General features: G+C 67.3%; 45 protein-coding genes and 1 pseudogene (2 of these 46 only partly in view). 27 read left to right on the top strand and 19 right to left on the bottom strand.

Features of this window, described 5'->3' with window-relative positions; translation table 11 throughout:
- Nucleotides 1–640, top strand: the 3' portion of a protein-coding gene (locus ACO05L_RS12560; RefSeq protein WP_421729501.1) for a cyclic nucleotide-binding domain-containing protein. The gene continues 116 nt to the left of window position 1, outside the view; the window shows 640 of its 756 coding nt (coding positions 117–756); the start codon falls outside the window, past its left edge; its stop codon occupies nucleotides 638–640.
- Here ACO05L_RS12560 and ACO05L_RS12555 read toward each other — a convergent pair.
- Nucleotides 619–2,262 carry an amino acid ABC transporter ATP-binding/permease protein gene (locus ACO05L_RS12555; RefSeq protein WP_421729500.1) on the bottom strand — a complete coding sequence of 548 codons (1,644 nt, stop codon included), beginning with the start codon at nucleotides 2,260–2,262 and terminating at the stop codon, nucleotides 619–621. The two genes, ACO05L_RS12560 and ACO05L_RS12555, sit on opposite strands and share 22 nt — an antisense overlap.
- On the bottom strand, nucleotides 2,259–3,908 hold the full coding sequence (gene cydD / locus ACO05L_RS12550) for a thiol reductant ABC exporter subunit CydD (protein ID WP_421729499.1): 1,650 nt from the start codon (nucleotides 3,906–3,908) through the stop codon (nucleotides 2,259–2,261). Before cydD ends, ACO05L_RS12555 begins: the two co-directional genes overlap by 4 nt.
- 124 nt (nucleotides 3,909–4,032) lie before the next feature.
- Between cydD and ACO05L_RS12545 the strand changes: the two genes are divergently transcribed.
- Genes ACO05L_RS12545 through cydX form a run of 3 tightly spaced genes read left to right on the top strand, consistent with a single transcriptional unit; the run spans nucleotide 4,033 to nucleotide 6,955 of the window.
- Nucleotides 4,033–5,613: a cytochrome ubiquinol oxidase subunit I gene (locus ACO05L_RS12545; RefSeq protein ID WP_421731691.1), complete on the top strand. Its 1,581-nt coding sequence runs from the start codon at nucleotides 4,033–4,035 to the stop codon at nucleotides 5,611–5,613.
- 24 nt (nucleotides 5,614–5,637) lie between these two features.
- A complete protein-coding gene (cydB, locus tag ACO05L_RS12540) occupies nucleotides 5,638–6,786 on the top strand; it encodes a cytochrome d ubiquinol oxidase subunit II (protein WP_421729498.1) in 1,149 nt (382 codons plus the stop codon).
- Between the two features lie 19 nt (nucleotides 6,787–6,805).
- Nucleotides 6,806–6,955 carry a cytochrome bd-I oxidase subunit CydX gene (gene cydX, locus ACO05L_RS12535; protein WP_421729497.1) on the top strand — a complete coding sequence of 50 codons (150 nt, stop codon included), beginning with the start codon at nucleotides 6,806–6,808 and terminating at the stop codon, nucleotides 6,953–6,955.
- A 203-nt stretch (nucleotides 6,956–7,158) separates the two neighbouring features.
- Here cydX and ACO05L_RS12530 read toward each other — a convergent pair whose 3' ends face one another.
- Nucleotides 7,159–8,217 (bottom strand): mechanosensitive ion channel family protein, encoded by a 1,059-nt coding sequence (locus tag ACO05L_RS12530; RefSeq protein WP_421729496.1) that lies wholly within the window; start codon nucleotides 8,215–8,217, stop codon nucleotides 7,159–7,161.
- Between the two features lie 104 nt (nucleotides 8,218–8,321).
- Here ACO05L_RS12530 and ACO05L_RS12525 point away from each other — a divergent pair, with 104 nt between their 5' ends.
- Both ACO05L_RS12525 and ACO05L_RS12520 read left to right on the top strand, forming a co-directional pair.
- The gene (locus ACO05L_RS12525; RefSeq protein ID WP_421729495.1) at nucleotides 8,322–10,100 is read left to right on the top strand and encodes an SLC13 family permease; all 1,779 of its coding nucleotides are present in this window, start codon (nucleotides 8,322–8,324) and stop codon (nucleotides 10,098–10,100) included.
- A gap of 59 nt (nucleotides 10,101–10,159) precedes the next feature.
- Nucleotides 10,160–10,978: a crotonase/enoyl-CoA hydratase family protein gene (locus ACO05L_RS12520; RefSeq protein WP_421729494.1), complete on the top strand. Its 819-nt coding sequence runs from the start codon at nucleotides 10,160–10,162 to the stop codon at nucleotides 10,976–10,978.
- A gap of 5 nt (nucleotides 10,979–10,983) precedes the next feature.
- On the opposite strand, the gene ACO05L_RS12515 is transcribed toward ACO05L_RS12520, so the two are convergent.
- Together ACO05L_RS12515 and ACO05L_RS12510 are read right to left on the bottom strand one after the other, a co-directional pair.
- Nucleotides 10,984–13,593: a tipN gene (locus ACO05L_RS12515; protein ID WP_421729493.1), complete on the bottom strand. Its 2,610-nt coding sequence runs from the start codon at nucleotides 13,591–13,593 to the stop codon at nucleotides 10,984–10,986.
- 111 nt (nucleotides 13,594–13,704) lie between these two features.
- Nucleotides 13,705–13,890, bottom strand: a complete 186-nt coding sequence (locus ACO05L_RS12510) for a hypothetical protein (RefSeq protein WP_421729492.1) — start codon at nucleotides 13,888–13,890, stop codon at nucleotides 13,705–13,707.
- Nucleotides 13,891–14,053: 163 nt separating this feature from the next.
- Between ACO05L_RS12510 and ACO05L_RS12505 the strand changes: the two genes are divergently transcribed.
- Nucleotides 14,054–15,529 carry a phospholipase D-like domain-containing protein gene (locus ACO05L_RS12505; protein ID WP_421729491.1) on the top strand — a complete coding sequence of 492 codons (1,476 nt, stop codon included), beginning with the start codon at nucleotides 14,054–14,056 and terminating at the stop codon, nucleotides 15,527–15,529.
- Nucleotides 15,530–15,541: 12 nt separating this feature from the next.
- On the opposite strand, the gene ACO05L_RS12500 is transcribed toward ACO05L_RS12505, so the two are convergent.
- From ACO05L_RS12500 to folD, 5 genes are all read right to left on the bottom strand, one after another.
- The gene (locus ACO05L_RS12500; protein ID WP_421729490.1) at nucleotides 15,542–16,282 is read right to left on the bottom strand and encodes an endonuclease/exonuclease/phosphatase family protein; all 741 of its coding nucleotides are present in this window, start codon (nucleotides 16,280–16,282) and stop codon (nucleotides 15,542–15,544) included.
- Between the two features lie 79 nt (nucleotides 16,283–16,361).
- Nucleotides 16,362–17,054 (bottom strand): TPM domain-containing protein, encoded by a 693-nt coding sequence (locus ACO05L_RS12495; RefSeq protein ID WP_421729489.1) that lies wholly within the window; start codon nucleotides 17,052–17,054, stop codon nucleotides 16,362–16,364.
- Nucleotides 17,048–17,884, bottom strand: coding sequence for a TPM domain-containing protein (locus ACO05L_RS12490; protein ID WP_421729488.1), 837 nt, complete (start codon nucleotides 17,882–17,884; stop codon nucleotides 17,048–17,050). Before ACO05L_RS12490 ends, ACO05L_RS12495 begins: the two co-directional genes overlap by 7 nt.
- Nucleotides 17,884–18,540: a LemA family protein gene (locus ACO05L_RS12485; protein ID WP_421729487.1), complete on the bottom strand. Its 657-nt coding sequence runs from the start codon at nucleotides 18,538–18,540 to the stop codon at nucleotides 17,884–17,886. Before ACO05L_RS12485 ends, ACO05L_RS12490 begins: the two co-directional genes overlap by 1 nt.
- A 70-nt stretch (nucleotides 18,541–18,610) precedes the next feature.
- Nucleotides 18,611–19,549 (bottom strand): bifunctional methylenetetrahydrofolate dehydrogenase/methenyltetrahydrofolate cyclohydrolase FolD, encoded by a 939-nt coding sequence (folD, locus tag ACO05L_RS12480; RefSeq protein WP_421729486.1) that lies wholly within the window; start codon nucleotides 19,547–19,549, stop codon nucleotides 18,611–18,613.
- 94 nt (nucleotides 19,550–19,643) lie between these two features.
- Between folD and ACO05L_RS12475 the strand changes: the two genes are divergently transcribed.
- Both ACO05L_RS12475 and fni read left to right on the top strand, forming a co-directional pair.
- The gene (locus ACO05L_RS12475) at nucleotides 19,644–21,494 is read left to right on the top strand and encodes a pre-peptidase C-terminal domain-containing protein (RefSeq protein WP_421729485.1); all 1,851 of its coding nucleotides are present in this window, start codon (nucleotides 19,644–19,646) and stop codon (nucleotides 21,492–21,494) included.
- Nucleotides 21,495–21,589: 95 nt separating this feature from the next.
- On the top strand, nucleotides 21,590–22,615 hold the full coding sequence (gene fni, locus ACO05L_RS12470) for a type 2 isopentenyl-diphosphate Delta-isomerase (protein WP_421729484.1): 1,026 nt from the start codon (nucleotides 21,590–21,592) through the stop codon (nucleotides 22,613–22,615).
- Between the two features lie 25 nt (nucleotides 22,616–22,640).
- Here fni and ACO05L_RS12465 read toward each other — a convergent pair whose 3' ends face one another.
- Nucleotides 22,641–24,272, bottom strand: a complete 1,632-nt coding sequence (locus ACO05L_RS12465) for a long-chain-fatty-acid--CoA ligase (RefSeq protein WP_421729483.1) — start codon at nucleotides 24,270–24,272, stop codon at nucleotides 22,641–22,643.
- A gap of 172 nt (nucleotides 24,273–24,444) precedes the next feature.
- Here ACO05L_RS12465 and udk point away from each other — a divergent pair, with 172 nt between their 5' ends.
- Together udk and ACO05L_RS12455 are read left to right on the top strand one after the other, a co-directional pair.
- A complete protein-coding gene (gene udk, locus ACO05L_RS12460) occupies nucleotides 24,445–25,089 on the top strand; it encodes a uridine kinase (protein ID WP_421729482.1) in 645 nt (214 codons plus the stop codon).
- 140 nt (nucleotides 25,090–25,229) lie between these two features.
- Nucleotides 25,230–25,781, top strand: coding sequence for a TetR/AcrR family transcriptional regulator (locus tag ACO05L_RS12455; protein WP_421729481.1), 552 nt, complete (start codon nucleotides 25,230–25,232; stop codon nucleotides 25,779–25,781).
- Here the strand turns inward: ACO05L_RS12455 and pdxH are convergent.
- Nucleotides 25,772–26,458 carry a pyridoxamine 5'-phosphate oxidase gene (gene pdxH / locus ACO05L_RS12450; protein WP_421729480.1) on the bottom strand — a complete coding sequence of 229 codons (687 nt, stop codon included), beginning with the start codon at nucleotides 26,456–26,458 and terminating at the stop codon, nucleotides 25,772–25,774. The two genes, ACO05L_RS12455 and pdxH, sit on opposite strands and share 10 nt — an antisense overlap.
- A gap of 77 nt (nucleotides 26,459–26,535) precedes the next feature.
- On the opposite strand from pdxH, the gene ACO05L_RS12445 reads away from it, so the two are divergent.
- Genes ACO05L_RS12445 through ACO05L_RS12435 form a run of 3 tightly spaced genes read left to right on the top strand, consistent with a single transcriptional unit; the run spans nucleotide 26,536 to nucleotide 29,138 of the window.
- Entirely contained in the window at nucleotides 26,536–27,279 is a 744-nt protein-coding gene (locus ACO05L_RS12445) for a DnaJ C-terminal domain-containing protein (protein ID WP_421729479.1), read from the top strand.
- 10 nt (nucleotides 27,280–27,289) lie between these two features.
- The gene (gene aroC, locus ACO05L_RS12440) at nucleotides 27,290–28,375 is read left to right on the top strand and encodes a chorismate synthase (protein WP_421729478.1); all 1,086 of its coding nucleotides are present in this window, start codon (nucleotides 27,290–27,292) and stop codon (nucleotides 28,373–28,375) included.
- A 46-nt stretch (nucleotides 28,376–28,421) separates the two neighbouring features.
- Nucleotides 28,422–29,138 carry a hypothetical protein gene (locus ACO05L_RS12435; protein ID WP_421729477.1) on the top strand — a complete coding sequence of 239 codons (717 nt, stop codon included), beginning with the start codon at nucleotides 28,422–28,424 and terminating at the stop codon, nucleotides 29,136–29,138.
- Here ACO05L_RS12435 and ACO05L_RS12430 read toward each other — a convergent pair.
- Nucleotides 29,123–30,025, bottom strand: a complete 903-nt coding sequence (locus ACO05L_RS12430) for an MBL fold metallo-hydrolase (RefSeq protein WP_421731690.1) — start codon at nucleotides 30,023–30,025, stop codon at nucleotides 29,123–29,125. The genes ACO05L_RS12435 and ACO05L_RS12430 overlap by 16 nt on opposite strands.
- A 620-nt stretch (nucleotides 30,026–30,645) precedes the next feature.
- On the opposite strand from ACO05L_RS12430, the gene ACO05L_RS12425 reads away from it, so the two are divergent.
- Both ACO05L_RS12425 and ACO05L_RS12420 read left to right on the top strand, forming a co-directional pair.
- Nucleotides 30,646–33,690 (top strand): TonB-dependent receptor, encoded by a 3,045-nt coding sequence (locus tag ACO05L_RS12425; protein WP_421729476.1) that lies wholly within the window; start codon nucleotides 30,646–30,648, stop codon nucleotides 33,688–33,690.
- 155 nt (nucleotides 33,691–33,845) lie between these two features.
- Nucleotides 33,846–34,421, top strand: coding sequence for a hypothetical protein (locus ACO05L_RS12420; protein ID WP_421729475.1), 576 nt, complete (start codon nucleotides 33,846–33,848; stop codon nucleotides 34,419–34,421).
- Between the two features lie 25 nt (nucleotides 34,422–34,446).
- Here the strand turns inward: ACO05L_RS12420 and ACO05L_RS12415 are convergent, their stop codons facing one another.
- Complete coding sequence (locus tag ACO05L_RS12415; protein WP_421729474.1) at nucleotides 34,447–35,796, bottom strand: MATE family efflux transporter; 1,350 nt, start codon at nucleotides 35,794–35,796, stop codon at nucleotides 34,447–34,449.
- Between the two features lie 146 nt (nucleotides 35,797–35,942).
- Here ACO05L_RS12415 and ACO05L_RS12410 point away from each other — a divergent pair, with 146 nt between their 5' ends.
- Together ACO05L_RS12410 and ettA are read left to right on the top strand one after the other, a co-directional pair.
- Entirely contained in the window at nucleotides 35,943–36,566 is a 624-nt protein-coding gene (locus ACO05L_RS12410) for a TIGR02466 family protein (protein ID WP_421729473.1), read from the top strand.
- 132 nt (nucleotides 36,567–36,698) lie between these two features.
- Nucleotides 36,699–38,366 carry an energy-dependent translational throttle protein EttA gene (gene ettA, locus ACO05L_RS12405; RefSeq protein ID WP_421729472.1) on the top strand — a complete coding sequence of 556 codons (1,668 nt, stop codon included), beginning with the start codon at nucleotides 36,699–36,701 and terminating at the stop codon, nucleotides 38,364–38,366.
- 177 nt (nucleotides 38,367–38,543) lie between these two features.
- Here ettA and ACO05L_RS12400 read toward each other — a convergent pair whose 3' ends face one another.
- Both ACO05L_RS12400 and ACO05L_RS12395 read right to left on the bottom strand, forming a co-directional pair.
- On the bottom strand, nucleotides 38,544–40,376 hold the full coding sequence (locus ACO05L_RS12400) for an LVIVD repeat-containing protein (protein ID WP_421729471.1): 1,833 nt from the start codon (nucleotides 40,374–40,376) through the stop codon (nucleotides 38,544–38,546).
- A 15-nt stretch (nucleotides 40,377–40,391) separates the two neighbouring features.
- The gene (locus ACO05L_RS12395; protein WP_421729470.1) at nucleotides 40,392–41,123 is read right to left on the bottom strand and encodes a DUF305 domain-containing protein; all 732 of its coding nucleotides are present in this window, start codon (nucleotides 41,121–41,123) and stop codon (nucleotides 40,392–40,394) included.
- Between the two features lie 457 nt (nucleotides 41,124–41,580).
- On the opposite strand from ACO05L_RS12395, the gene ACO05L_RS12390 reads away from it, so the two are divergent.
- Entirely contained in the window at nucleotides 41,581–43,932 is a 2,352-nt protein-coding gene (locus tag ACO05L_RS12390; protein WP_421729469.1) for a bifunctional diguanylate cyclase/phosphodiesterase, read from the top strand.
- A gap of 89 nt (nucleotides 43,933–44,021) precedes the next feature.
- Entirely contained in the window at nucleotides 44,022–46,064 is a 2,043-nt protein-coding gene (locus ACO05L_RS12385) for a TonB-dependent receptor (protein WP_421729468.1), read from the top strand.
- A 58-nt stretch (nucleotides 46,065–46,122) separates the two neighbouring features.
- Here the strand turns inward: ACO05L_RS12385 and ACO05L_RS12380 are convergent.
- Nucleotides 46,123–46,286: pseudogene (locus ACO05L_RS12380) on the bottom strand (IS5/IS1182 family transposase); the annotation flags it as partial.
- Between the two features lie 204 nt (nucleotides 46,287–46,490).
- On the opposite strand from ACO05L_RS12380, the gene ACO05L_RS12375 reads away from it, so the two are divergent.
- Both ACO05L_RS12375 and ACO05L_RS12370 read left to right on the top strand, forming a co-directional pair.
- A complete protein-coding gene (locus ACO05L_RS12375; protein WP_421729467.1) occupies nucleotides 46,491–46,730 on the top strand; it encodes a hypothetical protein in 240 nt (79 codons plus the stop codon).
- 94 nt (nucleotides 46,731–46,824) lie between these two features.
- The gene (locus ACO05L_RS12370; protein ID WP_421729466.1) at nucleotides 46,825–47,445 is read left to right on the top strand and encodes a TetR family transcriptional regulator C-terminal domain-containing protein; all 621 of its coding nucleotides are present in this window, start codon (nucleotides 46,825–46,827) and stop codon (nucleotides 47,443–47,445) included.
- On the opposite strand, the gene ACO05L_RS12365 is transcribed toward ACO05L_RS12370, so the two are convergent.
- Nucleotides 47,442–49,058 carry a phytoene desaturase family protein gene (locus tag ACO05L_RS12365; protein ID WP_421729465.1) on the bottom strand — a complete coding sequence of 539 codons (1,617 nt, stop codon included), beginning with the start codon at nucleotides 49,056–49,058 and terminating at the stop codon, nucleotides 47,442–47,444. The two genes, ACO05L_RS12370 and ACO05L_RS12365, sit on opposite strands and share 4 nt — an antisense overlap.
- Before the next feature lie 10 nt (nucleotides 49,059–49,068).
- Nucleotides 49,069–50,250 (bottom strand): aromatic ring-hydroxylating oxygenase subunit alpha, encoded by a 1,182-nt coding sequence (locus ACO05L_RS12360; protein WP_421729464.1) that lies wholly within the window; start codon nucleotides 50,248–50,250, stop codon nucleotides 49,069–49,071.
- Between the two features lie 234 nt (nucleotides 50,251–50,484).
- Between ACO05L_RS12360 and ACO05L_RS12355 the strand changes: the two genes are divergently transcribed.
- The 5 genes from ACO05L_RS12355 to ACO05L_RS12335 form a co-directional block, all read left to right on the top strand.
- Nucleotides 50,485–52,509 carry a tetratricopeptide repeat-containing sulfotransferase family protein gene (locus tag ACO05L_RS12355; protein WP_421729463.1) on the top strand — a complete coding sequence of 675 codons (2,025 nt, stop codon included), beginning with the start codon at nucleotides 50,485–50,487 and terminating at the stop codon, nucleotides 52,507–52,509.
- A gap of 128 nt (nucleotides 52,510–52,637) precedes the next feature.
- Nucleotides 52,638–54,938: a TonB-dependent receptor gene (locus tag ACO05L_RS12350; protein ID WP_421729462.1), complete on the top strand. Its 2,301-nt coding sequence runs from the start codon at nucleotides 52,638–52,640 to the stop codon at nucleotides 54,936–54,938.
- A 47-nt stretch (nucleotides 54,939–54,985) separates the two neighbouring features.
- A complete protein-coding gene (locus ACO05L_RS12345; RefSeq protein ID WP_421729461.1) occupies nucleotides 54,986–56,326 on the top strand; it encodes an amino acid permease in 1,341 nt (446 codons plus the stop codon).
- Nucleotides 56,327–56,360: 34 nt separating this feature from the next.
- Entirely contained in the window at nucleotides 56,361–57,662 is a 1,302-nt protein-coding gene (locus tag ACO05L_RS12340) for an amidohydrolase family protein (RefSeq protein WP_421729460.1), read from the top strand.
- Nucleotides 57,659–57,671, top strand: partial view of a S9 family peptidase gene (locus ACO05L_RS12335; RefSeq protein WP_421729459.1) — the 5' portion only. Its footprint extends 1,985 nt past the window's final position; only the first 13 of its 1,998 coding nucleotides appear in the window; the start codon lies at nucleotides 57,659–57,661; the stop codon falls past the right edge of the window. The genes ACO05L_RS12340 and ACO05L_RS12335 overlap by 4 nt, the downstream gene beginning before the upstream one ends.

The raw sequence follows: 57,671 nt of genomic DNA, 5'->3' as shown, positions 1-57,671 counted from the left end.
GGCCGGGCTGGACGCCATTGCCGAACGCGACGTGATGCGGGCCGGAGAGACCCTGATCCGTCAGGGCGACGCCGCCGGCCATGTGTTCAACATCACGTCGGGCTCGGTGCGGGTCTATAAGCTGTTGCCTGATGGGCGACGCCAGATCACGGGCTTTCTGTTCGCGGGCGATTTCGTCGGGCTGGCGACGGGCGAGGACTACGCCTTCTCCGCCGAGGCCATCGAGGACATCACGGTGTGCCGCTTTCGCAAGAGCGAATACTGGGCCCTGATCCGTCAGCGCCCGGCGCTGGAGGCGGCCCTGCTGGACCGAGCCACCCACGAACTGGCGGCGGCCCAGGACCAGATGCTGCTGCTGGGGCGCAAGACGGCGCGCGAACGGGTGGCGTCCTTCCTGATCGACCTGCCGGACCGCGATCCGATCCGCGCCGTCGTCCCCAACGAGGTGAGGCTGTCGATGACCCGCGCCGAGATCGCCGATTATCTGGGCCTGACGATCGAGACCGTCAGCCGCGAACTGACCAAGCTGAAGACCGCCGGCGTCATCCGGATGCTGTCGTTGAACGACCTTCGGGTCGATCAGCCCGAGCGTCTGCGCGCGGTGGCCGAAGGTCGGGATCAGGCCGCCGAGCGCCGCTGAGGCGACATCTGGACCCGGCCCTCGTCGGCCAGGCCCTGGACCCGGATCACCTGATCACAGATGTCCATGGGCGCAGACTGGTGACTGATCAGGATCAGCCCCTGTTGGCGCTCGGTCAGGCGGCGATCCAGCGCCTTCAGGACCTGGGCCGCGCTGGCGGCGTCCAGCCCCTCAGTAGGCTCGTCCAGCACCAGCCAGGGCGCGGATCGCAGATAGGCGCGGGCCAGACCCAGGCGACGGCGTTCACCGCCTGACAGCCGCTCGCCATTGGCGCCGACCTGGGCGTCCAGCCCCTTGGGATCGGCCCTCACCCGGTCGCCCAGTGCGGCGTCGTCCAGGGCCTGCCACAGCGCGGCATCGTCGGCGGGGCCGGCCAGCAGCAGGTTCTGGCGGATCGACCCGCCCAGCAGCCGCACGTCCTGGGCCGCATAGGCGAACAGGGCGCGACGCCGATCCGGCGCGACCCTCGCCGCATCCACGCCGCCGATCAGGGCCTCGCCGGGCTGAATGGTCCGAAGGCCCGCCAAGCGCTCGACCAGGGTGGTCTTGCCCGCGCCAGAGGCGCCGAGCACCCCGAGGCGAAACGGCGGCGACATCGCGTCCGCCAAGCCGTCCAAGGCAATGGAAGCGCTGGCCGGGAGCCCGGCGGGCGGGACCGTCTCGGCGGGCAGCAGGTCGTCGAGCCGGGAGAGGGCCTGGGACGCCGCGCCGTTCTGGTGCAGGGCCGTGATCAGGCCGGAGGCCGCGTCGATCCCCATGACGGCGGCCAGCGCGGCCAGGGCCGTCATCGGCAGGCCCGCTCCGGCGGTGGCGGGAATGATCAGCAAGACGGCCAGGCCGGTGACCGCCGCCTGCCAAGCGGCCATCCAGCCCCCGACGCGGGCGACGGCGATCTGGGCCTCGTCCTGGCGGACGGCGACGACTTGAAGCTGGGACACCGCCCAGGCGTCGAGGTCATAGGCCTTGAGCTCGGGAGCGACGGCTTCCAGCGCCGAAAGCCGGTCCTTCAGGGCGGCGACGGCGGTCTGGGCGGCGTGGCCAGCGGGGTCGGCCATTCGGCGGGCGATCAACACCCCGCCGCCGCACGCCAGGCCGAGGGCGATCAGCAGCACCAGACCCGCCAGTGGGGTGGCCAGGGCGGCGAGCAGGACGGATACGACCGCGCCGGCGCCCAGGGCCCAGGGGGCGGAGCGGCGCACGAACAGGGTCTGGACGGCGTCCACGTCCTGAACCAGCCGCGTCGATACATCGCCTGACGACAGCAGCAGCGCAGTCTCCGGCGAACCAGCGGCCATTGCGTGGAACAGTTGCGGACGCAGCCGGGCCAGGGCCTTCAAAGCCGCCTCGTGGCCTGCGACCCGTTCGATATAGCGGCCTCCGGTCCTGAGGATGGCCAACAGGCGGATGATGGCGCTGGGCATCATGTAGTTGAAAGCCTGGATCGCGGCGCCGCCCGCCACGCCCGCCAGGGCTGCACCGGTGATGAACCAGCCGGACAGACCAAGCAGGCAGACGGCGGCGACGGTGACCACGACGCCGCCGAGGGCCGCTGTTCTCAGGCGTGGGCGCTGCGCGCGTCGCTGGGCGGCGATCAGGCCGCCGATACGGGTCGGGGCGCTCACAGCGTCACCACGCGGTCGGCCAGGGCGGCGACGGCTGGCGAGTGGGTGGCGATGAGGGTCGTGCGTCCCTGGGCGGCCTTGCGGATGACTTCCAGCATGGCCTGTTCGGCGGCGGGATCCAGATTGGCGGTCGGCTCGTCCAGCAGCAGGATGGGCGCAGGTTTCAGGATGGCGCGGGCCAGTCCCAGCCGCCGCCGTTCGCCGCCTGACAGTCCGCCGCCCCGCTCGTCGATGGGCCTGTCGAGGTCGCCCATCAGGCCCGCCGTCCGCGCCGCCAGTTCCAGTCGCCCGCGACAGGCAGCAGGATCGGCCAGGGCGATATTGTCGGCCAGGGAGCCCGGCACGACGACCGGATGCTGGCTGGCCCAGGCGATCTGACGGGTCAGGCCGCGACTCTGGCGAAGGCTGTTGTCGCCGACGGTGACGTTCCCCTGTGTCAGGGGCGCGAGGCCGAGCAGAAGATGCAGCAGGCTGGACTTGCCCGCCCCGCTCGCGCCCAGCAGGGCCACCATCTGGCCGGGGCGGATGTCGAGGTCGAACGCCTGAATGACCGCCGCGCCGCCGTCATAGGCGATCGCGACCTGGTCGAAGCGGATTGCGGGCGCCTCGTTCAGGTCGGGGAAGGCGACGCCCGGTGAGGTCTCTGGATCGGCGGCGAGACCCGCGATCAGGCTGGGAACGGCGGCCTCTGCGGCCTGACGGTCGTGATAGGCGGCGGCCAGCCGACGGATCGGCATATAGACCTCCGGCGCCAGGGCCAGGACGAAGAAGGCGCGGCCCAGGTCCAGGGTCTCGGGCACGGGGAAGGGCAGCAGGCGCAGCAGGTTGAAGCCGCAATAGACGGCGATCAGAGCCACCGCGAGGGCGGCGAAGAACTCGATCACGCCGGACGACAGGAAGGCGATCCGCATCACGCGGGCGGTGCGGCGTTCCAGCTCGTCGGAGGCTGTGGCGATCTCGGCGGTGGTGCGGCGGGTGGCGTCGAAGGCGAGGACGGCGGGCAGGGCGCGGATGCGGTCGATGAACAGGCCCGACAGGCGTTCGAGGGCCTGGAACTGACGCCGGCTCTCGCCCGCTGCAGCCGTCCCGGCCAGGGCCATCCCGGCGATGAAGGGCAGCAGGGTGAACAGCAGGATTGCCGCCGCCACCGGACTGGCCACGGCCGCAGCGGCGATGATCAGCAAGGGCGAAATCGCGGCGCAGACCCTCAAGGGGACGAAGCGGGCGTAATAGCCCTCCAGCGCCTGAACCCCCTCGACCACGGTGGTCAGCCCGGCATCGGAGCGCCGCCCGCCTGCGAACAGACGAACCAGAAGCCGGTCCCGCACGGCGGATTTGACCTGTTGGCCCAGGCGCGCGCCGGCCGACACAGCGACCTGGGCCAGAAGACCGCGCGCCACGAGGCTGAGACCTGCCAGGACCAGCCATGGCGCCGCCGCCGCCAGGGAGGTGTCGAACCGGGCGATGGCCATGGCCAGACCGGCGGCGAATCCGATGGCCGGAACCACGTCGGCGGCGACAAGCAGGGCCGCCAGACCGGATTGCCGACGCCATGGCGCGCCGGCCTGCTTGAGCCAGGGGGCCGGTTGTAGGTCCGTCCCGGAAGGCGGATTCGGGATCAGGTCGTCGATCGGCGCGGCAGTCATCGGATCACACAATAAATGCGCGCGCGCGCGAAGGCTTTGATCCAGATCAAGGCGCGGGTCGCCCGGAAAGTCTAGGGCGAGGGAAACGTCGGTCGTCGGGGCCGGCGGTCGGAGCCATGCCATGATCGACCTCGCGGTCGTCGACCTGTCCCGTCTGCAGTTCGCGCTGACGGCCCTGTACCACTTCCTGTTCGTGCCACTGACACTGGGACTCAGCTTCATGCTGGTCATCATGGAGTCGATCTATGTGATGACCCGCCGCCCGATCTGGCGGACCATCACCCGGTTCTGGGGCGTCTGTTTCGGCATCAACTTCGTGCTCGGCGTGGCGACCGGCATCACCATGGAATTCCAGTTCGGCATGAACTGGAGCTATTACAGCCACTACGTCGGCGACATCTTCGGCGCCCCCCTGGCCATCGAGGGCCTGATGGCCTTCTTCCTGGAGGCGACCTTCGTCGGGCTGATGTTCTTCGGCTGGGACAAGCTGAAGCCGCACGCCCACCTGTTCGTCACCTTCATGGTCGCCCTGGGCACCAACCTTTCGGCCCTGTGGATCCTGATCGCCAACGGCTGGATGCAGAACCCGGTCGGCGCGGCCTTCAATCCCGACAGCATGCGGATGGAGGTCACCGACTTCATGGCCGTGCTGTTCAACCCGGTGGCCCAGGCCAAGTTCGTTCACACCGTCAGCGCCGGCTACGTTTGCGCCGCCGTTTTCGTGCTGGGCGTTTCGGCCTTCTATCTGCTGAGGGGCAAGCACGTCGGCTTCGCCAAGCGGTCGATGACCGTGGCCTCGGCCTTTGGGTTGGCGGCGTCCCTTTCGGTCGTCGTGCTGGGCGACCAGTCCGGCTACACCCTGACCGACAACCAGAAAATGAAGTTGGCCGCGCTGGAGGCCATGTGGCGCACCGAGCCGGCGCCCGCCGGCCTGACCCTGATCGGCATTCCCAGCATGAAGGATCGCGAGACCCACTATGGCATCCACATTCCCTGGGTCATGGGCCTGATCGCGACGCGCAGCATCGACAAGCCGGTCGAGGGCATCTTCGAACTGGTCGCCACGGCCGAGACGCGGATCGAATCCGGCGTCATCGCCTATGACGCCCTGGAGAAGGTCAAGGCCAACCCGACCGATATGGCCGCGCGGGGCGTGTTCGAACTGCACCGTCGTGACCTGGGCTATGCCCTGCTGCTGAAGCGATATGTCGCCGATCCCCGCATGGCCTCGCCCGAGCTGATCCAGAAGACGGCATGGGACACGGTGCCCAATGTGCCGGTGCTGTTCTGGGCCTTCCGCATCATGGCCGGGGTGGGGATGTTCATGATCGCCCTGTTCGGTACGGCCTTTGTACTCTGCACCCTGCGCAAGCACGATACGAAGTGGTTCCTGCGGATCGCGGTGCTGTCGCTGCCCCTGCCGTGGATCGCGATCGAGTTCGGCTGGATCCTGGCCGAGTTCGGTCGCCAGCCCTGGGCTGTGGACGGTGTTCTGCCGACCTTCCTGGGCGCGTCCAGCCTGACCGTGCCGCAACTGTGGACGACGATCATCGGCTTCACCCTGCTGTACGGCGCCCTGGCCGTGGTCGAGGTCCGGTTGATGCTGCACGCCATCAAGAAGGGGCCGTTTCACGAACAGGAGACGTTCGGCGAAGCCCCTTCCGATGAGCCCGCCGAGCGCGCGCCCGCGCCCGCCGTGGCCTGACCCAGACCTGACAGGAATCCGACCATGGATATTCCCCTCGACTTCGCCACGCTTCGCCTGATCTGGTGGGGCCTCCTGGGCGTGCTGCTGATCGCCTTCGCCCTGACCGACGGTTTCGACCTGGGGGTCGGCGCCCTGTTGCCCTTCGTCGCCCGCACGGACGAGGAGCGGCGCATGGTCATCAATACCGTGGGCGCGACCTGGGAAGGCAACCAGGTTTGGTTCATCCTGGGCGGCGGGGCGATCTTTGCGGCTTGGCCCTTCGTCTATGCGGTCAGCTTCTCCGGCTTCTACCTGGCCATGTTCCTAGTGCTGGCGGCCCTGATCCTCAGGCCGGTGTCGTTCAAATACCGCTCCAAGCGGCCGTCGCCGAAATGGCGGTCCTTCTGGGACTGGTGCCTGTTCATCGGCGGGTTCGTGCCGGCCCTGGTGTTCGGCGTCGCGGTCGGGAATGTCCTGCTGGGCGCGCCCTTCCGTCTGGATAGCGACCTGCGCTCCTTCTACGAAGGCAGTCTGCTGGGACTGTTCACCCCTTTCAGCCTGATCGCCGGCCTGCTGTCAGTGGCCATGCTGGTGCTGCATGGCGCGGCCTGGCTGTCGGTCAAGGCCGAGCATGGCCCCGTGCTTGAGCGGGCGCGGCTTTACGGCACGATCGCGGGGGTTCTGGCCCTGGTCCTGTTTGCTGTCGGCGGCCTGTATGTCGCCTTCGGCGGGCTGGGCTACCGGATCACGGGTCCGCTGGACATCAATGGCTTCTCAAACCCGCTGCGTACGACGGTCGAGGCGGCGCCGGGCGCCTGGCTCGACAACTATGGCCGCTATCCCTGGATGCTGATCGCACCGGTCCTCGGTTTCGTCGGCGCCCTGGCGGGTTTGATCGGGATGTGGAGACGGTCAGCGCCCCTGGCGTTCGGCGGGTCTTCCGCCTCGACCGTGGGCATCATCTCGACCGCCGGTCTGTCGATGTTCCCCTTCATCCTGCCCAGCTCGATCAACCCCCAGTCCAGCCTGACGGTATGGAACGCCTCGTCCAGCCAGCTGACCCTGTTCGTCATGCTGATCGTGACCGTGATCTTCCTGCCGCTGATCCTGATCTACACGACGTGGGTCTATTCGGTGCTGTGGGGCCGGACCTCGACCCAGGCCCTCAAGACCAACCCCGACCTCTATTGAGCCCAAGGAGCCGAAACCGATGTGGTATTTTTCATGGATCCTGGGCCTGGGGCTGGCGGTGGCCTTTGGCGTGCTGAACGGCCTGTGGCACGAGTTTCACCTGTTCGACGAGGGTGACGCCGGCCTGTCCCAACCCGACGCTTCGAACGAGGCGGATGTCCCGCTCTAGCGGGCGTATTTCTGGGGCGATTGATGTCGATCAATGCCCCGGGGCATTGAGGAGGCGAAGGTCTGAAGATCAACGGAGATCGACATGCCTGCTTCCGCCATCCCCTTCATCGCCTTCGTCTTTTCCGCCTTCGCCATGTTCATGATCGTGGTCGGCGGCGTCTCCATCTGGTCCAACCGGAACTGAGATCGGGGACAAACGGATCAGGGAGCCTCGTCGCTTAGATCCGCATCTTCGACCGCCTCGGTCGGGGGTCGCAGCAGGTCCTCGGCCGCATCGTTGACCGTGCGGACCGGGGCCGACATCGGAGCGCGCCTCGCGCCGTCCGTCTGGGCTGGACCGCCCGCGCCGAGCCCCAGCGCATCCAGCGCCGCCTGGCCCTCGCGACCAAAGACGCTACGGACCCGGACATCGGTCTGGGGGTAGGGGATCTCGATCCCGGCGGCGTCCAGGGCGTCCGCGATCAACCAGGTATAGGCCGCGTGCATCCCTGCCGGCCGCTTCACCGCCGCCTGGGTCGGCCAGACCAGAAGCTCGAAATCCAGGCCCTTCTCGCCGAACCCGACCAGCCAGACCTGGCTCTTCCTTGCCTCGGTCTCGGGCAGGGTGAAGGGAGACGATCGGGCCGCTTCAAGTATGGCGTCGCGCACTCGCCCCCGGTCTGCGCCATAGGCCACGCTGAACGGAATGTGGATGCGCCGGGTGTCGCCCTTCAGCGTCCAGTTGGTGACCCGATCCTCGATGAAGGCCGAGTTGGGGACGATGATATTGACGTTGTCGTTGTTGCGGATCCGGGTCGCACGCGGGCCGATCTCGGCGACTGCGCCGCGCACACCGCCCTCCAGTTCCACATAGTCGCCGACCGAGACCATCCGGTCGAAGATCAGGAACAGGCCGGAGACGAACTCCTTCACCACCCCCTGAAGGCCCAGGCCGATGCCGATGCCGATCGCGCCGGCGAAGACCGCCAGGGATGAGAGGTTCAGGCCCGCCGCCGACAGGCCCGAGATCACGCCGAAGACGATCAGCCCATAGGTGACCAGCTTTTCCAGCACATAGAGGGCGGCGGTGGTCTTCTGGGGCGAGCGTTCGCGCACACGGCACAGGATCCGGCCCAGAATCTTGGCCAGGATGAAGGCCACTACGATGATGACGGCGCCGCTGACCACGCCGCCCAAGGTCACGGCCGAGCCGCCGAAGCTGAACAGCCGCGCCCCTTCCAGCCGGTCCAGGTCGCCCAGTTTTTCAAGATCAGGAAGCATGACGGGAACGGAGCGCCCGGCAAGCGTGACGGTTCCTCCGGGGGCGATGCATCGAATGACCGCAGTCGGCGTTGAGGCCATTCGATCATTGGGGCTGATACCGCGTGACACTGCAGCAGGGACTGGCGTTCGGACTGATCGCCCTGACCATCGGCGCCTTTGTGTGGGGCCGGTTCCGCTATGACCTCGTCGCCCTGGTGGCGCTGGTCGCTGGGCTGGCGGTAGGGATCATCCCGGCCGAGGCGGCCTTCGATGGGTTCAAGAACGACGTCACCGTCATCATCGCCTGTGCCCTGATCGTCTCGGCGGCCTTTGCGCGGTCGGGCATCGTCGAGCTGGCGATGCGTCGTATCCTGCCGATGCTGAAGACCGAGCGGTCGCAGGTTCCGGTGCTGACCGGCGTGGTCACCCTGCTGTCTATGGCCACCAAGAATGTCGGCGCTCTGGCCATCATGATGCCTGTGGCCTTGCAGGTGGCGCGGCGGACGGGGTCGGCGCCCTCGCGGCTGCTGATGCCCATGGCGTTCGGCGCCATGGCCGGGGGCATGGTCACCCTGGTCGGGACCGCGCCGAACATCATCGTCGCCGAAGTGCGCCAGGAGATCCTGGGCCAGCCGTTCCAGATGTTCGACTATGCGCCGGTCGGCCTGGCCCTGACGGCCATCGCTCTCGCCTTCCTGGCCGTGGGCTATCGGATATTGCCCAAGGACCGGCACGGGGCGACGGCCATGAACGCCGCCTTGGCCGCCAACGCCTATGCCACCGAGGTCAGCGCGCCCGAGGACTGGGCGCCGGAATCGATGTCGGTTTCGGCCCTGCTGGAATGCGGCGAGGGGGATGTGCGGATCATGGCCCTGATCCGCGAGGGCAAGCGCCGGCCCAACCCGCGCGGCAATACGGTCATCAAGCCCGGCGACGTGCTGCTGGTCGAGGGCGGGCAGGAGGCGCTGGAGGAGTTCCTGGCGCGGTCGCGGCTCAAGCTGGTGCGCGAGAACCGGCCCATAGCCATCGAGAACGCCTCCGAAGAGATCGCCATCGTCGAGGCGGTGGTCGGCCGAAACTCGGCCTTGCAGGGCCAGTCGGTGCGCCAGTCGGACCTGTATGGCCAGCACGGCATCAACCTGCTGGGCGTGTCGCGAAGTGGTTATGAACTGACCCAGCATCTGCGCACGGCCAAGCTGGCGCCCGGCGACATCGTCCTGTTGCAGGGGGCGGAACAGGCCCTGCCGGCGGCGCTGGCGGCCTTGGACCTCTTGCCCCTGGCCGAGCGCGAGGTGCGGCTGGGCGGCGTGCGCAAGCGGTTCATGCCGGCGGTGGTGCTGGCCATCGCCATGACCCTGGTGGGCTTCGGCGTGATCCCGGTGGCCATCGCCTTCTTCGGCGCGGCGGTCGCCATCGTCGCCATGGGCGGCCTGAAGATGCGCGAGGCCTATGCTGCCCTGGACGGGCCGCTGCTGGTGCTCATCGCCGCCCTGATCCCGGTGTCGGACGCCATCCAGTCGACGGGCGGATCGGACCTGATCGCAGGCCTGCTAAGGAATGTGTTCGGCGGGATGCCGGGCGTTCTGGCGGTCGGAGGCGTCATGCTCGCCTCGATGGCCGTGACGCCTTTCCTGAACAATGCCGCGACGGTGCTGATCGTCGCGCCCATCGGCGCAACCCTGGCCAAGCAACTTGGGTTCAATCCCGACCCCTTCCTGATGGCGGTGGCCGTCGGCGCCGCGTGCGATTTCCTGACGCCCATCGGACACCAGTGCAACACCCTGGTGATGGGGCCGGGGGGGTACAAGTTCTCGGACTACCCCCGGCTGGGCGCGCCTCTCAGCCTGCTGGTCCTGCTGGCCGGACCGCCGCTGATCCTGATGTTCTGGCCTCTGGGCTAGACAGGAGACGCAGTCGCCTTCGCTGGATAGGATGAGGCCGAAACGGCTTTCAGGAGTGCATGATGACGACGGCGGATATGGTGCTCGATGAGCGCGTCACGGTGACGTTCGACGGAGCCGTCGCCGAGGTTCGCCTGGAACGTGCGGACAAGCACAACGCCCTCGACGCCCGGATGTTTGCGGCGATCACGGCCGCAGCTGACTTTGTGGCCGAGCGATCCGATGTGCGGGCCGTCGTCCTGTCGGGGGCAGGGCCGTCCTTCTGTGCTGGTCTGGACCTGAGGTCCTTCGTTCCCAAGATCGCCTCTGGCGCTTTCAGCAATCTTGAGGATCGGGATCGCGGCGATATGAACCTGTTCCAGCACGTCTCCATGGCCTGGCGCGACCTTGCGCCGCCCGTCATCGCAGCGCTGCATGGATCGGTCTTTGGCGGGGGGCTGCAGATTGCGCTGGGCGCCGATGTCCGCATCAGCACGCCGGACGCCAAGCTGTCGATCATGGAGACGCGATGGGGCCTCGTGCCCGACATGGGCGGCATGGTGCTGCTGCGCAGTCTGGTGCGCGCCGATGTGCTTAGGGAGTTGGTCTATAGCGCCCGGGTTCTGTCAGGCGCCGAGGCCCAGGCTGTGGGGCTGGTCACCCAGGTTCATGCCGACCCCCGTGCAGAGGCGCTTCGCATGGCCCACGCCATCGCCGCCCAGAGCCCGCGCGCTATAAAGGCCGCCAAGCGGTTGCTCAACGCCATGAACGATCAGGACAGGGCGGGTCTTCTGATGCTGGAATCCACCGAGCAACTCGCCCTTCTCGGCGGTCCTGACCTGATCGAGGCCATGACGGCCAATGTCCAGGGGCGCGATCCTGTCTACTCCGAGCCATAGAGGCCCTAGGACAGGTCGCCCACGGCGGCGTCGAGCAGCATGAAGGCCCGGCCAGCGTCGGTGGCCAGGATCGACAGGACGGCGGCAGCGTCGCCGCTGCGGCCCTGATCGGCCAACTGCTGGGCGAAGATGCGGACATAGCGTTCGGCGTCCGTGCGCAGGTCGGCATCGCTCATCACCCGCCGCGAGACGCTGCGAACCGCCGCTGGGGCGACGCGGCGCACGATCTGGCGGGCGTGATCGGGGTCGCGTTCGGCGAAGGCCTGAGCGGCTTCTTCCACCCGTTGGCGGGGCAACAGGGCGTTGGGATCGACGCCCATGCGGCGGATGGCGGCGGTGATGCGGTCGGCCAGGGCGTCGGCGTCGGCGGGCATAAGCGGCTGGTCCAGATCCAGCGGCGCCGGATCGGGCTCGTCGCCGACCAGATCGGCCCAATCCAGACCCGTGTCAGACGCCGGCGCCGGTCGTGCGACCTCGTCGGTGGGTTCCAGACGCAGCCGTCCACGCAGACCGAAGCCGTCGTCCTTGGGCGGGGCGCGGCGGGCGCGGGGCTCTTCCTGCACAGGCGGCGTCAGAGTGATGCCGCCTTCGCGACGCCGAGCTGACGGACTTTCGCCCGACACGACGCCCATCATGCGGACGGCCTCGGTCAGCATATCGTAGTTGCGGCGGACGCGTTCCTGGAAGCCATGCTCCAGCGCCTCGGTGTCCTCTGCGGCCTTGCGCGAGGCGGCGCCCAGTGCGGCGAGGCCTTCCTCAACCGTCTTGCGCACGGCGTCGGCGCGGTCACGGGCCTGATCGGGCAGGCGGGCGGCGCGGTCGTCCAGGTCGGTGATCGACGCATCCACCTGTCCAAGGGCCTGGATCATCCGCTGCATGGTCGCTTCCAGGCGGGCGATAGCCTGTTCCCCAGCCTGATCGACCAGGCCGACAGTTTCGCCGACGATGCGACGGGCGTTCTCGATCCGGGTGTCGGCGGCGTGGTCGGCCTTCTGGGCGGCGTCGAACAGGGCCTCGCCCAGGCGGTCGGCGCGGACCTGGGCCTGGCTCGCGGCCTCGGCCGCCAGGGCGCGGCTGTCGTCGGCGGCGGCCTGAAGGGCGGCGAGAGATGAGCGAGTTTCCTGCATCACCGCATCGCGAGCCTCGGCGGCCAGAGCTTCGAAACGGTCGAGCGACAGCTTGGTGGCGGCGTCGAAACCGTCGGCCTCGCGCTGGGACATATCCACCAGGGCGCGGAACTGGTCGCTGGCGGCCTCGACCAGGTCGCGCATCGAATCCGCCGACTTGGCCGAGGTCTGGCCCAGGTCGGTGCTGGCCGAGCGGGCGGCGTCCAGTTGTTCGGTCAGTTGCGCGCGTTGGCTCTCGACCTGGGCCGAGAAGTCCTCCTGATCGGTGCGCAGGGTATAGGCGGCGGTGACCAGGGCGGCGCGCTGCTGGCCCAGGCCTTCCTCGACCGACTGGATCTGTTCCGCGACGCCGGCCCCGGCGTTTTCCAGTCTCAGGGTCTGGCGGGCCAGGTCGTCGGCGGCCAGGCGGGCGGCATCCTGGGCGTCGCCGGCGGCGGCGGCCAGATCGGCGGCGCGGGCCGCCAGTGCGGCTTCGGCCTCGCGAAGTTGGGTCTGGGCCAGGTCGGAGGCGTCGACGATCATTCGCGACTGGCGTTCGACCGCATCCAGCACCGCGGCGGACTGGCTGTCCAGCGAGGCGCCCAGCAGGCGCATATTCTCGCGCTCGCCGGCCATCTGTTCGACGACGTGGCGAGCGGTCCGGGCGGCCGTCTGACAGGCCTCGCCCAGACGATCCGTTTCCAGCGCCAGGGACTCACGCAGCAGCACCATCTCGGTGCGCGCCTGTTCGGCGGCCAGGGTGGCCTGGTCGATGTCGTTGCGCAGGCTGATCAGTTGCCGGCCGGTCTGGTGGGCGGCGTGGGCGGTCGGGGCGACCAGGGCCTCGGCGAAGCCGCGCGCGCGGACGGTCTCGGCGGCCAGGCGGGCGCCCTGGCGGACGGTGTGGGCCATCATGATCGCCAGCCCGGCGGGGGCCAGGGCGATCAGAGCATAGAGGGCGATGCGCAGCCCGTCGAAGGCCGCTCCGCCCGAGCCGAATTCGAAGGCCGCCCACGAGGCGATGCCGCCGATCCACATCACCGAGGCCAGGGCGGCGATGACATAGGTCGAGCGCGACTGGGGCGCGAGATCGGGCAGGGAGATGTCGGACGGAACCTGGGCCGGGCCGTCTGTCGCGGGAGACTCGGCGACCGGAGGCGTTGCGGGCGCATAGGCGACCGGGGGGGCGTCGGCGCTGACCCCCATGCGCGGCACAATCACTTCGGGAGAGGCGGCGGCGGCGGCCGGGGCTGGAGCCGGCGGCGGTTCGGGAATGGCGTCGAGATCGGCCTGCGGCGGCTGAAGCGCGCGCTCCTGCTCCTGCAGCCTGCGACGGCGACGCTCGGAGATCGGGCGCTGGAGGACCTGCTCGGGCGCAGGGGCCTCAGGCTGCACTTCGGGAGGCGGCGTCGGGGCGAGGTCGTCGTGGGACGCGTCTGCTGCGACGGTTTCCGGCGCGACGGGCTCTGGATCGGACAGGTTGAGCGGCGGTCGCTGGCGGGATTTCATCAGGCGTCGATCTCGATCATTGATCCCACGGACGGTGCGTGGCGCGTAAGCCACAGACCCTAGCGGTCTAAATCACGTCCGCAAAGGCGCTAAGGCCATCCTTGCGGGGATTCAGCAGTCCCGTTTGGCGGTCTGACCCATCGCGGCGGCCGGAGGGGCGTCGCGGCAGTCGGCGGTGCGGTGAACCTCGCGCTCGCCCTTGGCGGGCGGGGTCAGATCGACGCCGAACTGGGACAGAGCGGCGGCGGCCAGCAGGGCCACGAAGCCCGAGATCAGGTCGATCAAGAAATTCATCATCCACCCTCCCTGCGCAGCCCCGCTTATGCCCCGAAAACGGCGGTCGGACAATCCATGGCGCAGATCGTGCCCATTGACCCCGCCACGCCGCGCATGGAACGAGAGAGACGAGGGCGACCTTAGCATCTGCTTGTCATCTCCCATCCGTATTGCTGGACGTCGCATGGCCCCGAACGACGCCTATTCCGACAGTCTGACGGCGCCGGGCCGCAACGCCTGGCGTGTGGAGAAGGCTGATCGGTTCGCCATCCTGATGGAGAACGAGGCCTATTTCGACGCCCTGTCCGCCGCGCTGGACAAGGCCCAACGGTCCGTCGTGGTGCTGGGTTGGCAGTTCGATCCGCGCACACGCCTGGACCCCGAGACCCGCGCCGGCGACCGCCAGGCCGAGATCGGCCATCGGCTCAGGATGCTGGTCCGCTCTCGCCCCGATCTGGACGTACGGCTGCTGATCTGGAAATCGCCCCTTCTGATCGCGGCCTCTCAGGGCTTTTATCCGCACAAGGCCCAGAGCTGGTTCCGCAAGCGGATGGTCGAGTTCCGGCTGGACAGTCCCGGACCCATCGGCGCCTGTCATCACCAGAAGGTGGTCATCATCGACGACGCCGTGGCCTTCTGCGGCGGCGGCGACATCTCGACCGACCGCTGGGATTCCGAGAACCACTATGACGGCGACCCTCGCCGCTGCCAGCCTACCGGCCTGATCAGCGCGCCACGTCACGAGACCATGTGCGTGATGGACGGAGCCGCCGCTCGGGCGCTGGGCGACCTGGCGCGCGAACGCTGGTTCCGGGCGACCTGGGAGCGGACCATCCCCGATGAGGTCGATCACGACTGCTGGCCCGAAGGCGTCGCCGTCGACATGACCGACGTGCCGATCAGCATTTCCCGCACCGAGCCCAAGTGGGGCGGGCGCGGCGAGGTGCGCGAGAACGAGTGCCTGCACCTGGACGCCATCCGCCAGGCGCGAAAGCTGATCTATCTGGAGAACCAGTATTTCACCTCGCCAGTGATCGCCGCCGCCCTGGCCGACCGGCTGTCGGAAGAGGACGGGCCGGAGGTGGTGCTGGTCTCGACCGGCAACAGTCCCAGCTGGTTCGACAAGATGACCATGGACACGGCGCGGTCCGAAGTCCTGTATCGGCTGGAGAGCGCCGACAGATACAACCGCTTCTTCGCCTTCGCCCCGCGCACCAAGGAAGGCGACCGCATCATCGTGCACGCCAAGGTCAGCATCATCGACGACCGGCTGCTGCGGATCGGATCGACCAACCTGAACAATCGATCGATGGGGCTGGATACCGAATGCGACATCGCCGCCGAGCCGACCGATGCGGCGGGGCAGGCCCGGATCAAGGCTTTTCGCCAGCACAGTATCGGCCATTTCATCGGCATCGACGGCAAGGATTTCGCCGACTGTGAAGCGGTGATCGGATCGACCGGCGAGGCGATCCGCAAGTTCGACACCGGCCGTATGGAGGAGCTGGGCGCCACGGCGCCGACGCGGATCGAACGCTTCATCGCCGAATGGCAGCTGGGCGATCCCTCATCCTCGACCAACGCCTGGCGTCCTTGGAAGCGGCGCAATCCGTCGCAGCGCGCCTCGCACAGCCGCCTCAGCGAACTGCGCGAACGCTAGACCCTGTCCAAACTAGGCTGCGTCCAGGATGTCGAAATCCACGACCAGCGGCAGGTGATCGGACGCCGCGCGCGCCAGGGGCGAGGACGGGGAATGAACGCGCGTCACCCGGATGTGCGGACTGACGAAGACATGGTCGATGCGGATGGCGGGGAAGTTCGCCGGGAAGGTCTTCACCGACGGCCTCAGCCCCAGTTGGCGCTGGCAGTCCGCCAGCCGTCGCGTCAGCGCCTGATACGGGCGGGTGATCGACGTCGCGTTGAAGTCGCCGGCCAGGATCGTCGGGCCCACGCAGTCGGCGTGGCCCAGCCAGTCGCGCCCGACCAGGGCGGCGGCCTGAAGCCTCTGCTCGCGGGGCACCAGGCCGAAATGGGTGTTGATGACGTTGACCCTGCGATCACCGATGTCGATGGCGGCCCAGACCGCGCCGCGCGGCTCCAAGCCGGGAATGCCGCGCACGGTGGGCAGGTCGCCGGCCTTGACCAGCCGCTCGGGCCAGGGGGTCAGGATGGCGTCGCCGTACTCCTCGGCCTCGATCCGCATGGCGGGGTGGAAGCGGACGCTCATCGCCAGACCCTCGGCGATGGCCCTGGCCTGGTCGACGTTGCCGGTGCGCGCGCGGCCGACGTCCAGTTCCTGAAGACAGACGACGTCGGGCTCGTGTTCGGCGATGACCGCGACGATGCGATCCACATCCAGCCGACGGTCGCCGCCGACGCAGCGATGGACATTATAGGTAAGAAGTCGGGCCATGAGATCCGGGCTGTGACGCTCGCGAAGGGCTAGGCCCTTTCTGCCGCGATTGCGACCTCGCGATGGCGACGGTTCTGCGTCAGATTTCGACCAATCGGTTCGGCAGTTCGTCAGGGTTGTCCGCACGCGGCGGAAAATGCTCGGCCAGGACGGCGCCCGATGCGGCGATGGCGGCCTCGAAACCCTCGGCCATCCTGTCCCGGCGCATGGCCACCACCAGGTCGTTGACGGCGTCGCCCCAGACGGTTTCGGGTACACGGGAATGGATGGCGGTGTCGGCGATGATCTCGGCCCGCCGGTCGTTGAGCGCCAGGAAGATCAGGACGCCGGTCCGCTCGCGCGTGGCGTGCAGGCCGTGGGCCAGAAACTGTTGCAGAGCCGAGCGACGCACGCGGGCGCGCCGGATCGCCGGCGGGGTCACCAGTCTGAGCACGAACGGCAGGCGGGTCAGCAGGAAGACGACGATGAAGATCGCCGCCTGAAGCACCGCATAGGCCCCCAGGGCGCGGGCCACGGTCAAATCCCGTGCAGCAAGCTGCGCCGCCTCCCAGCTGTCGGCGATGCCGGGGAACCAGGCTGGATCGAAGCCGAGGGGGATCAGGCAGAGGGGCAGGATCAGGGCCGCAGCCGCCGACCAGCCCAGGCTGACGTCCAGATAGGAGGACACCCGCCCGGCGATGACGCAGAAGATCTCGCCCGAGGTCCGGGTCTCGGCCTGGGCGATGGCCCGGCCGATACGGTCGTGGTCTTCCTGTGAGAGGGATTTCACCATCCGCCCGATGCGCCCCCGCCGCCGAAGCTGCCGCCGCCGCCACTGAAGCCGCCGCCACCGCCAAACCCGCCGCCTCCGCTCGAGCCGGAGCGGGCTGCGCTGCTGAGAGCCTCGCTGGCCGCCCACAGCAGGATGGACCCGACGTCACCCTTGCGCCGCCGCCCGCGCCGCCGACCGCCCGAACGGACCAGACCCAGCACCAGGAAGACGAAGACCAGGATCACCAATACGCCCACGCCAATCGGGGCCTCGACGTTCTCCGGTTGAAGGGCCGCAACCCGCGCCTCGGCCTCGGCAGGATCGAGGCGGATCTGGGTGATGATGGCGTCGACCCCGGCGACCGCGCCCGCGCCAAAGGCGCCCTCGCGGAACTGGGGCAGGATCTCGGTCTGGATGATGTGGCTGGACATGGCGTCCGTCAGCACAGGCTCAAGTCCATAGCCGACCTCAATCCTTACTTTGCGCTCGGTCGGGGCGATGATCAGCAGGACGCCGCGATCTGTGGCTCCCGGCCCGATGCCCCAGGCCCTGCCCAGGCGATAGCCGTAATCCTCGATCTCATAGCCCTGAAGGTCAGGCAGGGTGACGACCACAAGCTGTGCGCCGGTGTCCGTTTCCAGCGCGGCCAGCTTGGCGTCGAGGTCGGCGCGGGTCTGAGCGGGCAGCAGGTCGGCTTGGTCGACGACCCGGCCGCTCAGCGCTGGAAATGTCGGCTCGGCAGCCCAGACATTGGACGCAAAAAGCGCGAGCCAGCAGCAGAGCAGCAGGCCCAGAAGCCGTCCACCCAAGCCCCGGGCGCCAAAAGTCCCCGCCGCGCGGGGTGCGCTCATCACCGCGCCGGTGCGGCGGCGGGTGCGGGCGCAGGCGCCGCAGCGTTCGGCCCGACGTTGAAGGCCACTGTCGGCGCAGACTGAGCCTCGGCCGAGGCGGCGAACAAGGTCATGGGCTGGGCGCTGGCGTGGGCGGTCTTGGCCCAGATCACGCTGGGGAAGGTTCGCAGCGACAGATTATAGTCGCGCACCGCCTCGTTGTAGTCGCGCCGGGCGATGGTGATGCGGTTCTCGGTGCCTTCCAGTTGGGACTGCAGGTTGAGGAAGTTCTGGTTCGATTGGATGGTCGGATAGGCCTCTACCGTCGCCAGCAGGCGCGACAGGGCGCCGGTCAACTGACCTTGCGCCGCCTGATAGGCCTGGAAGGCGGCGGGATCACTGAGTGTTTCCGGCGTGATCTGCACCGAGGTGGCGCGGGCGCGGGCCTCCATGACCTCGGTCAGGGTGGTGCGTTCGGCGATGGCGGCGCCCTGGACGGTGGCGACCAGGTTGGGGATCAGGTCGGCCCGGCGCTGGTACTGGCTCTGGACATCGGCCCAGGCGGCCTCGGCGCGTTCCTGCTTGGTCGGGATGGTGTTGTAGCCGCAGCCCGCAGCCGCAGGGGCCAGCACGACGACGGCGGCGATAGCCGTCAAACGAGGGTCAAGACGCAGCATGGTCGCTTCCTCTATGGCGCATGGACGCTTGCGCCTTCGAGTCGGACTATTACGCCTGAGGGGGCGGGCTTCAAGCGTCCAATGGTTGTGGCTCGACGCCATTCGCGCGGCAGGCGGCGACATAGGTGTTGGCCAGCAGACAGGCGATGGTCATCGGTCCCACGCCGCCGGGCACCGGGGTGATGCGACTGGCCACGGCGGCCGCCTCCTTGAAGGCGACGTCGCCCACGACGCGGGTCTTGCCCTCGGCGGCCTTGACCGGATCGGCGGACGGAACGCGGTTGATGCCGACGTCGATGACGACGGCGCCGGGCTTGATCCAGTCGCCCCGGATCATCTCCGGCCGACCCACGGCGGCGACGAGGATATCCGCCTCGCGGCACAGGGCGGGCAGGTCGCGACTGCGAGAGTGGGCGATGGTTACGGTGCAGTTCTGGGCCAGCAGAAGCTGAGCCATTGGCTTGCCGACGATGTTGGAGCGGCCGACGATGACGGCGTTCAGGCCCGAAAGGTCGCCAAGGGCGTCCTTCAGCAGCATCACCGAACCCAGGGGCGTGCAGGGGACCATGCCGGGCAGTCCGACGGCCAGCCGCCCGGCGTTGACGACATGGAAGCCGTCCACATCCTTGTCGGGGTCGATGGCGTCCAGAACCGCCGTGGAATCGATGTGCCCGGGCAGGGGCAGTTGCACCAGGATGCCGTGGATGCCGGCGTCGGCGTTCAGCTGGGCGATCAGGGCCAGCAGGTCGGCCTGGCTGGTGCCTGCGTCCAGCCGGTGCGTGTCGGACCGCATCCCGGCGCGCAGGGTCGTCTCGCCCTTGTTGCGGACGTAGATCTGGCTGGCCGGGTCCTCGCCGACGATGACCACCGCCAGGCCGGGCTGGACGCCGTGATCGGCCCGCAGGCGCGCGGAGGCCCCGGTGATGCGGTCGACCAGGCCGGCGGCGAAGGCCTTGCCGTCGATGGCCTTATCCACGATCGAGGGGGCGTGAGGGATCGTTTCCGCCATAGCAGAGCTTTCGTCAGGTATCGTTCAGATGAGGGCGATTTACAGTGGTCACAGTTCGGCGTCTATGATCGGCCGACAAACCTCGAGGAAACCTATGCGCCGCACTCCCTTCGCCGTCACCGTCAGCGCCGCCGCCTTGAGCATGGGCGCGCTTCTCGGGGGAGCGGGTCACGCCAACGCTCAGACCGAGCTTCGAATCGGTTCCTCGATCCAGGGCGTGCTTGACGGCCAGGATTCGGTCGGCGGCGACAATGATTCGGGCGAATACCGCTACGACGCCTACCGCATTCGCGGTCGCGCCGGTCAGCGGTTGGAGGCCGTAATGCGGTCCGAGGCGTTCGATTCCTATCTCGAGGTCTTTGCGCCGGGCTCGGACGAATCCTTCGCCTCCGACGACGACGGACTGGGCGAAGGGGTCAACTCCCGACTGCGTTTCGTCGTGCCGTCCGACGGTGAATACACGCTTCGCGCCCGCACCCTGAGCGGTCTGGAAGGCGGCGGCTACAGTCTGGCTCTGACCGAGCGCCCGCCTGCGCCGCGTGCGCCGCGTCCGACCGCGATCAGCATGGGCCGAGAACTGTCCGGCGAACTGACCGACCGCGATCCCGAGGCCGACAACGAGGAGGGCTCCTATGACGCCTATGTCTTCCGCGCCCGTCAGGGAGATCGGTTCGCCATCTCGCTGAAGGCCGAGGATTTCGATCCCTTCGTCCGCGTCGGTCGGATGGAGCGCGGATCCTTCGTTCGACTGGCCGAGAACGACGACTCGCCCTCGGGCGGTCTGGATTCCTACCTGATCTTCACCGCGCCCAGCTCCGGCGAGTTCGTGATCCACGCCCAGGCCTTGGGCGGCGAGGGCCGGGGTGACTATACGGTCGGTCTCAGCGAGGCGCCGGCGCCCCTGCCTGCCGCCCCGATCAACTTCGGCGCCTCTATCGATGGCCGCCTGGGGTCCGAGACGGGTGTGAACGAGAGCGGTGTCCGCGCCGACGCCTATCGCTTCACCGGCGCTGCGGGCCAGCGGATCGACGCGACGATGAATTCTGACGCGTTCGACGCCTATCTGGAACTGTTCGACGCCTCGGGCCAGAGCCTCGACCAGGACGATGACGGCGGCGTCGAAGGCACCAATTCGCGCATCATCTTCACCCTGCCTGCGGCCGGCGAATACACGCTCCAGGCCCGAGCCCTGTCGGGCAACGGCGACGGCGCCTATACCTTCGCGCTGGGCGAGGCGGTGCCGCCCCCGGCCGCGACGCCCCTGGCTATCGGCGAGACCCTGCGTGGCGAAATCTCCGCCAAGGGACCTCAGGACGAAGAGGGCCGCGGCATGGTGGAGTATCGGTTCAGCGGAACCGAGGGCAACCGGGTCCAGATCATCATGCGCTCGGGCGACTTCGACACCTATCTGCAGGTCGGCCACGCCGATGCGTCGTTTGAGGCGCTGGGCCAGGACGACGACGGCCTGGGCGAGGGCACGGATTCACGGCTTAACTTCATCCTGCCCAAGACCGGCGACTACATCGTGCGCGCCACGCCGCTGAGCAGCGGCTCGGAGGGCCTGTTCTCCATCGAGTTGCTGGACAAGGGCCCGCAGCCCCAGCCGGGCAGCATCCTGGTCGGCGCCACGGCGCGCGGGACCCTGGCCGACACGGACGCCATCGCCGAGGACGGCGCCCTGTTCGACGCCTATGCGGTGCGCGTCACCGAGGGTGAAAAGCTGGAGGTGACAATGACCTCCAACGACTTCGACGCCTATCTGGACATCGGGCGCGAAAGCGACGGCAACTGGAACAGCGTGGCCAGCGACGACGACAGCCTGTCGGACACTCACGCCAAGGTCGAGTGGACCGTCGAGGATACGGGGACCTATGTGATCCGCGCGCGCAGCTTCGCGTCCGGCTCGACGGGCGCCTATGCCCTGACGGTGTCGCGCAAGCCCTGACGCCGGGACGGACACTTCGCGCCGTCTCTGCGTTCTAGACCCGCCGCCGATCGCGCAGCCTGCGCGGTCGGCGGTCTCATATCGGGAGCGGGGCATTGGCGGACATCTCGGACCGGAAGGATCAGCACCTCGATGTCGTGCTGTCGGGCGCGGGGCGTCACGCGCGGCCGGCCGGGTTCGACGCGGTCCGCTTTGTCCACGAAGCCCTGCCCGATCTTGATCACGACAAGATCGACCTGGGCGCCGATTTCCTGGGTTACCGGCTCAAGGCGCCCTTTCTGATCAGCGCGATGACCGGCGGACCAGGGCGGGCCGAGGCGATCAACACCCATCTGGCCGAGGCCGCCCAGCAACTGGGCATCGCCCTGGCCGTGGGCTCCCAGCGCGTGGCCATCGCAGAGGGGGAGGGAGGCTCAGCAAGCCTGACCCGACGTCTGCGCGACCGGGCGCCGGACACGCCGATCCTGGCCAATGTCGGGGCGGCCCAACTGACGCGCGGCTTCGGGCTGGACGAGGCGAGACGGGCGATCGACATGATCGGCGCCGACGCCCTGATCGTACATCTGAATCCCTTGCAGGAGTCCTGTCAGCCCGAGGGCGACCGCGACTGGTGGGGCGTCGGCGCGGCGCTGGAGGCCTTGATCCGCAAACTGGACACGCCGGTCGTGGTCAAGGAGACGGGCGCGGGCCTGTCGGGCGCGACGGCGCGCCGGCTGATCGACATGGGCGCCGCCGCCATCGACGTGGCAGGCGCAGGCGGCTCGAACACGGGATTGATCGAGGGCGAGCGCGCCGAACAGGAAACGGACCGCGCCCACGCCGCCGCCTTCGCCGACTGGGGCGTATCGACCGCCCAGGCCATTGTCGACGTGCGCCGCGCCTGCCCTCGCGCCGTGGTCATCGGCTCGGGCGGGATCGCCAACGGCGTGGATGCGGCCAAGGCCATCCGTCTGGGCGCCGATGTGGTCGGTCAGGCGGCCGGCGTGCTGGCTGCAGCGACCGTCTCGACAGAGGCGGTGGTCGCCCATTTCCAGCTGATGATCCGCCAGTTGCGCACGGTCTGCTTCTGCACCGGCTCGGCCAATCTGGTCGCGCTGAAGCGCGCGGCATTGCAGCCCTGACCGGCGGCCAGGGCTGCGCGGTCGATCAGGCCTCTGCGGTCGGCAGGCGGTAGTCCTTCAGCCGTTCGCGGACCAGTTTCTTGTCGATCTTGCCCGTCGCGCCCAGGGGGATGTCATCGACGAAGACCACGTCGTCGGGCATCCACCATTTGGCGATCTTGCCGACCAGGAAGTCGAGGTGTTCCTGCTTGTCCTGCGGTTGGTCGGGCTTGAGTTTGACCACCAGGACCGGGCGTTCGTCCCATTTGGGGTGGGCGGCGCCGATGACGGCGGCCAGTTCGACACGGGGGTGGCCCATGGCGATGTTCTCGATGTCGATCGAGGAGATCCACTCGCCCCCGGACTTGATCACGTCCTTGGCGCGGTCGGTGATCTGCATGAAGCCCTGTTCGTCGATGGTCGAGACGTCGCCCGTGTCGAAGAAGCCCTCTGCGTCGAGGATGACCTCGTCCGAGTTGAAATAGCCGCCGGCGATGGTCGGCCCCTTGATCATCAGCCGACCATAGGTGTGCCCGTCGTGCGGCATTTCCTGACCGGCGTAGTTCTTGAGCTTCAGCTCGACGCCCAGCGGCGGGGTGCCCTGCTTGATCCGCCACTTCATCTGCTCGTCATAGGGCAGGGCCTTCAGCTCGGGCGTCATGTTGGACAGGGTGCCGATGGGCGAGGTCTCGGTCATGCCCCAGCCCTGCAGCACCTCGATGCCGAACTCGTCGTGGAAGGCCCGGATCAGGCTTTCGGGCACGGCCGAGCCGCCGATCAGCACGCGCTTGACCGTGGGGATCTGCAGCTTGTGCTCGCGCAGGTGGGCCAGCAGCCCCTGCCAGACGGTGGGCACGGCGGCCGAGAATGTCACGCCCTCGGACACGATCAGCTCATAGATCGAGGCGCCGTCCATCTTGGCGCCCGGCATGACCAGCTTGGAGCCCGCCGCCGGGGCGCCGAAGGCGATGCCCCAGGCGTTGGCGTGGAACATGGGCACGACGGGCAGGATGACCTCGGACGGCGTCGCGCCCAGGACTGTGGTCTGCAGGCCCAGCAGGGTGTGGATGAAGTTGGAGCGATGCGAATACAGCACGCCCTTGGGATTGCCCGTCGTGCCGGAGGTGTAGCAGAGGCCGCAGGCGGTCTGTTCGTCGAAGTCGCCCCAGGTCACATCGGCGGAAGCTTCGGACAGGATTTGCTCATAGCATTCGGCGCCGGGCAGCTTGGTCGCCGGCATGTTCCACTCGTCGGTCATGACGATGACCTTCTCGACCTTGGGACAGTGCGGCAGCACCGCCTCCAGCAAGGGCACGAAGGTCAGGTCCACGAAGATCATGCGATCCCCGGAATGGTTGATGATGTAGACCAGCTGTTCGGGGAACAGGCGCGGGTTCAGGGTGTGGCACACCGCGCCTATGCCCATGATGCCGTACCAGGCCTCGATATGTTTGCCGGTGTTCCAGGCCAGGGTCGCGATGCGGTCGCCGGGCTTTACGTCCCAGGCCAGCAGGGCGTTCGAGACCTTCTTGGCGCGGGTATGGATCTCGCCGTAGGTGGTGCGGACGATCGGCCCCTCGACCGACCGGGTCACGACCTCGCGATGGCCATGCCAGTTCCTGGCATGATCGATGATCTTGTCGACCGTCAGCGGCCAGTCCTGCATCAAACCCAGCATCGCATTCCTCGCATCTGCGCCGACTGAATGCGGCGCTTGAGGACACGCTAGTCAGGTGACCGCTGATAAGCAACGTGACGCAGGGTCACCTACGACCATGGTCAATACAGGTCTGGCCGCCTAAGAAGCCCCGCCGCGCCACAAGATGCGAGTGCAAGCTGGACTGTTGTTGATGACCGTACTGATCGCCATCACGGGAGGCTCCGGATCGGGCAAATCGACCCTGGCCGAGGCTGTGGTCGCCGCCCTGCCTGCGGGCGCGGCGGTCCTGCTGCGCGAGGACGCCTATTATCGCGACGCGGCCGGACTGCCCGACTTCGACGCGGCGACCTTCGATTTCGATGACGTGGCGGCGCGCGACCACGATCTGCTGCACGCCGACCTGACCGCGCTGAAGGCCGGGCGCGACATATCCGCGCCGATCTATTCTTTCGTCCACCATGGCCGCGAGCCCGGAGGCGAGGCGGTCCGCGCCGCAGCGGTGGTTCTGGTCGAGGGTACGCATCTGTTGTGCACGCCGGCGCTGGCCGCCCTGTTCGATCTGCGGGTGTTCGTCGATACGCCGGCCGATATCCGCTTCATCCGCCGCCTGCTGCGCGATCAGGCCGAGCGGGGCCGCACGGCGACATCGGTCATCGATCAATATCTGGCCACGGTGCGACCCGGACACGAGCGGCTCACCGAGCCGTCAAAGGCGCAGGCCGACATCGTCATCGCCGATGTCACCGCGGCGGTCCGGCTGGAAAACCCGACCACGGTGGCGGTGCTGGCGGCGCCGGTGCTGGCCCACCCGCTGCTGGCCTCTGTCAAAACCTGACGGGTCAGGCGTTAGCGCTTGCGAACGTCGTGATTTAGCGACACTTTCTGCGTGTGACTGACGATAATCCGACTTTTCCGAGAAACCCCGACGGCGATCCGCGCCGCTCCGCCATCATCCGGCACGCGGGGCGCGCCTTCATGACATCGGGTTACGCCGCCACGCGGATCGAGCCCATCGCGCGCGCCGCCGGGGTCTCGACGGCGACCCTGTACGGCTATTTCCCCTCCAAGGATGACCTGTTCGCGGCCGCCATCGACGACGCGGCCGAGGAATTTTCGCGCAAGATGGCTCGCGTGCGGACGGCCTCGGGGCCGGCGCGCGAGCGGCTGCTCTATTTCGCACTGGCCTACGCCGAGTTCCTGGGCGACGGCTTCGTGCGCTCGATGTTCCGGCTGGTGATGGCCGAGCGTCCGCGCTTTCGCGACGTCGCCATGCAGTTCTTCGAGCGCGGACGCCGCGACTTCGGCGGACCGCTGATGGAGGCGCTGCGCGATCTGTCGGCGGCGAACGAGCTTTGCGTCGACAAGCCGTCCTGGGCTGCGGGCCAGTTGATGGGGATGATCGAACATCCGGTCTTCTTCATGCCCATGGTCACAGGCGACGAGGTCAAGGCCCAGCGTTCGGCCCAGCAGATCGCCGAGGATGCGGTCGAGACCTTCCTGGCCCGCTACGGCGTCGATCAGGGATAGAGGCGACCCCGGCTCCAGCCGTCTGCGTCGCGCTCGAACCGCAGCCGGTCGTGCAGGCGGAAGGGGCGGTCGCGCCAGAACTCCACGGCCTGAGGAACCACGCGCCAGCCGGTCCAGCGCTCGGGGCGGGCCACGTTCTGGCCTTCGAAGCGAGTGGTCTCGCGGGCGATGGCCTGGTTCAGGGCGTCGCGGCCGGGCAGGGGACGGGACTGGTCCGACGCCCAGGCGCCGATCTGGCTCTCGCGCGCACGTGTGGCGAAATAGGCATCGGCCTCGGCCTGCGAGACCGGCTCGACCGCGCCGCGCACCCGCACCTGACGTCGCAGCGACTTCCAGTGGAACAGCAGGGCGGCTTTCGGGTGCGCGTCCAGTTGCAGTCCCTTGGCGCTCTCGCGGTTGGAAAAGAAGGTGAAGCCGCGCGCGTCGATATCCTTCAGCAGCACCATGCGGCTGTCGGGCGCGCCGTCCGCATCCACGGTCGACAGGGCCATGGCGTTGGGATCGTTGATCTCATGCCGTCCGGCATCGGCCAGCCAGTCGACGAACAGGCCGATCGGCTCGGTCCGGTCGAAGATGGCGTCATCACCATTGGCGGCCAGGGCGGCGGCATAGTCGCGCGCATAGGTCTCGCGGTCGGGACTGGCGGGAATGGCGTTGTTTGCGGTCGGCGGGGTCATGGATCGCATATAGCGTCGTCCGATGAGAACCGCACGGTTAACTCCGCCTTGACCATGTTGCCGACATCTATCGCGGGATGTCAGCGTCGCACGCCACTCTCAATCCCGGTCTCGCGCCCAACCTGGGCCAGGCCTTCGCCATTCTGGGCCTGCACGGGCCCACGGGTGGAGACGCCCTGACCCGCGCCTTTCGCGAGGCGGTCAAGGCGGCGCGGCCGGATATGCCCGGCGGGGACGCCGACCGGTTCCGCCGCGTCATCGCCGCCTATCGCCTGATCCAGCAGAGCGGCGGCGCCCGCGTCAGCCTGGCGGCGCCCCAGGCCAAGCCTGAGGCCCTGCCGGTGGTGTCGGTCACCCCGATGCAGGCCGTGGCGGGCGGCTTCAGCCATGTCCGCATCGGCGGCCGGCTGTTGAAGGTGCGGACCGCGCCCGGCGTGCGGACCGGCGACCATCTGCGGCTCAAGGCGGGGCGCGATGACGGCGCAGACCTGTATCTGCCCGTGCTGATCAAGGCCGCCGACGGCCTGTCGGTGCTGGGCGATGACCTCTACATGACCTGGGCCGTGCCGCCGCGTTCGCTGGAGGACGGCGGACGCGTCGAGATCGAGACCCATGCCGGGACCCGCGGCGCCTGGGTCGCGCCCGGCCTGACGGCGCCGGTGCGGCTGCGGCTGCGCGATCTGGGCCTTCCCGCGCGTGGATCCAAGGCGGCAGGGCACCTGTTCGTGACGCTGGAGCCGTCCGAGGATGCGCCGTCGGCGGCCGAACATCTGCTGGCCCGGTTCGCTCGGGTCTGGACGCCGGAGCGTCTGGCGGCCTAAGCCACGCCCTATGTCGCACAATACCTTCGGCCATCTGTTTCGCGTGACCACCTGGGGCGAGAGCCACGGGCCGGCGATCGGCTGTGTCGTGGACGGTTGTCCGCCCCTGATCTCCCTGACCGAGGCCGACCTCCAGCCCTGGCTGGACCAGAGGAAGCCAGGCGGCTCGCGTTTCGTCACCCAGAGGAACGAGAGCGATACGGCCCGCATCCTGTCGGGGGTGTTCGACGACGGCGGCGGCCCGGTCACCACCGGGACGCCCATCGCCATCGAGATCCAAAACGAGGACCAGCGCTCCAAGGACTATGGCGAGATCGCGCGGGCCTATCGCCCCGGTCACGCCGACATGACCTATCAAACCAAATACGGCGTGCGTGATCCGCGCGGCGGCGGGCGGTCCTCGGCGCGCGAGACGGCCAGCAGGGTCGCTGCGGGCGGGGTGGCCAGGAAGGTTCTGGGCGAGGGCGTCGTCATCCGCGCCGGCGTCGTGCAACTGGGCCCGCACCGGATTGCCGACGAGGCCATCGATTTCAGCGCCGTCTATGACAACCCGCTGTTCGCCGCCTCCGCCGAGGTCGTGCCGGCGTGGGAAGCCTATCTGGATGGCGTCCGCAAGGCCGGTTCGTCCATCGGCGCCGTCGTGGCGCTGGAGGTCACGGGCGTTCCCGCCGGCTGGGGCGCGCCCCTCTACGCCAAGCTGGACGCCGAATTGGCCGCCGCCATGATGTCGATCAATGCGGTCAAGGGCGTAGAGATCGGCGCGGGCTTCGGCGCCGCCGAACTGTCGGGCGAGGCCAATGCCGACCAGATGCGGCTGGACGCCGACGGCCAGCCGGTCTTTTTGTCCAACCATGCAGGCGGCGTCCTGGGCGGCATCTCCACCGGCCAGCCCCTGACCCTGAGGGTGGCCTTCAAGCCGACATCCTCGATCCTGACCCTGCGTCAGACCGTCACCCGCGACGGGACCGAGGTCGATCTGAGGACAAAGGGGCGCCATGATCCCTGCGTGGCCCTGCGCGGCGTGCCGGTGGTCGAGGCCATGGCCGCCTGCGTCCTGGCCGACGCCAAGCTGAGGCACCGCGCCCAGATCGGCTGACACCCGGCGGCGTCGGGCGCGAGAACTGCGGACGAAAGGACGAACCATGGCGACCAAACGAACCGGCGACACCCGGGTCAAGGCGGCCCTGGCCTGCGTGGCCATCAGCCTGCTGGCTCCGCTTCTGGTGTTCATCGCTGCGGCGGGGGTCAAGACCGGCGCCTGGGACCGCGCCTTTGCGTTCGACGTGCTGACGCTGAAGGCGGCCTGGGCTCTGGCCTGGGTCGGTGCGGCTGCGGCTGTTGGGGCCCTCATCCTGGCCTTCGGCGCGTGGAAGCGCGCGGGGATCTTCGCCGCTCTGGCCATCGTCGTCGCCGGGCTGACCATCGGCCAGTTCCTTCGCCACGACGCCGGGATCAAGGCCAACCAGTCGTCGCCGGACGTCTCCACCAATCCCGCCGACCCGCCGGTCTTCAGCCGCCAGATCATGGCCGTCAGACCCGCAGGCGATGCCGCGCTCATGGCGCGCTGGGCGCAGCAGGGGGCGCGGTGTCCCGCCGCCGTCTCGGTGCCGACCCAGGTCGCGCCGGGCGTCGCAGGCTATGCGCTGAAGGAGGCCGGGTTCGAGGTCGCGGGCATCGGCGTGGGCCGCGCCGACGGCAGCCACCACAGTTTCTGGTTCGGCTTCACCCATGATGCGGTCGTTCGCATCCGTCCGGGCCGCACCGACGTTCGGGTCACCGCGCGCGACGACCGTGACGACGGCGGCGAGGCTTGTCGCCTGGCCACCAGGATCGTCGAAGTCCTTCAGACCAGCCCGTAGGTCGCATCCAGCGTCGCTTGGGGCTCGGCGGACACGCGGCCCTCGCCGACCAGCTTGATCAGATGGGCCAGCACCGACAGGCTGGCGGCCGGCCACAGCCGGCTGTCGACCGCGGCGTAAAGGGTCGGGATCATGGCCGGGATGGTCTGGTCCCCCGCCGCCAGCCGCGCCAGGACCTGATCCTCTCGCCCCAACCGGTGCGCCTTATAAGCGGCCAGAAAAGGCGCAGGTTCGGTGATCGGCGCGCCGTGGGTGGGCCACAGGGTGGCGAAGTCGCGCGCGATGACGGCGTCCAGACTGGCCATATAGGCGACCATGTCCCCGTCCGGCGGCGCAACCACGGTGGTCGACCAGCCCATCACATGGTCGCCGCTGAACAGGGCGTTCTCCTCTTCCAGCACAAAGGCCATGTGGTTCGAGGCGTGGCCGGGCGTGGCCAGGGCTTCGAAGGTCCAGCCGTCGCCCACGATCCGCTCACCGCCGGTCAAAAGCTCGTCGGGCTGAAAGGCGCCGTCCTCCTCCTCGTCCAGCCGGCCCGAGGCATGGGTCTCGCGCGCCGGCGGCCGGGCCGCCAGGATGGTCGCGCCGGTCCTCTGGGCGAAGGGGCGGGCGAGGGGAGAGTGGTCGCTGTGCGTGTGGGTCACCAGCACATGGCTGACCCGGCGACCGTTCACCGCCGCCATCAGGGCGTGCAGATGCATCTCGTCCGCCGGACCGGGATCGATCACCGCCAGGGCCGCGCCGGGTTCGTCCCGGCCGATGATGTAGGTGCCCGTGCCCGTATAGGTGAAGGGGCCGGGATTGGCGGCGATGACCCGCTGGATCAGGGGCGAGACCTGGTCGCGCCGCCCGTGGACGAAATCGAACTCGCGCACGAAGGGGATCATTGAAACTACCTCGACTGGCATGATCGACGCCCGCAGCGGAATCCGTAGCGGGCTGAACCGCTCTGGTCCGACCCTTGCCTTAACAGGTCGTAAACCTGTTGCGGAGCGTGCGTCGTGGTTCAATCCCTGGCCTATAATGTGTCAAATCGGCTCCAGCCGATCGCAGCGGCGATTCTGTGTCTCATGGCGGCGCAACTGATCACCGCCTCCTGCACGCCAGAGCCGACGCCCTATGCGGCGCGAGTCGCGATTCAGCGCTGAATCCAGGGCGATCACCCCGCCGCCAGCCCTGATGAGAAAGCGCTGCCATAGCCGAGAATTTGGCCCAGTTCCTTAAGGCAAACTCAACGTCACGTCTCATGTGTGTCGGAAATGCGCCCGGACACAAGGGATAAAGCTTATGGAAATCATCGGCTTAAAATCAAGCTTAGCCATCAAACTCTGGTGTGGCGAGATTGAGACAGCCCGGCGTCGATCCTGTTACAGGTATGTAATTGATCTTGGACCCCGCTTCACGCCTGCCTAGGATGGCGGCAATCCGAGCGGCGTGGGGTCCGTAGGCGCATTCAGCGATGCGCCCCTCAGACAGCTTGGCGTCACTTTATAAGGGGCTACGACTTATGACTAACCAGAAGCGTTTCAACCACCTGGCCAAGGGCGTCAGCACCGTTGCGATCAGCGCAGCGATGGGCATGTTCTTCGCCGGCGGCGCGATGGCGCAGTCGCAGACGGGCGCCCTGCGCGTCGCCGTCACGGCAAACGACGGCCAGCCCCTGTCCGGCGCAACCGTGATCGTGAGCTCGCCGGACAGCCTGATCACGCGTTCGGGCGTCACCGATGCGACCGGCCGCGTCCGCGTCGCGGGTCTTGATCCGTCGCAGAACTACACCGTCGAAATCGCCGCTCCCGGCTACGCTGACTACAGCGCCAGCAACGTCGCCGTCGTCACCGGCCGCGACCTCTCGGTCGGCTACGTCCTGAGCAGCGGCGCTAGCGATGCAACGAACCTGGACGACATCGTCGTCACCGGCCGTTCGCTCGCCGCCATCGACGTGACCTCGGCCCAGGTCAGCACCACCCTGACGCTCGCCGTTGTGGAATCCCTGCCCACCGGCCGTAACTACCAGAGCTACCTGCAACTGGTTCCCGGCGTTAAGCCTTCGAACGGCGGCAACCCTTCGTCGCGTTCGGGCGTCAACTACTCCGACGTCAACGGCGCCATCGGCGCCTCGACCGACAACCTCTACTACCTGGACGGCGTCGACGTTACCGACCCCGTCACCGGCACCTTCGGTTCGAACTTCAACTCCGAAATCATCCAGGAACAACAGGTCATCGTCGGCGGCGTGCCCGCTGAATACGCCGGTGGTTCGGGCCTGATCTCGCGCGTCGTGACCAAGTCCGGTTCGAACGAGTGGCACGGTTCGCTCAACTACTACCTGCAGAACGACGACCTGGTCGCCGAGGACAAGCACAACACGTCGGGCGGCTTCTCGACCTATGACACCGCCTTCACCATCGGCGGCCCGATCATCCGCGACCGCCTCTGGTTGTTCGGTTCGTACCAGAAGAAGAACCGTGAAGACGACGTTCTCGACACGGACTCCGGTGAAATCCTGCGTTCGGTCGAAAGCGACCAAGACTACTACTTCGGCAAGCTGACCTGGCAGGTTACGGACAACGACCGTCTGACCGCGACCTTCTTCAGCGACCCCACGGAAATCAGCGGTCAGAACTCGTCGGCCATCATCAATCGTCGTGACTATTCGCGTACGCAAGGCGGCGACAACTACAAGATCGACTATTCGCGTACGTGGGGCGACCTGCTGTTCAATGCTTACTATTTCAAGCATGAATCCGAGCTGACCGACGTCGCAAACGACAACACGGTCCGTGACAACGTCACCTACTTCAACTCCGATCCGTCGACGATCTACGATCGCCAACTGGGCGGCCGCGGCATCAACTTCGAAGAACACCGCGACCGTGAAGAATACGGTTTCAACTTCGAATACTTCCTGGACTCGAGCTTCGGCACGCACACGTTCAAGGCGGGCTTCGTCTCGACCGAGAACACCTACTTCCAGACCGACTCGGTCCCCGGTGGCGTGACCTACAACTCGCTGGCTCCCGACTATCTCGGCACCACGCTGGGCACCTATCGTCGTCCTCGGACCTTCGATGAGGACGGTAACCTGGTCTTCGCAGGCTGGACCGCCCGCTCGATCACCGCGACCGACTACTCGGCCTTCCTGCTGCCCGCGCTGTCGGCTAACGCCAACGCTCTGGCCCTGCTTGATACCGACGCCGACGGTGAAGTTTCGAGTTTGGAAGCCGACGCGCTGGTGTTCAACGACACCACGGGCAACCCTTACGGCAACGTCAACGTCTACCGCACCGTTCGTGAAAAAGACGGTCCTTACACGGTCTCGACCGAAGGCCAGTCCCTGTATCTGCAGGACACCTGGACGATGAACCAACTGACCCTGGCGGTCGGTGTTCGCGCCGAGAAGTGGGAACACTTCGCTTCGGACGGCAGCAAGATCGCGAGCTTTGACTGGGAAATCGCTCCCCGTCTGAGCGCGACCTTTGACCTGTTCGGCGACGGCCGTACCAAGGTGTTCGGCTTCGCCGGCCGCTACTACGACCCGATCCGCAACGACATGTCTGACTTCGCCGGCGCCCTGACGGGTCCGATCAACAACGAACAGATCAACGTCAACGGCGAATGGATCACCTTCCGTACGCGCGGTCCGGGCGATGCCCAGATCTCGCCGGCGACCAAGACGCCCTACACCGACGAGTTCATGGTCGGCGCCTCGACCACGATCGGTTCGAGCATCGGTCTGTCCGCCACGGTCACGCGTCGCGTGTCCAAGGACATCATGGAAGACTACGACCTGGGTCTCTACTCCGACCCGGATTGTACGGCGGCTGCCTGCGGCGCGAACGGCTTCGCCTATCCGGGCTCGCAGTTCTACATCCCGCTGTCCTACTTCGGTTACGACACGAACCCCGGCACGAACTACGTGATCGGCACCCTTCTGGGTGGCAAGCGTGAGTACACCGGCGTCGAACTGGTCCTGACCAAGTTCAAGACCGACAACTGGAATGGCCAGATGTCGTACACCTGGAACAAGGCCGAGGGTAACTCGAACTCGGACGGCAACGCCGACTTCCAGGGCGACTGGATCGCTCTCGATCCGCGCGCTCCGAACATGTGGGGTCCTCAGGCTGGTAACATCGAACACCAGTTCAAGGCCTACGGTTCGTATGACTTCGACTTCGGTCTGCAAATCTCCGGCGTGTTCAACTGGAACAGCGGCGCCCTCTACACCCCGGCTGACGTGGTGCAGAGCCGCTACCTGCCTCCGATGTCGGACGGTTATGAGTTCGGTGGCATCACCGACAGCTGGGTCCTGCCTGGCTTCGTCGGTAGCGAGAAGAACCCGGACTACTACACGTTCGACATGCGCTTTAAGTACGTCCGCGACCTGCCGGTCGGCGAGGCTGAGTTCTTCCTCGACGTGTTCAACGTCCTGGACGAGCAATCGGCCACGCAAGTCCAAGCTAACCGCGCTGGTAGCGGTCAGTACGCCTACCAGGACGCAACCAACTGGGTTGCCCCGCGTCGTGCATACGTCGGCGTTCGCTACTCCTTCTAAGGACAGCGAAATCTGAAATGACTGGGCGGCGGATCTTCGGGTCCGCCGCCCTTTCTTTTTGCGCCGCAGAAAAACCATCGGGCGGCTTCAAGCGTTGCGGTCGACGCGTCACGACGGGCGCGTAACTGATGTTTCAACCGACCCAGGACGCCTTCATGCTGACCGCTCTCGCCTTCGCCGCCGCCTTGTTCAGCCAGACGACCGGAGCTCAACAGGCGCCGGGCGATGACGGCCCGATCATGACGGCGGGTCGCGGCGCGGAATCGAGTTCGGAACTGCGCCTGCGCGAGGCGCTGGCCTATTCCAATCCTCTGCCGCGCGGAGCCCCGGACCAGGACTATCCTCTGGTGGCCTGGTGTGACGCTCTGGTCAGCGGTCATGTGCGGTTGGGCGAAACCCTGACGGACCGGAACCCCGAGGACCTCGAGATCATCCGGCTGGGCCGACTGGAGGCTTCGGACTTCCGTTCAGCCCTGGCGGTCGCCGGACCGCGCCAGACGCCGGCCACGCGCGCCGCAGCGGCCCAGGCGGCCGAGGCGGCGACGGCTCGCTGGACGCCCCTGCTGGCCCAGGAGGACGAGATGGCGCGCAGCCAGGCTTTCGGGCTGTTCTTCGGCCTGCCCGGGCGGTGCGAGCATGCCGCGCGTCGTATCCGCAACGACATCGCCACCCAGCCTGCGACCCTCGACGAGGTCGGCCTGCGTTCTGAAGGCGTCGATCCGGTTCAGTAGGGCGCGCCCGCCGTCGGGCGGCGCGTCAGACGGCGGCGGTCTGGCCCGGTAACCGCCTGGCCACGCGGATGAACCGTCCCGTCAGAAGGGTGGACGAGACCAGGCTGGCCACGATCACCGCCCAGACCAGTCCGTCCACGCCGATCTGGTGCGCGAGAACCCAGCCCAGTGGCATCATGATCGCGCCATAGGCGGTGATGTGCATGATGGTGGGCCACCAGATGTCGCCTGCCGCGCGGTTGGCCTGGGCGGCGACGACCTGGATGCCGTCGGCGACGAAGAACAGCGAGGCCAGCACCAGGGCGGGCGCGGCGATGGCCAGCAGAGCCGGGTCGCGGTTGTAGGCGGCGACCATGGCGCCCGCACCGGGCCAGGTGATCAGGGCGACGATCAGGGTCAGCGCCGTCACGGCGGCAATCCCCACCAGGCCAGCGCGCAGCACGCCCGCCCCGTCATGCGCGCCATAGGCTCGACCGACCAGGACGGCGGTCGCCGACGACAGACCCATGGGGATCATGAAGACGATGGCCGAGACGTTCAGGACGACGGCCCAGGCGGCCGTCTCGGCGGCGCCCAACTGACCGGCGATGATGGTCATCAGGGCGAAGGCGGCGACCTCGATGAAATACGACGACCCGGCGCCGGCGCCGATGCGGATTTGTTCCCGCGCGGCGGCGGGTTCGGGCGTGGGCTTGCGGAATACGCCCAGGGCGCGAGCCTCGGGCAGGCGCATGATGAACCAGATCAGGAAGACGGCCAGAGACGCTCGTGCGCCGAAGGTGGCCCAGGCCGAGGCGAAGGCGCCGTTGAAGCCGAGGCCCAGCAGGTCCGGCACCAGCAGCAGATTGAGCGCCAAGTTGACGCCATTGGCGACCCACATGGCGACCATGCCGGCCTTGGGGCGACCCAGGGCCTCGAGGAAGAACTGGCACGCCACCGACACCAGATAGAAGGGCATGGACAGGGAAAACACGATCAGGGCCGGGCCTGCGCCCTCGCCCAGTCCATCTTCCAGGCCCATGTGGCGCAACGCCCAGGGGCCCAGGGCGATCAGGGCGACCATGGCCAGAATGCCGATCTGAAGCCCATAGACCAGGCCGCGTCGCAGCACGGCTCCCGCCGCTTCTGGCCGCCCTTCGCCGATGACGCGGGCGATCATGACCTGAATCCCCATCAGCAGTCCAACCGAGGTTGTCACCACGACGGCCGTCGGCGCCCAGGCCAGCGAATGATAGGCCAGTTCCCGGCCCGAGAAATTGCCCACCACGATGGCGTCGGTCAGGCCCATTGTCATGATGCCCAGGCGCGCAAGAATGACCGGCCAGGCCAGGGTCAGCAGGTCCTTGGCAGTGGTGCGGGTGGCGGGGCTCAACATGGGGCTTGGCTAACAATGGGGCGCGACAGAGGACCGGGCAGGGACCATGCGCCGCACGCCGGGTCAACACCGGCGGCGCTTATGGATGCACAAGGGGCATGACGGCGGGTGGCGCAGGGGGGGCGGCGGAGGCTAAAGGACACCCCATGCCCCAGACCCCTGTTCTCCGTCCCTTGTTCGTCACCCAGGTCTATGAGGCCACGCTTTCGACCACGCCAGGGTTTGAGGCCTTCAACGACAGCCTGGTCGAGGCGGTAAGGATGCTGGCGGCCGAGGATGGGGCGGGCAGGGCCTGGTGTCGCGCCCACGGCTATCGCGGCTATACCTCCTATGGCTCGCTGAACGACCTGCCCAACCGGATGCCCGAGTTCGCGGAACTGAAGCGGCATCTGGACCGGCACGCGGTGGCCTATGCGCGGGCGCTGAATTTCGACCTGGCCAGGAAGCCCCGGCTGGATAATCTCTGGGTCAACCTGCTGAAGCCCGGCGGCGGGCATTCGGGCCACATCCATCCGCACGCCTTTCTCAGCGGCACTGTCTATGTCGAGGTGCCTGACGGCGCCTCGTCGTTGAAGCTGGAGGATCCGCGCCTGGCGATGATGATGGCGCGGCCCGCCGTGTCCGAAGCCGCTTCGGAGGCTGAGAAACCCTTCGTCTATCTGGCCCCGCGCGCCGGCACGGTCTTGATGTGGGAGAGCTGGCTGCGCCATGAGGTGCCGCCCAATGCAGCAAAGTCAGAACGGATCTCGATCAGTTTCAACTACGCATAACCGAAACTGCGGCCTTGCCGTGCCTTCAAACCGCCCTGCGGAACGGCTAGGTCATTTGCCACCCGGCGGCGGGATCGCTACATCCCGCGCCTATCTCCCCATTCGATTGAACGACAGGGCGCAACGCACCTCATGGCGCAGCAATATATTTTCCAGATGCAGGGCCTGACCAAGGCCTTTCCCGGCGGCAAGAAGATCTTCGAGAACATCTGGCTGAGCTTCTACAACGACGCCAAGATCGGCGTGGTCGGGGTCAACGGCTCGGGTAAGTCCACCCTGCTGAAGATCATGGCCGGGCTGGATAAGGAATTCTCGGGCGAGGCCAAGGCCGCCGACGGGATCAAGCGCGGCTATCTGGAGCAGGAGCCGCACCTGGACGACAGCCTGAACGTCCGTGAGAACGTGGAGGCCTGGTGCGAAGAGAAGCAGTGGGTCAACCGCTTCAACGCCATCGCCATGGAAATGGCCGAAGAATACACCGACGAGCTCATGGAGGAGATGACCAAGCTCCAGGAGAAGATCGACGCCGGCGACGTCTGGGACATCGACAGCCGCATCGAGATGGCGATGGACGCCCTCCGTTGCCCGCCCGACGACTGGTCGACCGAGAACCTGTCCGGCGGTGAAAAGCGCCGCGTGGCCCTGGCCCGCCTGCTGCTGTCCAAGCCGGACATGCTGCTGCTCGACGAACCGACCAACCACCTGGACGCCGAGAGCGTCGCCTGGTTGCAGCATCACCTAGAGGCCTTCCCCGGCTGCGTCATCCTGGTGACCCACGACCGCTACTTCCTGGACCTGGTGACCAAGTGGACGCTGGAACTGGACCGCGGCAAGGGCCACCCGCACGAGGGCAACTATTCCAGCTGGCTGGAAGCCAAGCAGAAGCGCGTCGTGCAGGAGAACTCGGAATCTGAAGCCCGCCAGCGCGCCCTGACCCGCGAACTGGAATGGGTCCGTTCGGGCGCCAAGGCTCGGCAGGCCAAGTCCAAGGCCCGTCTGGCCGCCTATGAGCGGATGGTGGACGAGCAGGACCAGCAGCGCGGCGCCCAGACCCACGCCGTCATCCAGATCCCGCCTGGCCCGCGCCTGGGCAACGTCGTCCTCGAAGTCGAGGGGATGCAGAAGTCCTATGGCGACAAGGTCCTGTTCGACAACCTGACCTTCAAGCTGCCGCCCAACGGCATCGTCGGCGTCATCGGCCCCAACGGCGCCGGCAAGTCGACCATGTTCAAGCTGATCACCGGCCAGGAAACTCCTGACGGCGGCACCATCAAGGTCGGCGAGACGGTCAAGCTGGCCTATGTCGACCAGTCGCGCGACGCGCTCGATCCCAACAAGACCATCTGGGAAGAAGTCTCGGGCGGCACCGACGTGATGATGGTCGGCAAGCGCGAGATCAACACCCGCGCCTATGTCGGGTCGTTCAACTTCAAGGGCGGGGATCAGCAGAAGAAGGTCGGCCAACTGTCGGGCGGTGAGCGCAACCGCGTCCACCTGGCCAAGACGCTTGCGACGGGCGGCAACCTGATCCTGCTCGATGAGCCGACCAACGACCTGGACATCGAGACGCTGCAGAACCTGGAAGAGGCCCTGGAGGAGTTCGCGGGCTGCGCCGTGGTCATCTCCCACGACCGCTGGTTCCTGGACCGTCTGGCGACCCACATCCTGGCCTTCGAGGGCGACAGCCACGTCGAATGGTTCGAGGGCAACTTCGAGGCCTACGAAGAAGACAAGAAGCGCCGCCTGGGCGCCGACAGCCTGATCCCGCACCGAATCAAGTTCCAGAAGTTCGCCCGCTAAAGCAGGCGTTTTGCGACAGACAAAAGGGGCGCGGCCATGCAGGCCGCGCCCCTTTTTCTATGCCCCGCGTGGGCGTGGAAAAGCCTTGGCCCAGACAGCATTCGGGCCGGTCCCGCAAAGCGAAACCGGCCCGAACATCCGCTTAAGGAAAGGTCGCCGCCGGAAGGCGGCGTCCGATCAGGCGGCCGACAGACGCTCGAAGATGCCAGCCAGCGCCTTCAGGCGGTTGGCGTCGGCGCCCGTGGCCTTGTCGGCCGCAGCCGTCAGGGCGACGGACAGGGATTGCGACGAGGCGCGGTCGGTCGAGCCGGCACGCCATTTGACGATCTCGGCCTGGACCTTGTCGGTCAGGGCCGCGTCGTGACCTGCCGTACGCGCCAACTGGTCGGCATAGGCGGCCGCCACGTCAGGCGTATCGCCGTACTTGTACTCGGTCTGGGTCTGCGGGTTGATCTCGTTGGAGATCATGCTCTCGGCGACGGCGATTTCGGCCGCCGACAGGAACTCGCTGGGGACCAGACGCAGGACGTCGACGCCGCGGGCGATCTCGCTGCCGTAGATGCGGCCGTTGAACCAGTAGGTCGACCAGAAGCCGCCGACGACCATGCGGTCGGCTTCAATCGGGCCACGGTCGAACGAGGCCACTTCGAACGCCTTGTCCGGGTCGGTGAAGTCCACGATCGACAGACCGCCCTGGTACCAGGCCTGGACCATCAGGTCGCGGCCGGGGACGGGGATCAGGGTGCCGTTGTGGGCGACGCAGTTTTCAGCGGCCGTCTGGGGCGCGGGCAATTTGTAGAAGCTGCGGCCGCGAAGCTGGCGGTTGTCGATGGTGGCGATCAGGTTGGCGCCCCAGTTGGAGGGGTCTTCAGCACGGCAACGCGCCTGGGTGCCGCCACCCCATTCATCGGTGAACAGGACCTTGTCGCCGGCGTTGTCGAAGGTCGCCGAGTGCCAGTAGGCCATGTCGGGATCGAACAGCTCGGAGATACGCTTGGGATTCTGCGGGTCCGAGATGTCCAGCAGGATGCCGTTGCCGCTACAGGCGCCGGCCGCCAGGCCGCGTTCCGGATAGACGGTGATGTCGTGGCAGTGGTTGGTCTGAGCGGTGTTTTGGGCGGCGACGCCGATGCGTCCACCCTGCCACAGACCGGCGACGCGGCCGGTGGCTGCGTCAGCGAAGATGCGGGGACGGTTGACGATGGCGGCGTCCTGGGGCCGGTCGAGCGGCACCTTGATGACGTCGATCGAATAGAGGGCGGTCTCGGGGTTGGCGTCAGGCTCGCCTTCGGAGCAGATGCCCAGTTCGTCGGTCTTGCGCACGCCCGACGTCGCCGAGTTGTAGAGGTACAGCACGTTCGGGTCGGTCGGGTCCGGCACCTGAGTGTGGGTGTGGGAGCCGCGGCAGGTCTGGACGGCCGCGATCTGACGGGGGGCGTCAAGGTCGGTGATGTCGAAGATGCGGATGCCGCGGAAACGCTCGGCATTCACATCGCCTTCGGCGCCGGAGACGCCGCAATCCAGCCGGCCACGGTTCTGTTCGACCGACATGAACAGCAGGTTGCCGTGGATCGACAGGTCGCCCTGGCCGCCGGGGCAAACGACCGACATGACCAGCTTGGGCTCGCCCTGGGTCACGTCATAGGCGTTGAAGCCGTTGAAGTTGCCGACGAACAGGCGGCCGTTGGACATGGCCATGTCGCTGTTGGACAGGGCCAGCGGCGTGAACTTCGGTTTGACCTCGGGTTGAGGCGGGCGGGGCGCGTCCTCATCGTCGTCGCTGCGCGGCGTGGGGGCGAACAGGGCTTCGGGATCAAAGAAGCCGGGCGCCGGGGCGACCGAATATTCCAGCGTCAGGTTGGACGCGGCCTGACCGGCGTCGCGCAGGCCGGGCGACAGGGTGCTGCGCGCGTCGGGGACGAGGACCTGGGTCTGAGCCGAGGCCGATGCGGCGCCGAGCATCACGCTCATGGCCGCAACGGAGGACAGCAATAGGGTTCGCACGATCATGAATGCTCCGGGTTTCTAGGTGGCGGGAGTTGAGTTGAATGCCTGCGCGGGCACGAGGGCCGAAAGCAGGGACTGCATACGCAGGATTTCGGCATTCTGGTCGGCGACGACCGAACTCAGGAAATCCGACAGGGTGGGATCTTCGGCGGCGTCCGGCTCGGCCATCAGCTCATCGACCATGTCGAGGGCGCCCTGGTGGTGCTGGATCATGCCTTCAAGGAACAGTCGGTCGAAGTCGGCGCCTCTCGCCGCGGCGAGGCGAACCATCTGGGCCGGGGACAGCATACCGGGCATGACAGCCGTTTCAGACGGGGCGGCCATCGACGCGGCCATGTCGCCATGACCCGCGTGGGCGGAATGATCCATGCCGGCGTGACCAGAGTGGTCGGCTGCGCCCATGGTCATGGCGGTCGGCTGTTCGCGGCTGTGCAGCCAGGCCTCCATGATGACCATCTCGGCTTCCTGACCCATGGCGATTCGCTCGCCCAGGCGTCGAACCGTCGCGTCGGAACCGTGGACCTTCAGCAGGTCGACCATCTCCACGGCTTGGCCGTGGTGGACCAGCATATGTTGCATGAAGCGGACATCGCCCGCCGTATAGCCCGAACGGCTAAGCTCCAGGGCCTGGGCAGGTGTGATGACTCGTGAGGGAGCGCCGGGCGCGCCGGGCTGGAAGATGGGCGGGGTCTGCTGGGCCGCCGAACCGGCGATCAGGCCTGAAACGATCAGACCAATGACGAAATGCAAAACTCTGAACTCCCCACTGACTGAGGGGACAATAGGTTCGATGCGGTCGGGCAGGCAAGTGAACAACTGTCCATTTTTCGCCCCAATCGGAGATGGCTTGGGGCCAATCCGGAGAGATGTTGGTCGCGCGCCATGATCCGCAGATGCGCCGGAGGGAGAGTTTGCACCCCAAGAATACAGACGGTCATTGGCCGATGCCGGTGCAGGCAGCGCCGTCTTCGAAGATCGCGCGACGGGTTCAAACGCCGATATCGCCTAAGCGAAAAGACACCATCCACTGAATGCTTTGCAACTATGAGTAGTTTCTTGTCGATTGCGTTCCGAAATCGATTATCACGCCGCCTATGCTGACAGGACGGCCTGCCGCGACGAATATTGACAGTTCATTCACCCTGATCAGTCGTCGTTGATTAGGAGCTTGGCCGTAAACAGACGCCCAGTTTCCCCGAGTATCTGTATGCGCTTCCTCTCATGCCTGACCGACGGTCATGATCTCTGGCTCGTCGCCCTGGCGGCCGGCCTGTGCCTGCTTGGCGCGTTCATCACTGTCAGGCTGTTTCAGAAACTGCGACACGCGGATCAGGGCTCGCGCCTGGCCTGGATGTTTCTGGGCGCCCTGACATCAGGTGCGACGGTCTGGTGCACCCATTTCGTGGCCATGATCGCTTATCGGCCGGGCGTGGACGTCGCCTACGAGCCGGGCCTGACGGGGCTGTCCCTGGCCGTCGCCATTTTCGGCAGCGCCGCCGCCCTTTGGGTCGGTAGCGGACGCCGACGCGGGGCGGGCGAGGTGGGTGGTCTGATGTTCGGCCTGACCGTGACGGCCATGCACTATGTCGGCATGGACGCCTTCGCAGCCGAGGCCCTGATTCAGTGGTCCGCCGTCTATGTCGCCGTGTCGGTGATCGGCTCGGTGATGTTCGGCGTCGGCGCCTTCAACCGGGCCTGCGCAGCCGGGTCAACCGGATCGACCCTGCCCGCGGTTGGGCTGATGGTCTGCGGCATCGTGGCCCTCCACTTCATCGGCATGACGGCGATGACGATCATTCCGCTGGCTCCGAACGTGGGCGACATCACGGGCGATCAGGCCAATCTGGTGCTGGCCTTCGCCGTCGCCGCGGTGGGCCTGCTGGTCCTCGGCACCGGAATCGCCAGTCATGCGCTGGACGTCCAGGCGCGTGTCCAGGCGCGTCTGCGACTGGAACAACTGGTGGAAGGCAGCGTCGACGGCATGGTCGTCGCACAGGAAGGCCGGATCATCGCTGCCAATGCAGCCTTCGCCATGCTGGTCGATCATCCCCATGGTCTCGTCGTGGGCGAGCCGGTTGCACGCTGGTTCCAGACCACCGAAGACCTGGCGGTCGACGGCCTGACCCAGTCCGTGCTGGACGGAGCCGCTGGCGAAATTCCGGTCGAGATCGCCGTCCGCAGCGAGGTGCGCGAATCCGGCTCGGCTATACTGACCATCTATGCCGTGCGGGATCTGCGCGCGCGCATGGCGCAGGAGCGCCGCATCACTCATCTGGCCCGCAACGACAGCCTGACCGGCCTGCCGAACCGCGCCTCGTTCCTGGAATGGCTGAGCCGCCAGACCGCCGACGAAGTCGCGAATCCACACATCGCCCTGCTGGCCATCGACCTCGACCGCTTCAAGGAGGTCAACGATATCCACGGCCACGCGGCGGGCGATCAGCTTCTGGTTCGGATCAGTGAACGCATGAGGGCGGCGATCCGGCCTGGCGAGTTCATCGCGCGTCTGGGCGGCGACGAGTTCGTGGCCATGACCCCGGTTTCACGGCGCGAGGATGCCCTGGATCTGGCAAGCAGGCTGCGTCTGGCCATCACCGAACCCGTCGACCTGGGCCACGCGGAGGTCGCCTGCGGCATGAGTGCGGGCGTCGCGGTTTGGCCTCAGGACGCCGCCGATATATCGGCCCTGATCAACAATGCCGATCTGGCCATGTACCGGGCCAAGGCCGCCCTGACGACAGATGTCTGTTTCTACGAAGAGGAGATGGACGAGGCGGTCCGCAATCGCCGGCGTGTCGTTCTGCAACTGCGCGAGGCCTTGGACCGCAATGAGTTCAGCCTGAACTGGCAGGTCCAGGCCGATGCCGAAACCGGCGACGTCACGGGCTATGAGGTCCTGCTGCGCTGGCGCCAGGCGGACGGCTCCTTTATTTCGCCCGCCGACTTCATTCCCCTGGCCGAGGAAACCGGCCTGATCCTGCCGATCGGAGAATGGGTGCTGCGGACAGCCTGCGCCGAGGCGGCGACCTGGGCCGAGCCGCACAAGATCGCGGTCAACCTGTCGCCAATCCAGCTGGGTCACGTCGATCTGCCGCGCCTGGTGCATCAGATCCTGATCGAGACGGGCCTGGCCCCCTCGCGGTTGGAGCTGGAGATCACCGAGACGGCGATGATCACCGACCTAGACCGCACGACCCACATCCTGCGGCAGTTGAAACTGCTGGGTGTCTCCATCGCCATGGATGACTTCGGCACCGGCTATTCGTCCCTGTCCACGCTGCGAGCCTTCCCGTTCGACAAGATCAAGCTGGACCGCTCGTTCATGTCGGAGCTGAACGGCGGACCTCAGTCGGCGGCCATCATTCGCGCTGTGCTGGCCCTGGGCGAGAGCCTGGGCATCCCGGTTCTGGCCGAGGGCGTGGAGACGATGGAACAACTGACCTTCCTGCGCGACCAGGGTTGCGACGAGGTGCAAGGGTATCTGCTGGGCCGCCCCATGCCGGTCGCCGACAGCCAGATTCCCAACGCAGTGCTCCATGCCTGGAGCAAGGCGGCCTGAGCGCAGGCGACGTCCATCCCGCCTGAGACGGATCGTCCTGTCCGTTGATAGGTGGTGTCTTTTCCGGCCCGCCCGGACCATGCTGCCCCATGATTCAGGATCTGCCCGCCGACCTGCCTGACGTCGTGGTTACGGCTGCGCGATTGCCGCCCGCCGCCGGTGACGCGGCCTTCTCTGTCATTCGCCTGGACCAGGCCGAGTTGGGCCGCGCGGTGCGGCTGGATGAGGCCCTGGCCAGCGTGCCGGCGGTGTCCCTTTTCCGCCGTACGTCCAGCCTGGCGGCCAATCCGACGACCCAGGGCATCAGCCTGAGAGCCATCGCGCCATCCGGCGCCGGCCGCACCCTGGTCACCCTGGACGGCGTGCCGATCAATGATCCGTTCGGCGGCTGGGTCCTGTGGTCCCAGGTTGCGCCAGAAAGTCTGGAAAGCCTCGACGTGGTGCGCGGCGCGGGCGCGGGCCCCTATGGCGCCGGAGCCCTGACGGGCGTGATCCAGTTGCGCGAACGTGACCGGCCCGGTGGGGTCCTGGACGTGTCCGTGGGTGAGGACGGTGGTCGCCGCCTGGGCGCCGCCACGACCCTGACGCAAGGCCGCGTGTCGATCACCGGCTCGGCCCTCTACGACCAGTCGAGCGGCTATACACCTGTGCGCGGAGACGCGGCGGGCGCTGCCGATACGCCGCTGAGCCTGCTGGCCAAGAGCGCCGCCCTGCGCGTCGATGTCGCCGTGGATGACGTCACCGCACTGTCGTTGCGAGCCTCGGCCTATGATGAGGAGCGGGGTTCGGGTCTGTTGAACACCCGATCGGCCGCCAGCGGCCACGGCTATTCAGCCACCCTGGCCCGCACGCCTACCTCCGGTCGGCTGGGATGGCGGGCCCAGGTTTGGCGGCGCGAGAGCGATTTCTCGAACACCTCGGCCTCCGTGGCGTCGGATCGCTCCGGCACCACACCCGCCAACAATCAGTACGCCACCCCCGCCGTCGGCTGGGGTCTGAATGGTGCGGTGCGGGGACGCAGTCCGGGCCTTTGGGGGCAGGCCGTCGAGTGGGAGGTCGGCGCTGACGCCCGCTTCAACGAAGGCGAGACCCAGGAGCGGTTTCGCTTCATGCCCGTGCCCTCGGGCGGCTCGGTTTTCACCCGCGACCGCTTCGCGGGCGGCGAGACCTCTGTGGTCGGGGCCTATGCCGAGGGTTCCCTGACAAAAGGTCCGTGGCTGATCGCCGGGGGTTTGCGCGTCGATCAGTGGCGCAACGAGAACGGCCGCCGCCTTGAACTCGACCGCGCCACCGGCCTGCCCACGCTGGACGAGACCGATCCCGACCGTTCGGGCGAGGTCGTCAGCGCCCGTATCGCCGCCCGGCGCGACCTGGGGGCCGGGCTGGCCGCCCGCGCCGCCGCCTATTCCGGGTTCCGCCCCGCGACCCTGAACGAGTTGCACCGTCCCTTCCGGGTCGGCAATGACATCACCGAGGCCAACGCGGCCCTGGAGCCGGAGCGGTTGCAGGGCGTGGAGACCGGGCTGTCGTGGGACCGGTCTCGAACCCGTCTGGGCGCGACCTTGTTCTGGAACCGGATCGAGGACGCCATCGTCAATGTGACCTTGGGGGAGGGGCCGGGAATCATTCCCGCCCTGCCGCGCGGTGGGTTCGTGCCCGCAGGCGGCGTTCTGCGCCAGCGCCAGAATGCGGGTTTGATCGAGGCTGTCGGGATCGAGCTGAACGCCGAGCATCGCCTGGATCGCGTGACGCTGATTGGCGCCGTTGCAGCCACCGATGCCGAACTGGATGGTGGATCGGCGGCGCCGCAACTGACGGGATTGCGCCCCGCCCAGGCCCCGGTATGGAGCGCCACCGCCGGTGCGGACTGGCAGGCCGCGGATCGGCTGACACTGTCGATCCGCGCCCGTTACGAAAGCCGACGCTTCGACGACGACCTGAACAGCCGTATCCTGGACGCCGCCCTGACCGCCGATGCGCGGGCGGAGTGGAAGGTGCGTGAGGGCCTGGGCCTTTACGCCGCGCTCGACAATCTGTCTGATGAGATGGCGCCCGTCTCTCGCACCGGCGACGGCATCGAGGGTTATGGCCCGCCGCGCACCTTCCGCGCCGGCCTAAGCCTGAGCTGGTAGGGCGCGCCCGAAAACAGGCAGCTCTGGCCCGCTATTCGCGCAAGGACCTTCTGTCTGTGCCGACCTTCGGTTCGATGCGGTATCGGTTTTTGTATCGACGCTTGTCGTAGCGGATGGGCCCGACCCGGGAATGCAGGCAGTGATGCTGTTGGCCTGCAAGGAGCCCCTGAACCCGTCCGCATCATGGCCCCGGTCGCCGAGCAGCCACTGCGCCCTAGTCAGGATCGCCCGCTCACATCAATGGGGCCTCAGCCTGGGATCGGCGGCATCACGCCCGGCGCCACCGTCGAAACCTGTGGAGTTCTCCTGCGCAAACGGCGGGGGCGGGATGCGTTAAGCATGCTGCCCTCCTGACAGGCCGACCGACTCATCCTGTAGCTGGAAGAAAGGTTCCGGCGGGCTCGGCGGAACAGTTCAGGAGGCTTCATGCCCATGCGCCCCGGGATTTCTTGCCACGCGTTCTCCAGGCTGGAAGACGAGATCATCGGCCTGGGCGGCAAACTGTCGGACTGGCAGTTGATGGAACTGGCCGAAGACTTTCACGCCATGCTGCGACTGCGACGCCAAGCAGTCGGGCCCAGGGCGACGACCACGGATATCTACTTCAGCGACAACGACAACCGGCCTGTTTCACAAACGGGGCCCATGCTGTCCGGCGACAGATAGCCAGCCTGCGGGTGCGGTTTCGACGACCGCCCTTTCAATGGCAAATCATGCCGAAGGTATCGCTCTGAGCCGCAACGCTTTACGAGCACGAGGGATGGCGCGTCCCAGCTACAGACGAATCCAACCCGACGTCCGGCGGCGCGAGCTGATCGAGGCGGCCATGCGGTGTCTGGCCGACAAGGGCGCGGCCGGATGCTCCGTGCGCGCCATCTGTAACGAGGCGGGCGTGTCGCCCGGCCTGCTGACCCACTATTTCACCGGCGTCGACGACCTGATGGCCGCGACCTATCGCGAGGTGGGCGAGCGCGTCGCCGTGACCCTGGCCGAGGCGGTCGAGGCGGCGGGCGAGGGGGCGCGCGACCGGCTGCGGGCCTATGTCGTGGCCAGCTTTCGCCCACCGGTCATGGACCCTGTGCTGCTGGCGACCTGGGTCGCCTTCTGGAGCCTGAGCCGGGGCGATGCGGGCCTGCGCGTCGTGCATCAGGAAATCTACGCCCTGTATCGCGGCGATCTGGAGCCGTTGATCCGCGCCTGCCTGCCCACGGACGCCCGCGACGCAGACGTGCGCTTGATGGGCGTCGGGCTGACGGCCCTGGTCGACGGGCTCTGGCTGGAGCTGTGCCTGGACGGCGGCGCCTTCACCGCCGAAGAGGCCGGCCGGGTGGCCGAACGCTGGCTGGACGATCTCCTGGCCCGGCCTCTGGTGTCCGACTAGGCCCGCTTCAGCATCCGATCCAGCAGCGGGCGGTCAGACAGGATTTCCATCGCCGCATTGTGCCCGGGCGCCCCCGTCACCCCGCCGCCCGGATGGGCGCCGGCGCCGCACAGATAAAGGCCCGTCAGCGGCCCGCGATAGTCGGCCTGGCCCAGGAAGGGGCGGGCGGCCCAAAGCTGATCCATCGACATGGCGCCGTGCATGATGTCGCCGCCCGCCAGGCCGAAGGTGCGCTCCAGATCCAGCGGCGACAGGATCTGGCGACCCAGGATCGAGGCCTTGAAGTTGGGGGCGTGTTTGGTGACCGTGTCGATGATCAGGTCGGCGGCGGCCTCGCGTTCGTCGTCCCAGCTGCGACCGTCCGGCAGGACCGGCGCGAACTGCTGGCAGAACAGGCTGGCGACGTGCTGGCCGGCGGGCGCAAGGCTGTCGTCCACTGTGGATGGAATCAACATCTCCACGATCGGCGCCTTGGACATTCCGTACTGTTTGGCGTCGAGGAAGGCGCGGTCCATGTAGTCCAGGGTCGGGGCCAGGATGACGCCGCTCTGGTGGTGTTCCCCGACCGTCTTGCCGGGCAGGCAGGTGAAATCGGGCAGTTCCGACAGGGCCACATTCATGCGGAAGGTGCCCGAGCCCGCCTTGAAGCCCTTCACCCGGCGCTTGAACTCGACGTCGAGATCCGCTGGGTCGAACAGCTTGTTGTAGAGCAGGCCCGGACCGACATTGGAGATGACGCGGGCGGCCCGGATCTCCTCGCCGGATTCCAGACGGACGCCGACGGCACGGCCGTTATCCACCAGGACGCGCGCGACCGGCGCGTCGAGGTCGATCTGTACGCCCAGTTCCTCGCAGGCCTGACGCATGGCCCCCGTGATCGCGCCCATGCCGCCGATGGCGTGGCCCCAGGCGCCCTTCTTGCCGTTCACCTCGCCAAAGACATGGTGCAGCAGGACATAGGCCGAGCCGGGGGTGTCGGGGCTGGCGTAGTTGCCGACCACGGCGTCGAAGCCGAAGGCCGCCTTGACCGCCTCGCTCTCGAACCAGCCGTCCAGGAAGCTGCGCGCGCTCTTGGCGAACAGGTCCAGCACGTCGCGCTGTTTCGACAGGGACAGCGTGGCCAGCGGGCCGCCCTGGACCACGGCGGCCAGCAGCGACTTGAGCCCGCCGCCGGCATTGGGCGGGGTCTTCATGGCCAGGCTTCGCAGCACGTCGGCGACGCCTTCCAGGGCCTCGTAATAGGCGGGCAGGACCTCGGCGTCGTGATGAGAGAATTTGCGGAATTCAGCCTGGGTCTTCTCCAGTCCGCCGCCCAGTTTCAGATAGCCGCCGTCTTCCTGGGGCAGGAAGTTGGAGATGGGGCGTTCGACGATGCGCAGGCCGCGACGCGGCAGCTCCATGTCGGCGATGACCTTGGGGTTCAGCAGGCTGACGGTGTAGCTGGCCACCGAGTTGCGGAAGCCGGGATGGAACTCCTCGGTCACCGCCGCGCCGCCGACGACGTGGCGCCGTTCCAGGATGCGGACCTTCATGCCGGCGCGCGCCAGATAGAAGGCGCAGACCAGGCCGTTGTGGCCGCCGCCGATGATCACGGCGTCGAGGGGAGCGGTCATGCTGGGTCTCTCACGAAACGGATTTGGGGCGCCGGCTCCAGCCGGACGCGGGACGGTGATGCAGTCGCGCCTCAGGGATCAGGTCGCGGACCTTGCCGGCGAAATGGCGCAGGCAGACCTCCTGTTCGCTCAGGGGACCGACGGTGAAGCTGGGCGAGGCCATGCCGTCCTGAACGCGCTGGATCAGAGCGGTGTCCTCCAGATTGACTTGGCGGTTGACCCGCCAGTTCAGATAGCGCGCCGCCTTCATCTCGCGACGGTCGTCGGGGATGGCGTAGGAGATTTCGCGGATCAGGGTCTCGGTCGGCGAGACCGGCAGGAACTGCATGAAGTCGATCTGGTCCGGATAGATGTCGAAGGCGACGGACGGCCAGAGCTTGAAATAGAGCCAGCGCCGCTGGGCACCCTCGGGCAGGTGGTCCACGTGGGGCAGGAAGTGCTGGTACAGTCGCTCGGACGGATTGTCCGACATGCGCACGCCGATATCGCCCCACATCTTGTCGCACCATGGGCTGGCCTCGACGCCGTAGCTGGCGCCCAGCAGCCGGGTCAGGCCGGGGTGGGCGACGCGGATGTGCAGGCCGTCCGAATAGTTGTCGGCGACATTCTTCCAGTTGACCGTGCGGTGGCGGATGGTGACGCGGCCGATGGCCTGAAGGTCCTCGAACCGATAGGGCGCGATCTCGGCGTCATATGGGGCCATCATCTGGGCCAGGGAGGGGCCGCCGCCTTCCAGTCGGATGAAGACGAAGCCGCGATAGATCTCAAGCTCGACCGGGACCAGTCCCATCGTCGCCTTGTCCAGCGTGGGATAGGTGGCGCCCAGGGGCACGCCCGTCAGCCGGCCGTCCAGTTCGTAGGACCAGGCGTGATAGGGGCAGACCAGCTTGCGCGCGCAGCCTTCATGGCCGTCGACCAGTTTGGATCCCCGGTGGCGGCAGACGTTGGAAAAGGCGCGGACCTGCATGTCCTCGCCGCGCACCACGACAATGCTCTCGCCGAGAAACTCGAGCGTGCGCCAGTCACCGATCTGGGGGATGTCGTTCAGGTGGCAGACGACCTGCCAGGATGGACGCAGCACCCGCGCCTGCTCGACCTCGAAATACTCGGGGTCGTCGTAGATCCAGGCCGGCAGGGTCCAGTCCGCGTCAGGGTCGGCGGGCGTATTGGGCAGGATTTCATGCAGCGACACAGGCGTTCCCCCCAGCGCGGCTTCACTCGCTGTTGTACAAACGTATTATAACACCGAGCCGTGATCAAGCGGTGTTCCGGGGTCGGTTGCGTGCGTCGCACAACCGTGATTACTGTGTGACCGTACAATAAGAAACGCGTGACGAAATAGCGGGCGAATCGGGCTGGGGCGAGATCGGGACGGCACGGAATTCCAGGTCGAACGCTCCGTTCGACCGTGAGCCAGGACGGGGTCATGGGCGCGCAGATGGTGCAGGAGGCTGTGGGAGACCTGGCGACTGCGCTGGCGCATGCCGAACGTCTGTCACGCCGCGAGCCGGCTCTGGCCGAGACCCAGATTCGCGAAATCCTCCGGGCCGTTCCGGGGCAGAGGGACGCCGGCCTGCTGCTGGCGGCGACCCTTCGCACGCAAGGGCGGGCGGCCGACGCCGCCGCCGCCGCGCGCAGCCTGGTCGATAGCCACAGCGGCTGGGCCGCCGCCCATCATGAACTCGGCCTGGCCCTGGCCGCGGACGCAGACGCCGCGGGCGCCATCGCGGCCCAGACGCGCGCCGTGGGTCTGGACCCGCAGATGGGGGTGGCCTGGCGCGCCCTGGCCGATCAGCTTTTCGCAGCCGGAGATGCGGCGGGCGCCGACACGGCCTTCGTCCGCTATGTCTCTGCGACGCGCAAGGACCCCGATCTCGTCGCGGCGGGCGCGGCTCTGGTCGCCAATCGGCTGGACGCAGCCGAGCCCCTGCTGCGGGGCCATCTGCGCCGCCATCCGACCGACGTGGCCGCCATTCGCATGCTGGCCGAACTGGCCGCCCGCATGGGACGCTACGGCGATGCGGAGCGGCTGCTGGCGCGGGCGGTGGACCTAGCGCCCAGCTTCGAGGCCGCCGCGCATCAGCTGGCCCTGGCCCTTTATCGCCAGAACAAGTCGGTCGAGGCGTTGGAGCTGCTGGATCGGCTTTTGGCCCGGCAGCCGGATCATCCGACCTATCTGAACCTGAAGGCCGCATGCCTGGTGCGGATCGGCGAATACGAAGCCGCCATCGAAATCTACGAACGGGTGCTGGCCGAACATTCGCAGCACGCGCGGGCCTGGATGAGCTTTGGTCACGCGCTGAAGACCGTGGGCCGCCAGGACGACTGTATCGACGCCTATCGCAAGGCCATCGCCCTGCAACCGGAACTGGGCGAGGCCTACTGGAGCCTGGCCAACCTCAAGACGGTGAAGTTCACCGCCGAGGACCGGGTCGCCATGCAGGCGCAGCTGGCGCGCACGGACATCAGCGACGAGGACCGGTTTCACCTCGGCTATGCCCTGGGCAAGGCGTTCGAGGACGCAAAGGACTATGCGGCGTCGTTCCGCCATTACGAGGCCGGGGCGGCCCTGCGGCGCAAGTCGGTCCAGTATGACGCCGCCGAGACCACCGATCACGTCGCCCGGTCGCGCGCGGTCTTCACGCCCGAACTGATGGCGGCGGGCCGGCAGGCTGGGTGCCCCGCGCCCGATCCGATCTTCATCCTGGGCCTGCCGCGCGCCGGCTCGACCCTCATCGAGCAGATCCTGTCGAGCCATTCGATGGTCGAGGGCACGATGGAACTGCCCGACATCATCGCCATCGCCAAGGACCTGAGCGGGCGCAAGAAACGCAGCGAGGCGTCGGCCTATCCGGAGATCATGGCCGCCCTGCCGCCGGAGCGGCTGGCCGAACTGGGCGAGGAATTCATCGCCCGGACGCGCGTCCACAGAAAGCAGGGGCGGCCGTTCTTCATCGACAAGATGCCGAACAACTTCGCCCATGTCGGGCTGATCCAGATGATCCTGCCCAATGCCAGGATCATCGATGCGCGGCGCCATCCGATGGCCAACGGCTTTTCGGCCTTCAAGCAGCATTTCGCGCGGGGGCAGGGGTTCAGCTACGACCTGAGCGAGCTCGGCCTCTACTACCGCGACTACGTCGAGCTGATGTCCCACTTCGATGCGGTGTCGCCGGGCCGGGTCCATCGCGTCATCTATGAAAACATGGTCGCCGCTCCGGAGGCCGAGGTCAGGGCTCTGCTCGACTACTGCGGCCTTGAGTTCGAGCCGGCCTGTCTCAAGTTCTACGAGACCGAGCGCGCCGTGCGCACCGCCAGTTCCGAGCAGGTGCGTCAGCCCATCTTCAAGGACGCCGTCGAGCACTGGCGTCACTACGAGCCCTGGCTGGAGCCGCTGAAGGCGGCGCTGGGGCCGGTGCTCGACACCTATCCGGAGGCTCCGCCGATCTAGCCGCCGCACGCCATCGACCACCGCCGGCCGATAACGGCGGGGCCGATCCATTGGACTTCAACGAGGGGATATCGATGAATACCAGAACACACAGGGCGTTGCGCCGGACGCTATGTCCGGCCCTGCTGATGACCACGACCATGCTGTACGGCGTTCCGGCGGCCATGGCCCAGGAGGCGGCGACCACGCTGGACGAGGTGGTCGTCACCGCGCAGAAACGGTCGGAAAACCTGCAGGACGTGCCGATCAGCCTTCAGGTCTTTGGCCAGGAGAAGCTGGAGCAGCTGAACCTTTCGGACTTCGACGACTACGCCAAATACCTGCCCAGCGTCTCGTTCCAGACCTTCGGCCCCGGCGTCGGCAGCGTCTATATGCGCGGCGTGGCGTCGGGCGGCGACGGCAACCACTCAGGCTCCCTGCCCAGCGTCGGCGTCTATCTGGACGAACAGCCGATCACGACCATCCAGGGCGCGCTCGACATCCACATCTATGACGTCGCCCGGGTCGAGGCTCTGGCCGGACCCCAGGGCACGCTCTATGGCGCAAGCTCTCAGGCCGGGACGGTCAGGATCATCACCAACAAACCCGATCCGTCGGGCTTCTCCGCCGGGGTGAACCTGGAGGTCAACACCGTCGCGCACGGCGGCGAGGGCTATGTCGCAGAGGGCTATTTCAACCAGCCGATCAGCGACAACGTGGCCATCCGTCTGGTTGGCTGGTCCAAGACCGACGCCGGCTATATCGACAATGTCCTCGGCTCACTGACCTACCCGACCTCGGGCATCGTCGACACCAACGAGGACGTGGCCGAGGACGACTATAATCAGATCGACACCTATGGCGCGCGCGCGGCCCTGCGGATCGACCTGAACGACAGCTGGACCATCACGCCCTCGATCATGGGACAGGTCCAGAAGGCCACGGGCTTCTTCGGCTCGGACGCCAATGTGGGCGACCTGGCGGTGACCCACTTCAATCCCGAACGCACCGACGACGAGTGGTATCAGGCGGCCCTGGCGATCGAGGGGCGGATCGGCAGCTTCGACGTCACCTATGCCGGCGCCTATATGGAGCGGACGTTCGAGAGCGAGAGCGACTACTCCGACTACGCCTTCTTCTACGACACCCTGTTCGGCTATGGCGCCTACTTCGTCGATGACGCCGGCGATCCGGTGAACCCGTCGCAATATATCCAGGGCGTGGATGGCTTCACCAAACAGAGCCACGAGATCCGCATCTCGTCGCCCCAGGACCGCCGCCTGCGTTTCGTCGGCGGCTTGTTCTATCAGAAGCAGACCCACGACATCTTCCAGGACTACAAGGTCAACGGCATCGGCGACGACATCTCCGTGCCCGGTTACGAGGACACCATCTGGCTGACCAAGCAGATGCGCGAGGATATCGACACCGCCATCTTCGGCGAGGTGGCCTTCGATCTGACCGATCAGCTGAGCGTCACGGCCGGCATACGCGGCTTCCGCTCGGAGAACAGCCTGTACGGCTTCTTTGGCTACAGCGACGGGTTCAGCGGCACCACGGGCGTCGCCGCCTGTGATCCCACCCTGCCGGTTCTGGACGGTTCGCCCTGCACCAATCTGGATAAGGCGATCAAGGAAGAGGACACGGTTCCCAAGTTCAACGTCACCTACAAGCTGGATGACAACAGGCTGATCTACCTGACCTATTCCGAGGGGTATCGCCCAGGCGGGATCAACCGGCGGGGCAGTTTGCCGCCCTATCAGTCCGATTACCTGAAGAACTACGAGTTCGGATGGAAGACCACCCTGTTCGACAATCGGGTCCGATGGAACGGCGCCGCCTACCTGCAGGAATGGGACAATTTCCAGTTCTCGCTCCTGGGCCAGAGCGGCCTGACCGAGATCAAGAACGCGGGCCAGGCCGAGGTCAAAGGCATAGAGACGGACATCACCTGGGCGGTCTCCAGCGGTCTGACCCTGACGGCTTCGGCCGCCTATATCGACAGCAAGCTGACCGAGAACTTCTGCGGCTTCGTCGATGCGGAGGGCAATCCGGAAACCGACTGTCCGGCGCCTGAGGCGCCCGAAGGCTCACGCCTGCCGATCACGCCCGAGTTCAAGGGCAACCTGATCGCGCGGTATGAATGGACGGTCGGCAGTCTGGCGGCCCACGTCCAGGGGTCGATGGTCTATCAGACCAGCGCGCCGGCGGACCTGCGTACCGAACCCGCGGCGATCCTGGGCGACATTCCGTCCTTCACCCTGGTGGATTTCTCGGCCGGACTGGACAGCGGGATCTGGTCGCTGGAGGCCTATGTCAAGAACGCCTTCGACGAGGAGGCGCAGTTGAGCCGGTTCGCCCAGTGCGCCGAGACGGTGTGCGGCGGGGTGACCTATTTCATCCCGACCCAGCCCAGGACCATCGGCGTCCGCGTCGGAAGGCGGTTCTGATGGCGCCCCGTTCGATGACTCATCGCGTAACGGCTCGGGCCTGATCCATGCCGAAGGGAGGTAGCGTACAGGCTCTCGGCTTCTGGATGTGCACGGCTCTGGTCGTGGGCAACATGATCGGGTCGGGCGTCTTCCTCCTGCCGGCGTCTCTGGCGCCCTATGGCTGGAACGCCATCGTCGGCTGGGTGGTGACCATCGCGGGCGGGCTATGCCTGGCGGGCGTGTTCGCCACCCTGTCGCGGCGGTTCCCGCGCGAGGGCGGACCCTATGTCTATACGCGCGAGGCCTTCGGGCGCAGCGCCGGGTTCGTGGTGGCGTGGAGCTACTGGATATCCCTGTGGGTCGGCAACGCGGCCATCGCTGCGGCGGCGGTCAGCTATCTGGCGGTGTTCGCGCCGGGGATGCTGGCCGTGCCGATGCTGCCCGCCATCGTGACCTGCGCCGTGGTCTGGCTGTTCACGGCCATCAACCTGATGGGGGTGCGCTGGGCGGGTGGCGTGCAGGTGGCGACGACGGCGCTGAAGCTGCTGCCGCTGGCGGCCGTGGCGCTGATCGCCGTCATCGTGCTGACCAGCGGTCACGCGCCGCCGGTCCCGCCGCTGAGGATTTCGGACCTGTCGCTCGGCGCGGTTACGGCGTCGGCGGCCCTGACGCTGTGGGCGCTTCTGGGGCTCGAGTCGGCGACGGTTCCGGCCGACAGGGTGAAGGACCCGACCCGGACCATCCCGCGCGCGACCATGGTGGGGACGGTGGCGGCCGGGGTCATCTATCTGGTCGTCTGCGCCGCCGTGATCCTGCTGATGCCCGCGGACCAGGCGGCGGCGTCCAATGCGCCCCTGGCCGATTTCGTGGCGCGCTATTGGCCCGGCGCGGGCGGCGGGACGGCGCGTCTGGTCCTGGCGGCCTTTGCGGCCATCAGCGCGCTCGGCGCCCTGAACGGCTGGATCATGCTGCAGGGTGAGATGCCCTATGCGATGGCGCGCGACGGCGTGTTTCCGCGCTGGCTGGCGAAGCTGTCGCCGCGCGGCGTTCCGGTGCGGGCGCATCTGGTGTCCAGCAGCCTGCTGACCGTGCTGGTGCTGATGAACGGGTCGAAGTCGATGGCGGACCTGTTCACCTTCATCATCCTGTTGGCCACCAACGCCTCGCTGATCGCCTATCTGGCCTGCGCCCTGGCCCTGCTGAAGATGATGCATGAACGCAAGCTGGCGGGCTCGGCGGCGCTGGCGGCGGTCGGGGTTTTGGGCGGTCTCTACGCCCTGGGGGCCATGATCGGCGCGGGCTCGGAGGCGGCCCTGTGGGGCCTAGTCCTGCTGCTTGTCGGCGGCCTCTATCATCTGGTCGCGCGTCGCATCGAGGCGCGCCGGCCCGCCGCGGAATCCAACTGACATACGGCCGACCGGGCCGCTCGGAGCTAGTCCCATGATCCATCGACCGCTTCGGCGAAATATCCTCGGCCTGTGCGCGGCGGCGACGGCCCTGCTCAGCGCCGGCGCCGCTCTGGCCCAGACAGGCTATGTCCGCGCCGGGCGTCTGGTGGACACGATCGCCGGGCGGGTGTTGGACGACCAGTTGATCCATTTCGTCGATGGACGCGTGGTCTCGGTCGCGCCGTTCCAGAGCGCGCCGACGGACGCGCCGGTCACGGACTGGTCGGCCTATACGGTCCTGCCCGGCCTGATCGACATGCACACCCATCTGGTCGGCGGCGATCAGGGCGCCCATGTCGCCGACCCTCTGCTGACCAGCGCCGCCGAGGACGTGCTGTACGGCGTGCGCAACGCGCGGCTGACGCTGAGGGCGGGCTTCACCACCGTGCGCGACGTCGGGACCTGGCGAGCCCTGGGCGATGTCGCCCTGCGCGATGCGATCAACGCCGGTCGGGTCGAGGGACCGCGCATGTCGGTCGCCGGCGCCTATATCACCGTGCCGGGCGGCGGCGGCGAGATCACCGGCCTGGCGCCGGACGTGGTCATCCCCGAGGAGATGCGGCGCGGCGTCGTGACCAACGACAACGACGTGCGGCTGCGCGCGGGCTGGCTGTTCCAGCGCCACGTCGATTTCCTGAAGCTGATCGTCACCGGCGCCGTCCTGACCGTCGGCACCGAGCCCGGTCAGATGGAACTGAGCGAGGAACAGATTCGCATCGCGGTGCAGGAGGCGGCGATCCGCCATTCCTTCGTCGCCGCCCACGCTCACGGCGCCGAGGGGATCAAGGCCGCCGTTCGCGCCGGGGTCCGCACCATTGAGCATGGCTCCCTGATCGACGATGAAGGCATCGCCATGATGCGGACGCGGCCGGTCTGGCTGGTCGCCGACATCTATAACGGCGACTACATCGAGGAGATCGGCACGCGCGACGGCTGGCCGGCCGAGACCCTGCGCAAGAACCGCGAGACCACCGACGCCCAGCGCGAGGGCTTTCGCCGGGCCGTGGCCGCCGGGGTGAAGATCGCCTACGGCACCGATTCCGGCGTCTATCCCCAGGGCCAGAATGGCCGCCAGTTCCCCAACATGGTTCGCTATGGGATGACGCCGATGCAGGCGATCCAATCCGCCACCTCCGTCGCCGCCGAGGCGATGATGTGGAGCGACGACGTCGGCGCCCTGGCCCCTGGTCGTTACGCCGACATGATCGCAGTCGAGGGCGATCCGCTGGCCGACATCGCGGTGCTGATGGACGTGAAGGCGGTCATCAAGGGCGGAGAACTGGTCACGCCATGATCCATCGCC

Source organism: Brevundimonas sp. (assembly GCF_965227765.1).
In the GTDB taxonomy this organism is placed as follows: Bacteria; Pseudomonadota; Alphaproteobacteria; order Caulobacterales; family Caulobacteraceae; genus Brevundimonas.
The sequence above is the reverse complement of the archived record's forward strand: the minus strand, read 5'-3'. Positions and strand labels throughout refer to the sequence as shown.

Coding starts and splice junctions, on each gene's coding strand:
- ACO05L_RS12465 (WP_421729483.1), bottom strand. CDS start 24,272: ATGCTGGGTTTGATGCAGGACTGGCCGCTGACGGTCGACAAGATCATC.
- ACO05L_RS12475 (WP_421729485.1), top strand. CDS start 19,644: ATGCGCCGCACTCCCTTCGCCGTCACCGTCAGCGCCGCCGCCTTGAGC.
- ACO05L_RS12505 (WP_421729491.1), top strand. CDS start 14,054: ATGGCCCCGAACGACGCCTATTCCGACAGTCTGACGGCGCCGGGCCGC.
- ACO05L_RS12530 (WP_421729496.1), bottom strand. CDS start 8,217: ATGCTTCCTGATCTTGAAAAACTGGGCGACCTGGACCGGCTGGAAGGG.
- ACO05L_RS12435 (WP_421729477.1), top strand. CDS start 28,422: ATGGCGACCAAACGAACCGGCGACACCCGGGTCAAGGCGGCCCTGGCC.
- ACO05L_RS12345 (WP_421729461.1), top strand. CDS start 54,986: ATGCCGAAGGGAGGTAGCGTACAGGCTCTCGGCTTCTGGATGTGCACG.
- ACO05L_RS12500 (WP_421729490.1), bottom strand. CDS start 16,282: ATGGCCCGACTTCTTACCTATAATGTCCATCGCTGCGTCGGCGGCGAC.
- ACO05L_RS12355 (WP_421729463.1), top strand. CDS start 50,485: ATGGGCGCGCAGATGGTGCAGGAGGCTGTGGGAGACCTGGCGACTGCG.
- ACO05L_RS12490 (WP_421729488.1), bottom strand. CDS start 17,884: ATGAGCGCACCCCGCGCGGCGGGGACTTTTGGCGCCCGGGGCTTGGGT.
- ettA (WP_421729472.1), top strand. CDS start 36,699: ATGGCGCAGCAATATATTTTCCAGATGCAGGGCCTGACCAAGGCCTTT.
- cydD (WP_421729499.1), bottom strand. CDS start 3,908: ATGACTGCCGCGCCGATCGACGACCTGATCCCGAATCCGCCTTCCGGG.
- ACO05L_RS12385 (WP_421729468.1), top strand. CDS start 44,022: ATGATTCAGGATCTGCCCGCCGACCTGCCTGACGTCGTGGTTACGGCT.
- ACO05L_RS12515 (WP_421729493.1), bottom strand. CDS start 13,593: ATGAAATCCCGCCAGCGACCGCCGCTCAACCTGTCCGATCCAGAGCCC.
- ACO05L_RS12410 (WP_421729473.1), top strand. CDS start 35,943: ATGCCCCAGACCCCTGTTCTCCGTCCCTTGTTCGTCACCCAGGTCTAT.
- ACO05L_RS12350 (WP_421729462.1), top strand. CDS start 52,638: ATGACCACGACCATGCTGTACGGCGTTCCGGCGGCCATGGCCCAGGAG.
- ACO05L_RS12520 (WP_421729494.1), top strand. CDS start 10,160: ATGATGACGACGGCGGATATGGTGCTCGATGAGCGCGTCACGGTGACG.
- ACO05L_RS12340 (WP_421729460.1), top strand. CDS start 56,361: ATGATCCATCGACCGCTTCGGCGAAATATCCTCGGCCTGTGCGCGGCG.
- ACO05L_RS12415 (WP_421729474.1), bottom strand. CDS start 35,796: ATGTTGAGCCCCGCCACCCGCACCACTGCCAAGGACCTGCTGACCCTG.
- pdxH (WP_421729480.1), bottom strand. CDS start 26,458: ATGACCCCGCCGACCGCAAACAACGCCATTCCCGCCAGTCCCGACCGC.
- ACO05L_RS12425 (WP_421729476.1), top strand. CDS start 30,646: ATGACTAACCAGAAGCGTTTCAACCACCTGGCCAAGGGCGTCAGCACC.
- ACO05L_RS12455 (WP_421729481.1), top strand. CDS start 25,230: ATGACATCGGGTTACGCCGCCACGCGGATCGAGCCCATCGCGCGCGCC.
- ACO05L_RS12365 (WP_421729465.1), bottom strand. CDS start 49,058: ATGACCGCTCCCCTCGACGCCGTGATCATCGGCGGCGGCCACAACGGC.
- ACO05L_RS12370 (WP_421729466.1), top strand. CDS start 46,825: ATGGCGCGTCCCAGCTACAGACGAATCCAACCCGACGTCCGGCGGCGC.
- ACO05L_RS12445 (WP_421729479.1), top strand. CDS start 26,536: ATGTCAGCGTCGCACGCCACTCTCAATCCCGGTCTCGCGCCCAACCTG.
- ACO05L_RS12495 (WP_421729489.1), bottom strand. CDS start 17,054: ATGGTGAAATCCCTCTCACAGGAAGACCACGACCGTATCGGCCGGGCC.
- ACO05L_RS12390 (WP_421729469.1), top strand. CDS start 41,581: ATGCGCTTCCTCTCATGCCTGACCGACGGTCATGATCTCTGGCTCGTC.
- ACO05L_RS12375 (WP_421729467.1), top strand. CDS start 46,491: ATGCCCATGCGCCCCGGGATTTCTTGCCACGCGTTCTCCAGGCTGGAA.
- ACO05L_RS12400 (WP_421729471.1), bottom strand. CDS start 40,376: ATGATCGTGCGAACCCTATTGCTGTCCTCCGTTGCGGCCATGAGCGTG.
- cydB (WP_421729498.1), top strand. CDS start 5,638: ATGGATATTCCCCTCGACTTCGCCACGCTTCGCCTGATCTGGTGGGGC.
- folD (WP_421729486.1), bottom strand. CDS start 19,549: ATGGCGGAAACGATCCCTCACGCCCCCTCGATCGTGGATAAGGCCATC.
- ACO05L_RS12510 (WP_421729492.1), bottom strand. CDS start 13,890: ATGATGAATTTCTTGATCGACCTGATCTCGGGCTTCGTGGCCCTGCTG.
- aroC (WP_421729478.1), top strand. CDS start 27,290: ATGTCGCACAATACCTTCGGCCATCTGTTTCGCGTGACCACCTGGGGC.
- ACO05L_RS12485 (WP_421729487.1), bottom strand. CDS start 18,540: ATGCTGCGTCTTGACCCTCGTTTGACGGCTATCGCCGCCGTCGTCGTG.
- ACO05L_RS12420 (WP_421729475.1), top strand. CDS start 33,846: ATGCTGACCGCTCTCGCCTTCGCCGCCGCCTTGTTCAGCCAGACGACC.
- ACO05L_RS12430 (WP_421731690.1), bottom strand. CDS start 30,025: ATGATCCCCTTCGTGCGCGAGTTCGATTTCGTCCACGGGCGGCGCGAC.
- udk (WP_421729482.1), top strand. CDS start 24,445: ATGACCGTACTGATCGCCATCACGGGAGGCTCCGGATCGGGCAAATCG.
- cydX (WP_421729497.1), top strand. CDS start 6,806: ATGTGGTATTTTTCATGGATCCTGGGCCTGGGGCTGGCGGTGGCCTTT.